General features: G+C 72.1%; 38 protein-coding genes, 1 pseudogene and 1 riboswitch. Of the genes and pseudogenes, 15 read left to right on the top strand and 24 right to left on the bottom strand.

Translation table 11 applies throughout. The annotated features are described in order from the left end of the window. Both AOK01_RS17075 and AOK01_RS45115 read right to left on the bottom strand, forming a co-directional pair. Nucleotides 1–429, bottom strand: a pseudogene (locus AOK01_RS17075) (metallophosphoesterase); the annotation flags it as partial. Between the two features lie 95 nt (nucleotides 430–524). Then, nucleotides 525–779, bottom strand: coding sequence for an SCO4848 family membrane protein (locus AOK01_RS45115; protein WP_055512489.1), 255 nt, complete (start codon nucleotides 777–779; stop codon nucleotides 525–527). Nucleotides 780–930: 151 nt separating this feature from the next. On the opposite strand from AOK01_RS45115, the gene AOK01_RS17065 reads away from it, so the two are divergent. After that, the gene (locus tag AOK01_RS17065) at nucleotides 931–2,244 is read left to right on the top strand and encodes a D-alanyl-D-alanine carboxypeptidase family protein (protein WP_055512487.1); all 1,314 of its coding nucleotides are present in this window, start codon (nucleotides 931–933) and stop codon (nucleotides 2,242–2,244) included. Here AOK01_RS17065 and AOK01_RS17060 read toward each other — a convergent pair. Genes AOK01_RS17060 through AOK01_RS17045 form a run of 4 tightly spaced genes read right to left on the bottom strand, consistent with a single transcriptional unit; the run spans nucleotide 2,198 to nucleotide 5,132 of the window. Further along, a complete protein-coding gene (locus AOK01_RS17060; protein ID WP_055512485.1) occupies nucleotides 2,198–3,187 on the bottom strand; it encodes a YihY/virulence factor BrkB family protein in 990 nt (329 codons plus the stop codon). The genes AOK01_RS17065 and AOK01_RS17060 overlap by 47 nt on opposite strands. Before the next feature lie 7 nt (nucleotides 3,188–3,194). After that, nucleotides 3,195–3,632 (bottom strand): GtrA family protein, encoded by a 438-nt coding sequence (locus AOK01_RS17055; protein ID WP_055512482.1) that lies wholly within the window; start codon nucleotides 3,630–3,632, stop codon nucleotides 3,195–3,197. 29 nt (nucleotides 3,633–3,661) lie between these two features. Further along, nucleotides 3,662–4,618, bottom strand: coding sequence for a decaprenyl-phosphate phosphoribosyltransferase (locus AOK01_RS17050; protein WP_055512479.1), 957 nt, complete (start codon nucleotides 4,616–4,618; stop codon nucleotides 3,662–3,664). Next, nucleotides 4,611–5,132, bottom strand: coding sequence for a phosphatase PAP2 family protein (locus tag AOK01_RS17045; protein ID WP_055512477.1), 522 nt, complete (start codon nucleotides 5,130–5,132; stop codon nucleotides 4,611–4,613). The genes AOK01_RS17050 and AOK01_RS17045 overlap by 8 nt, the downstream gene beginning before the upstream one ends. A gap of 154 nt (nucleotides 5,133–5,286) precedes the next feature. Here AOK01_RS17045 and dprE1 point away from each other — a divergent pair, with 154 nt between their 5' ends. Both dprE1 and dprE2 read left to right on the top strand, forming a co-directional pair. Further along, nucleotides 5,287–6,678 (top strand): decaprenylphosphoryl-beta-D-ribose oxidase, encoded by a 1,392-nt coding sequence (gene dprE1 / locus AOK01_RS17040; RefSeq protein ID WP_055512475.1) that lies wholly within the window; start codon nucleotides 5,287–5,289, stop codon nucleotides 6,676–6,678. Between the two features lie 70 nt (nucleotides 6,679–6,748). Next, entirely contained in the window at nucleotides 6,749–7,504 is a 756-nt protein-coding gene (gene dprE2 / locus AOK01_RS17035) for a decaprenylphospho-beta-D-erythro-pentofuranosid-2-ulose 2-reductase (RefSeq protein WP_055512473.1), read from the top strand. Between the two features lie 20 nt (nucleotides 7,505–7,524). Here dprE2 and AOK01_RS17030 read toward each other — a convergent pair whose 3' ends face one another. From AOK01_RS17030 to pdxR, 4 genes are all read right to left on the bottom strand, one after another. Further along, nucleotides 7,525–8,103: a 2'-5' RNA ligase family protein gene (locus tag AOK01_RS17030; protein ID WP_055512471.1), complete on the bottom strand. Its 579-nt coding sequence runs from the start codon at nucleotides 8,101–8,103 to the stop codon at nucleotides 7,525–7,527. 163 nt (nucleotides 8,104–8,266) lie between these two features. Next, nucleotides 8,267–9,280, bottom strand: coding sequence for a tryptophan--tRNA ligase (gene trpS / locus AOK01_RS17025; protein WP_055512501.1), 1,014 nt, complete (start codon nucleotides 9,278–9,280; stop codon nucleotides 8,267–8,269). A 111-nt stretch (nucleotides 9,281–9,391) separates the two neighbouring features. Next, nucleotides 9,392–10,849, bottom strand: a complete 1,458-nt coding sequence (locus AOK01_RS17020) for a glycine hydroxymethyltransferase (RefSeq protein WP_055512469.1) — start codon at nucleotides 10,847–10,849, stop codon at nucleotides 9,392–9,394. A 31-nt stretch (nucleotides 10,850–10,880) separates the two neighbouring features. Further along, nucleotides 10,881–10,967, bottom strand: a riboswitch (ZMP/ZTP riboswitch). A 127-nt stretch (nucleotides 10,968–11,094) separates the two neighbouring features. After that, the gene (gene pdxR, locus AOK01_RS17015; RefSeq protein ID WP_055512467.1) at nucleotides 11,095–12,540 is read right to left on the bottom strand and encodes a MocR-like pyridoxine biosynthesis transcription factor PdxR; all 1,446 of its coding nucleotides are present in this window, start codon (nucleotides 12,538–12,540) and stop codon (nucleotides 11,095–11,097) included. Nucleotides 12,541–12,587: 47 nt separating this feature from the next. Here pdxR and AOK01_RS17010 point away from each other — a divergent pair, with 47 nt between their 5' ends. Continuing rightward, nucleotides 12,588–13,115: a carboxymuconolactone decarboxylase family protein gene (locus tag AOK01_RS17010; RefSeq protein ID WP_055512465.1), complete on the top strand. Its 528-nt coding sequence runs from the start codon at nucleotides 12,588–12,590 to the stop codon at nucleotides 13,113–13,115. A gap of 90 nt (nucleotides 13,116–13,205) precedes the next feature. Here AOK01_RS17010 and AOK01_RS17005 read toward each other — a convergent pair whose 3' ends face one another. Beyond that, entirely contained in the window at nucleotides 13,206–14,753 is a 1,548-nt protein-coding gene (locus tag AOK01_RS17005; protein ID WP_055512463.1) for an aldehyde dehydrogenase family protein, read from the bottom strand. A 263-nt stretch (nucleotides 14,754–15,016) separates the two neighbouring features. Between AOK01_RS17005 and AOK01_RS17000 the strand changes: the two genes are divergently transcribed. Genes AOK01_RS17000 through AOK01_RS16985 form a run of 4 tightly spaced genes read left to right on the top strand, consistent with a single transcriptional unit; the run spans nucleotide 15,017 to nucleotide 21,893 of the window. Beyond that, the gene (locus tag AOK01_RS17000) at nucleotides 15,017–15,424 is read left to right on the top strand and encodes a CU044_2847 family protein (RefSeq protein WP_245702286.1); all 408 of its coding nucleotides are present in this window, start codon (nucleotides 15,017–15,019) and stop codon (nucleotides 15,422–15,424) included. Nucleotides 15,425–15,427: 3 nt separating this feature from the next. Then, nucleotides 15,428–17,584: a VMAP-C domain-containing protein gene (locus AOK01_RS16995; protein WP_079103482.1), complete on the top strand. Its 2,157-nt coding sequence runs from the start codon at nucleotides 15,428–15,430 to the stop codon at nucleotides 17,582–17,584. Further along, the gene (locus AOK01_RS16990; RefSeq protein WP_055512461.1) at nucleotides 17,581–18,531 is read left to right on the top strand and encodes an AAA family ATPase; all 951 of its coding nucleotides are present in this window, start codon (nucleotides 17,581–17,583) and stop codon (nucleotides 18,529–18,531) included. The genes AOK01_RS16995 and AOK01_RS16990 overlap by 4 nt, the downstream gene beginning before the upstream one ends. A 2-nt stretch (nucleotides 18,532–18,533) precedes the next feature. Continuing rightward, nucleotides 18,534–21,893, top strand: a complete 3,360-nt coding sequence (locus AOK01_RS16985) for an SAV_2336 N-terminal domain-related protein (RefSeq protein WP_055512459.1) — start codon at nucleotides 18,534–18,536, stop codon at nucleotides 21,891–21,893. 49 nt (nucleotides 21,894–21,942) lie between these two features. Here the strand turns inward: AOK01_RS16985 and AOK01_RS16980 are convergent, their stop codons facing one another. The 4 genes from AOK01_RS16980 to AOK01_RS16965 all read right to left on the bottom strand — a co-directional run bounded on the left by AOK01_RS16980 (nucleotide 21,943) and on the right by AOK01_RS16965 (nucleotide 26,601). After that, nucleotides 21,943–22,932, bottom strand: a complete 990-nt coding sequence (locus AOK01_RS16980) for a malate dehydrogenase (protein WP_055512457.1) — start codon at nucleotides 22,930–22,932, stop codon at nucleotides 21,943–21,945. Between the two features lie 497 nt (nucleotides 22,933–23,429). After that, nucleotides 23,430–24,746 carry a helix-turn-helix domain-containing protein gene (locus AOK01_RS16975; RefSeq protein WP_079103481.1) on the bottom strand — a complete coding sequence of 439 codons (1,317 nt, stop codon included), beginning with the start codon at nucleotides 24,744–24,746 and terminating at the stop codon, nucleotides 23,430–23,432. 339 nt (nucleotides 24,747–25,085) lie between these two features. Continuing rightward, complete coding sequence (locus AOK01_RS16970; protein WP_055512495.1) at nucleotides 25,086–25,649, bottom strand: DUF3017 domain-containing protein; 564 nt, start codon at nucleotides 25,647–25,649, stop codon at nucleotides 25,086–25,088. Between the two features lie 97 nt (nucleotides 25,650–25,746). Then, nucleotides 25,747–26,601: a bifunctional methylenetetrahydrofolate dehydrogenase/methenyltetrahydrofolate cyclohydrolase gene (locus AOK01_RS16965; protein ID WP_055512453.1), complete on the bottom strand. Its 855-nt coding sequence runs from the start codon at nucleotides 26,599–26,601 to the stop codon at nucleotides 25,747–25,749. A 278-nt stretch (nucleotides 26,602–26,879) separates the two neighbouring features. Between AOK01_RS16965 and AOK01_RS16960 the strand changes: the two genes are divergently transcribed. The 5 genes from AOK01_RS16960 to AOK01_RS16940 all read left to right on the top strand — a co-directional run bounded on the left by AOK01_RS16960 (nucleotide 26,880) and on the right by AOK01_RS16940 (nucleotide 31,613). After that, on the top strand, nucleotides 26,880–27,500 hold the full coding sequence (locus AOK01_RS16960; RefSeq protein ID WP_055512451.1) for an RDD family protein: 621 nt from the start codon (nucleotides 26,880–26,882) through the stop codon (nucleotides 27,498–27,500). A 142-nt stretch (nucleotides 27,501–27,642) separates the two neighbouring features. Then, nucleotides 27,643–28,398, top strand: a complete 756-nt coding sequence (locus tag AOK01_RS16955; protein WP_055512449.1) for an FHA domain-containing protein — start codon at nucleotides 27,643–27,645, stop codon at nucleotides 28,396–28,398. Continuing rightward, nucleotides 28,395–29,990 (top strand): serine/threonine protein kinase, encoded by a 1,596-nt coding sequence (locus AOK01_RS16950; protein ID WP_055512447.1) that lies wholly within the window; start codon nucleotides 28,395–28,397, stop codon nucleotides 29,988–29,990. Before AOK01_RS16955 ends, AOK01_RS16950 begins: the two co-directional genes overlap by 4 nt. Nucleotides 29,991–30,080: 90 nt before the next feature. Beyond that, a complete protein-coding gene (locus AOK01_RS16945; RefSeq protein WP_055512445.1) occupies nucleotides 30,081–30,494 on the top strand; it encodes a hypothetical protein in 414 nt (137 codons plus the stop codon). A gap of 123 nt (nucleotides 30,495–30,617) precedes the next feature. Beyond that, nucleotides 30,618–31,613: an NAD-dependent epimerase/dehydratase family protein gene (locus AOK01_RS16940; protein ID WP_055512443.1), complete on the top strand. Its 996-nt coding sequence runs from the start codon at nucleotides 30,618–30,620 to the stop codon at nucleotides 31,611–31,613. A 61-nt stretch (nucleotides 31,614–31,674) separates the two neighbouring features. Here the strand turns inward: AOK01_RS16940 and purH are convergent, their stop codons facing one another. Next, nucleotides 31,675–33,222: a bifunctional phosphoribosylaminoimidazolecarboxamide formyltransferase/IMP cyclohydrolase gene (gene purH / locus AOK01_RS16935; RefSeq protein WP_055512493.1), complete on the bottom strand. Its 1,548-nt coding sequence runs from the start codon at nucleotides 33,220–33,222 to the stop codon at nucleotides 31,675–31,677. 95 nt (nucleotides 33,223–33,317) lie between these two features. Further along, nucleotides 33,318–33,947 (bottom strand): phosphoribosylglycinamide formyltransferase, encoded by a 630-nt coding sequence (gene purN / locus AOK01_RS16930; RefSeq protein ID WP_055512441.1) that lies wholly within the window; start codon nucleotides 33,945–33,947, stop codon nucleotides 33,318–33,320. A gap of 403 nt (nucleotides 33,948–34,350) precedes the next feature. On the opposite strand from purN, the gene AOK01_RS41235 reads away from it, so the two are divergent. Continuing rightward, nucleotides 34,351–35,223, top strand: a complete 873-nt coding sequence (locus AOK01_RS41235; RefSeq protein WP_079103479.1) for a hypothetical protein — start codon at nucleotides 34,351–34,353, stop codon at nucleotides 35,221–35,223. 48 nt (nucleotides 35,224–35,271) lie between these two features. Here AOK01_RS41235 and AOK01_RS16920 read toward each other — a convergent pair whose 3' ends face one another. Then, nucleotides 35,272–37,017 carry a cell division protein PerM gene (locus AOK01_RS16920; protein ID WP_157871338.1) on the bottom strand — a complete coding sequence of 582 codons (1,746 nt, stop codon included), beginning with the start codon at nucleotides 37,015–37,017 and terminating at the stop codon, nucleotides 35,272–35,274. Between the two features lie 106 nt (nucleotides 37,018–37,123). On the opposite strand from AOK01_RS16920, the gene AOK01_RS16915 reads away from it, so the two are divergent. Beyond that, nucleotides 37,124–37,966 (top strand): sigma factor-like helix-turn-helix DNA-binding protein, encoded by an 843-nt coding sequence (locus AOK01_RS16915; protein WP_055512436.1) that lies wholly within the window; start codon nucleotides 37,124–37,126, stop codon nucleotides 37,964–37,966. Nucleotides 37,967–38,053: 87 nt separating this feature from the next. On the opposite strand, the gene sucD is transcribed toward AOK01_RS16915, so the two are convergent. From sucD to AOK01_RS16885, 6 genes are all read right to left on the bottom strand, one after another. Beyond that, nucleotides 38,054–38,938, bottom strand: a complete 885-nt coding sequence (gene sucD / locus AOK01_RS16910; protein ID WP_055512434.1) for a succinate--CoA ligase subunit alpha — start codon at nucleotides 38,936–38,938, stop codon at nucleotides 38,054–38,056. A gap of 21 nt (nucleotides 38,939–38,959) precedes the next feature. Continuing rightward, on the bottom strand, nucleotides 38,960–40,138 hold the full coding sequence (sucC, locus tag AOK01_RS16905; protein ID WP_055512431.1) for an ADP-forming succinate--CoA ligase subunit beta: 1,179 nt from the start codon (nucleotides 40,136–40,138) through the stop codon (nucleotides 38,960–38,962). Between the two features lie 468 nt (nucleotides 40,139–40,606). Further along, on the bottom strand, nucleotides 40,607–41,635 hold the full coding sequence (locus AOK01_RS16900; RefSeq protein WP_055512429.1) for a hypothetical protein: 1,029 nt from the start codon (nucleotides 41,633–41,635) through the stop codon (nucleotides 40,607–40,609). A 282-nt stretch (nucleotides 41,636–41,917) separates the two neighbouring features. Beyond that, entirely contained in the window at nucleotides 41,918–42,853 is a 936-nt protein-coding gene (locus tag AOK01_RS16895; RefSeq protein ID WP_157871336.1) for a hypothetical protein, read from the bottom strand. 289 nt (nucleotides 42,854–43,142) lie between these two features. Next, nucleotides 43,143–44,396 carry a vWA domain-containing protein gene (locus AOK01_RS16890; protein WP_245702285.1) on the bottom strand — a complete coding sequence of 418 codons (1,254 nt, stop codon included), beginning with the start codon at nucleotides 44,394–44,396 and terminating at the stop codon, nucleotides 43,143–43,145. After that, a partial coding sequence (locus tag AOK01_RS16885) for a DUF5682 family protein (RefSeq protein ID WP_055512424.1) occupies nucleotides 44,393–46,347 on the bottom strand: 1,955 nt, incomplete at its 5' end. The genes AOK01_RS16885 and AOK01_RS16890, both read right to left, overlap by 4 nt.

Below are 46,347 nucleotides of genomic sequence, written 5' to 3'. Positions count from 1 at the left end.
GGTGGAGGTGGAGGTGGAGGTCTCGTTGGGCTGCTCGGCGTCCCGGGCGGGCGCTCCCGCGGGTACGGACGCGGCCTCCCGTACGTCCGCCGGCTCGGCCGCGGGCGCCGGACGCCGGTCCAGGGCCCTGCGCAGCAGCGGTCGTACGGCCTCGCCGACCAGCAGCGCGAGGAGGAGGTAGATCGTCAGCGCCATCCACAGGAAGCCGGGCCAGGCCAGCACCTGCTGCAACAGGAACGGCGCGCCCGTCTGCTCGGCCGCGATCGCCGCGAACATGAGCAGCGGCGCGGCCACGAACGCGACCGTGCCGACCCGCCTGGAGACCCCGGACCGAGCCGTCGTGTCGCGCACCAGCCGACGCCACAGGTACCAGTGCAGGGCTCCGAACACTGCCAGGACCAGCACGACAACCAAGGACACGATGACCACGCGGAGACTCTCCCGTTATGACGTTATGACGTTATGACGTTATGACGTTGTGGCGTTGTGCCGCTACGGCCTTGTGGCCTTACGGCGTTGTGCTGTTACGGCGACGGCGACGGCGTCCGGCGCAAGGCCCGGACACCGCGCAACCCGATGCCTCCGACAACCGTCCCCAAGACAAAGGAGACAACGGCGAGCGTCAGGTGCACCCAGAAGTACCCGGTCGGGTCCCCCGCGTCGTCGAAGGCGAGCCCGCTGCCGTCCTTCCACAAATTCTTGATGAAAGTGATCCAGATGACCCAGCTCCACACTCCGAAGGCGAGCAGGAACCAGGAGAGGGGGCGGCTGAGCTTCATGGGTTCAGTATCGCCGCCTTCGAACGGGACCGGCGCCCGGGGTGGGAACGACGACGGCGCGCGGAACGGTGGCGGAAAAGGACCTGCCGGAAAGGGTCCTGGTGAGGAGGCGCCCGCGACTTCCCTGGCGGCGCCCTGTACGTTCTCGACCGTGCCCGCCATGAAAAAGACCGCCAAGTCCTCCTTGCTGGTCACCTCCGCCACGCTGTTGTCGTTCTCGCTCGCGCTGTCGGTGACCGCCACCGCGTCCGCCGCCGCGGCGGACGCCAAGCCGACACCGACTCCGACGTCGACCTCGACTTCTTCTTCGTCGGCCACACCGCCGGCGGGCATGTCGACCGTGGGCGGTGCCCAGCTCGGCAAGTCCGGGGCGCAGGCGAATCTCGGCGCCGGCGCGCCGGTCCTCCCGAAGGATCTGAGCGCCCGCTCCTGGATCGTCGCGGACGCCGAGTCCGGCGATGTCCTGGCCTCGCACAACGCGCACTGGCGGCTGCCCCCGGCGAGCACCCTGAAGATGCTGTTCGCGGACACCCTGCTGCCCAAGTTCCCCAAGACGCAGAAGCACAAGGTCCAGCTGTCCGACCTGGCCGGCATCGGCGTGGGCTCCAGCATGGTGGGCATCAAGGAGGAGGAGACGTACTCGGTCCACGATCTGTGGCTCGGCGTCTTCCTCAAGTCCGGCAACGACGCCGTCCACGTCCTGTCCGCGATGAACGGCGGCGTCGACCGGACCGTCAAGGACATGAACGCGCGCGCCGAGGAGCTCCAGGCGCTGGACACGAACGTGGTCAGCCCGGACGGTTACGACGAGAAGAAGCAGGTGTCGTCGGCGTACGACCTGACCCTGTTCGCCCGTTCCGGCCTGCAGAACGAGGACTTCCGGGAGTACTGCTCGACGGTCCGCGCGGACTTCCCCGGCGAGACCAAGAAGAACAAGAAGGGCAAGACGACCCGCAAGTCCTTCGAGATCCAGAACACCAACCGGCTGCTGGCCGGCGACGCCGGTCTCGACGCGTACAAGGGCATCGCGGGTGTGAAGAACGGCAACACCACGAACGCGGGGGCGACCTTCACGGGGGTCGCCGAGCGTGACGGCAAGGTGCTGCTCGTCACGGTGATGAACCCGCAGAAGACAGAGCACAACGAGGTCTACAAGGAGACCGCCAAGCTCCTCGACTGGGGCTTCCAGGCGTCGGGCAAGGTCTCCCCGGTGGGCGAGCTGGTGCCGCCGAAGAGCGCGAAGACGAGCGCTCAGCCGGGCGCCGACGCCTCGGGTGAGGCGGGCGGTTCGGGCGACGACAGGGGCTCGTCGAAGCCGGTGGCGGCCTCGGCGTCGACGGACGGTTCGAGCGGTGTCGGTATCGCGCTGGGGATCACCGGCGGCGTCCTCGTCCTGCTCGCCGCCGGTGTCTTCCTGATCAACCGCCGCTGGCCGCTGCCGGAGTTGATGCGCCGCCGCCGCTGAGGTCCGCGGGGTCGTCCGCCGTCCGCTCGGCCGGCCCCACGACGATCGCCTCGGCCGCCGGTTCATCCGCTTCCTCGGCCGGCCGATCGGCTGTCTCCTCGTGCCCCGTCGCCGTCCAGGCGGCGCAGAAGAGCAGCAGCCTGGACGTGAAGTCGATCCACAGCAGCAGTGCGACGGGCACGCCGAACGCCCCGTACATGTTCTTCGACGCGACCCCCTGCATATAGCCGCTGAGCAGCAGCTTCAGCAGCTCGAACCCGGCGGCGCCGATCAGCGCGGCGACCACGAGGCGGCGCCGCTCCGGCTGGACGCCGGGGAGCAGCGTCAGGAGGTACAGGAGCAGCAGGAAGTCGGCGAGGACGGCCACGGCGAAGGCGGCCGTCCGCAGCAGCACCCCGCCCCAGCCGCCCTCGTCGATGCCGAGGTGCCGGGTCGTCCAGCCCACCGTGGTCGACGCGAGGGTGGAGGCGGCGATGGTGACGAGCACGGCGCCGCCGAGGCCGACGAGTACGCCCGCGTCCTTGAGCTTGCTCAGGAACGGGTTCTCCTCCTCGTCCGGCAGCTCCCAGACCGCACGCAGGCATTCGCGCATCGAGCCGACCCAGCCGATGCCGGTGAACAGCAGCAGCGCGCCCGCGATGAGTCCGACCGTGCCGGCGTTGTCGACGAGGGCGCCGATGTCGAGCTGGTCGGAGATGCCCGGCACCTGCTCGGCGATCTTGTTTTCGAGCGTGTGCTGCCTGTCCTTGTCGAGGGTCGCGGCGGCGATCGTGGCGGCCACGGTGATCAGCGGGAAGAGCGCGACAAAGCTGATGAAGGTCATCGCCGCGGCGAGCCGTGCCCACTTCACCCGGTCGAGTCGCTCGTACGACCGCCAGGCGTGGGTGGCCGTCAGCCGGGTGATCGGCGGGCCCACGACGGGGAGCTTTTTCAGCCAGTCCATGATCCGACTATGCCCCCGCTTCGGAACTCTCACCTCGGATGCCTCGGACACTTCGGAAAACCAGTGTCCGGGTACCCCAGAAACGCAGGATCGTGGCGAGCACCATGCCGATGCCCGCGCCGGAGACGGTGTCCGCGCGCGGGGTGGTGAACCCGAGGCCGTAGTGGCTGACGAGGATGCACAGCAGCTGGACCAGTGCGCCGGCGACGTTCACGGCGAAGAAGATCCCGTACTGGCGCAGATTCCTTGTCGCGTGCCGGTAGGTGCCGAGCGCGTTGCCCGCGTACGCGACCGAGCAGCCCGCCACGAACGACACGGCCTTGGCGGTCAACGGGTCCGCACCGGCCGGGCCGCGCAGCCAGAGGAAGAGAGCGAGGTCCGCGGCGTACGCGAGGAGCCCGGCGATGGCGAAGCCGAGCAGCTCTCGGAGCCGCGGCCGGCTCACGCCCCCCGCGTCCACTGTCCGCGCCCGGCTCACCAGTTGGCTACCGCCAGGCCGTACATCGCGACCCAGGCCACGCCGATCAGGGCGAGCGCGCGGTCGCGCAGGACCACGTCCTCCGGTTCGCCGGCGGTGCCCCGGTCGGCGAAGACCGCGTACCGCAGGACGGCGAGGATGAAGGCGACCATCGACAGCTGCCGCCAGGGCAGCACGCTGGTGTGCGGCACCCCGCCCTCCTCCAGGGCCCACAGGCAGTAGCCGAGGACGGCGACCGAGGCGGCGAGCTGCCAGACGAAGCGCAGGTAGCCGGTGGTGTACTCGGTGAGCAACGCGCGCGTGGCGCCCGCTTTTCCGGCCATCTGGACGGCCTCGGAGTAGCGCTTGGCGGACACCATGAACAGCGCGCCGAAGCCCGTCGTGATCAGGAACCAGCGTGACAGCGGGATGCCGAGCGCGACTCCGCCGATCATGGCCCGCATCAGGAACCCGGTGGTCACCACGGCGAGGTCGGCGACCAGGACGTGCTTGAGGCTCAGGCAGTACGCGAACTGCAGGCCCAGGTAGGCGGTGAGCAGCGCCGAGGTGAACGGCGAGCACAGGAAGGCGGCCACGGTCGGGGCGACGACGGCGAGGACGACGCCGACGCAGTAGGCGACCGGTACGGGCACCTGCCCCGCGGCGACCGGCCGGTGGCGCTTGACGGGGTGGGCGCGGTCGGCGTCGGCGTCCCGGGCGTCGTTGACCAGGTAGACGCTCGCGGCGCAGGCCGTGAAAAGGACGAAGACGAGTGCGACCTGGGTGAGGGCGTGCCGTGAGAAGAGCTCGCCCGCCGCGGCCGGGGCGGCGATGACGAGGACGTTCTTGACCCACTGTTTCGGACGGGCGGTCCTGATCAGCCCTCTCAGGAGGCCACTTTCCCGCGGAGCGGCCTGCTTCCGCTGTTCTCTCTGTTCTTTCCGGGTCTTCTCCAGGAGGGCCGTGTCAGCCATGGTCGCGGTCTCCTGTCATCCAGCGGGCACCGAGCCGGGCGGTCACCGCGCCGAGGGCGGCGCCCGCCGCCACGTCCGAGGGGTAGTGGACGCCGACGACCAGCCGCGACAGGCACATCGCGGCGGCCAGCGCGGGCACCACGCGCGCGCCGAGCGCCCCGAAGGCCACGGCCGCCGCCGCGGCCGAGGTGGCGTGCGAGCTGGGGAAGGAGTGCCGGCCCGCGGTGCGGACCAGCGGCTCGATGTGGCCGGGCCGCGGACGGCGTACGAGCCGTTTGACGCCCATGCTGGTGAGGTGCGCGCCCGCGGTCAGGGCCGTGCCGCGCAGCCAGGCGCCGCGCCGTTCCCGGTCGACGGCGGCTCCCGCGAGGCCCGCCGCGAGCCACAGCGCGCCGTGCTCGCCGGCCAGGGACAGGGTCCGCGCGGCGGCGGCGACCCTCGGGGTGGCGCCGCGGGCGTGGAGGGCCGAGAGGATCCGGTGGTCCAGGTCAGGGCGCTCGTCGTGGTGGTCCATGGAAACTCACTGTTCACGCCGGCACCGCTGGAACTCCGGCAATATTGAGCGACATCCCATTAATCACCCATTTCGGGGAGGAAAGGGATGTTAGAGGACTAACAACGCCTAACGGCCGCTGTCGGTCGATACGGTCGCTGGCATGTCCACTGGCATGTCTGCTGACGCAGTTACTGACAAGGTTGCTGACACGGTTGCTGACACGGTTTCCGTCACGGGATGGGGCCGCACCGCTCCCACCGCCGCCCGCCTGGTGCGCCCCCGTACGTACGAGGAGGCCGTGGCGGCCGTCCGGGAGTGCGGGGCCCGCGGGGGTATCGCGCGGGGTCTGGGACGGGCGTACGGGGACGCGGCGCAGAACGCGGGCGGGGCCGTGTTCGACATGACGGGCCTCGACCGCGTCCACGCGATCGACGCGGACGGCGGGACCGTGCTGTGCGGCGCCGGTGTCTCGCTGCACCGCCTCATGGAAGTCCTGCTGCCGCTGGGCTGGTTCGTGCCGGTCACGCCCGGGACCCGCTATGTGACGGTCGGCGGGGCGATCGGCGCGGACATCCACGGCAAGAACCACCACGTGTCCGGCTCGTTCGCCCGGCACGTCCTGTCCTTCGAGCTGCTGACCGCGGACGGCGAGATCCGTACGGTGCGCCCCGGCACGCCCCTCTTCGACGCCACCGCGGGCGGGATGGGCCTGACCGGCGTCATCCTGACGGCCACCGTCCGACTGGAGCCCGTCGAGACGTCGTTGATGTCCGTCGACACGGAACGCGCCACGGACCTGGACGACTTGATGGCCCGCCTCACGGCCACCGACCACCGTTACCGCTACTCGGTCGCCTGGATCGACCTGCTGGCCCGCGGTACGTCCATGGGGCGCTCGGTGCTGACCCGGGGCGACCATGCCCCGCTGGAGGCGCTGGCCGAGGGCACGCGCGCGCGAAGGGCTCCGCTGGAGTTCCGGCCCGGGCGCCTTCCCGCCGCGCCCTCCTTCGTCCCCGAGGGCCTGCTCGGCCGTACGACGGTCGGGCTCTTCAACGAACTCTGGTACCGGAAGGCGCCCCGCGCGCGTACCGGTGAACTGCAGCGGATGTCCACCTTCTTCCATCCGCTCGACGGCGTGCCGCACTGGAACCGGGTCTACGGGCGCGGCGGTTTCGTGCAGTACCAGTTCGTCGTCGGACACGGCCGGGAGGAGGCCCTCGGACGGATCGTGCACCGCATCTCGCAGCGGCGCTGCCCTTCCTTCCTCGCCGTGCTGAAGCGGTTCGGCGAGGGCGACCCGGGCTGGCTGTCCTTCCCGATGCCCGGCTGGACCCTCGCCCTGGACATCCCCGCGAACCTGCCGGGGCTCGGCGGCTTCCTCGACGAGCTGGACGAGGAGGTGGCCGCGGCCGAAGGCCGTGTCTACCTCGCCAAGGACTCCCGGCTGCGGCCCGAACTGCTCGCGTCGATGTATCCGCGGCTCGGCGAGTTCCGGGCGCTGCGGGCGGAGCTGGACCCGCGGTCCGTCTTCACCTCCGACCTGTCCCGGCGCCTCGGGCTCTGACTCCCGCATCCCTCGTTTCCCCCCTGCATCCCCCGTTTCCCCCGCATCAACCCATGAGGAGTTCGGTCGCATGAAGGACGCCTTCGGCATTCCCCAGTCCCTGCTCGTCCTCGGTGGCACGTCGGAGATCGCGCTCGCCACCGCCCGCCGGCTGATCACCCGCCGTACCCGCACGGTGTGGCTCGCGGGCCGCCCCTCGCCCGCTCTGGAGTCGGCCGCCTCCGGGCTGCGCGAGCTCGGCGCGGACGTCCGTACCGTCGGCTTCGACGCGCTCGACCCCGACGGCCACGAGGCGGCTCTGGGCAAGGTCTTCGCCGAGGGCGACATCGACATGGTCCTGCTCGCGTTCGGCGTCCTCGGTGACCAGTCGCGCGACGAGAACGAGCCCGGCGCCGCGGTCCGGGTCGCGCAGACCAACTACACGGGCGCCGTCTCGTCGGGCCTGGTCTGCGCGCGGGCGCTCCAGACGCAGGGCCACGGCTCCCTGGTGGTGCTCTCCTCGGTGGCGGGCGAGCGGGCCCGCCGCGCCAACTTCATCTACGGGTCGAGCAAGGCGGGCCTCGACGCGTTCGCCCAGGGCCTGGGGGACGCGCTGTACGGCACGGGCGTCCACGTGATGGTCGTACGGCCCGGCTTCGTCCGCTCGAAGATGACGGAGGGGCTGGCCGAGGCCCCGCTCGCGACGACCCCCGAGGCGGTGGCCACGGCGATCGAGACGGGACTGCGCCGGCGCTCCGAGACGGTGTGGGTGCCGGGGACACTGCGGGTGGTGATGGCGGCGCTGCGGCATGTGCCGCGTGGGGTGTTCCGCCGCCTGCCCCTGTGACAAGCGGGCGAACCGGCCGGTCAGCAGGCCGGGAGCGGGCCCCGTGCCACATGGGCCGCCTGCGGTGGCACGACCGCGCCCCCGAAGACGTAGTCACGCAGCCTGCGCCACACGCCGTCGGGTCCCTGCTCGTAGAGCGCGAAGCCGGTGCACGGCCAGTGCGCCTCGTACTCCGCCAGCTCCTCGAAGGCGCGGTCCATCGCCTCGTCGTCGATGCCGTGCGCCACCGTCACATGCGGGTGGTACGGGAACTGCAGTTCGCACGCCACGGGCCCGGAGGCGTCCCGGACCTGCTTCTGCAGCCAGGTGCAGGCCTCGGCCCCCTCGGCCACCTGTACGAACACGACCGGGGACAGCGGACGGAACGTGCCCGTCCCGTTCAACCGCATCGGGAAGGGCCGGCCGGCCGCCGCGACCTCGACGAGGTGGGTCTCGATCGCGGGCAGTGTCGCCCGGTCGACCACGGTCGGCGGCAGCAGTGTGACGTGCGTGGGAATGCCGGACGCCGCGGGGTCACCGAAGGCCATGCGCCGCTCCTGGAGCAGGCTGCCATGTGGCTCCGGGACCGCGATCGACACACCGATCGTTACGGTCCCCACGTCGTCTCCTGTCGTTGTGCCGGTGTCTGTTCCGTCGTGCTGCTGCCGACCCGGCTATCGACTGTACGGCCGTGCGGCCCCGCAGCGGATGTCGTGGCGGTGTTGTCCTGGTCTCGTCCCGGCCGCCGTACGGGCTCTCGTAGCGGCGGCCGGCGCTCGGCGATCAGTGCTTGGCGGGCAGGAAACCCACCTTGCCGTACACCTGGGCGAGCGTCTCCGCGGCGACCGCACGAGCTTTCTCCGCCCCCTTGGCCAGGATGGAGTCGAGCGTCTCCGGGTCGTCCAGATACTGCTGGGTGCGCTCCCGGAAAGGCGTCACGAAGTCGACCATGACCTCCGCCAGGTCCGTCTTCAGCGCACCGTAGCCCTTGCCGGCGTACTTCTGCTCCAGTTCCCCGATTCCGACGCCGGTGAGCGTGGAGTAGATGCCCAGCAGGTTGCTGACGCCCGGCTTGTTCTCGACGTCGAACCTGACCACCGTGTCCGTGTCGGTGACCGCGCTCTTCACCTTCTTGGCGGTGGCCTTCGGCTCGTCGAGGAGGTTGATGAGGCCCTTCGGCGTCGACGCCGACTTGCTCATCTTGATCGTCGGGTCCTGCAGATCGAAGATCTTCGCCGTCTCCCTGAGGATGTACGGCTTCGGCACGGTGAACGTCTGCCCGAAACGGCCGTTGAACCGCTCGGCGAGGTCGCGGGTCAGCTCGATGTGCTGGCGCTGGTCCTCGCCCACCGGGACCTCGTTGGCCTGGTACAGCAGGATGTCCGCGACCTGGAGGATCGGATACGTGAAGAGGCCGACCGAGGCGCGGTCGGCGCCCTGCCTGGCGGACTTGTCCTTGAACTGGGTCATGCGGGAGGCCTCGCCGAACCCGGTGAGGCAGTTCATGACCCACGCGAGCTGGGCGTGCTCGGGGACATGACTCTGCACGAAGAGCGTGCAGCGCTCGGGGTCGAGACCTGCGGCCAGCAGTTGGGCGGCGGCGAGCCGGGTGTTGGCGCGCAGGTCCGCGGGGTCCTGCGGGAGGGTGATCGCGTGCAGGTCGACCACCATGTAGAACGCGTCGTGGGACTCCTGGAGGGCCACCCACTGGCGGACGGCGCCGAGGTAGTTGCCGAGGTGGAACGAGCCTGCGGTGGGCTGGATTCCGGAGAGCACGCGGGGACGGTCGAGAGCCATGCCCACCATTCTCTCAGGTGTCGGGGCCCGCTCCGGAACTGGTCGGAAACAGGTGCGGCCCGGTCTGTCTCCGACGGCGTAACAAAACGGTGCGGGCGCCCGACCGTGAGGTCAGCCGAGGTCGATCTCCGGGTACAGCGGGAAGCCGGTCAGGAGGTCGGTCGCGCGGTGGGCGATCTCGTCCGCGATCTTCGGGTCGAGGACGTGCTGGGCCTTGGAGGGGGCGCCCTTCTTGGTGGTGCCCGGTTCCGTGGTGGCGAGGACGCGGTCGATCAGGCCGGCGATCTCGTCCATCTCGGTGGCACCGAGGCCCCGGGTGGTCAGCGCGGGCGTGCCGATCCGGATGCCCGAGGTGTACCAGGCGCCGTTGGGGTCTGCGGGGATCGCGTTGCGGTTGGTGACGATGCCCGAGTCGAGGAGCGCGGACTCGGCCTGCCGGCCGGTGAGGCCGTAGGAGGTGCCGACGTCGATGAGGTTCAGGTGGTTGTCCGTGCCGCCGGTGACCAGCGTGGCACCGCGCCGCATCAGACCCTCGGCGAGGGCGCGGGCGTTGTCGACGACGGCCTGGGCGTAGTCGCGGAACTCGGGGCGGCGGGCCTCGGCGAGTGCGACCGCCTTGGCGGCCATGACGTGCGGAAGGGGGCCGCCGAGCACCATGGGGCAGCCGCGGTCGACCTGTTCGGCGAGCGACTCGTCGCACAGGACCATGCCGCCGCGCGGGCCGCGCAGCGACTTGTGGGTGGTCGTGGTGACGATCTGGGCGTGCGGGACCGGGTCGAAGTCTCCGGTGAGGACCTTGCCCGCGACCAGCCCTGCGAAGTGCGCCATGTCGACCATGAGCGTGGCGCCGACCTCGTCGGCGATCTCGCGCATGATCCGGAAGTTCACGAGCCGGGGGTAGGCGGAGTAGCCGGCGACGATGATCATCGGCTTGAACTCGCGGGCGGACACGCGCAGGGCCTCGTAGTCGATGAGGCCGGTGGCGGGGTCGGTGCCGTAGGAGCGCTGGTCGAACATCTTGCCGGAGATGTTCGGGCGGAAGCCGTGGGTGAGGTGGCCGCCGGCGTCCAGGGACATGCCCAGCATGCGCTGGTTGCCGAAGGCCTGGCGCAGCTCGGCCCAGTCGGCCTCGGAGAGGTCGTTGACGTTGCGGACGCCGGCCTTCTGGAGGGCGGGGGTCTCGACGCGCTGGGCGAGGACCGCCCAGAAGGCGACGAGGTTGGCGTCGATGCCGGAGTGCGGCTGGGCATAGGCGTGCTCGGCGCCGAAGAGCTCGCGGGCGTGCTCGGCGGCGAGGGCCTCGACGGTGTCCACGTTGCGGCAGCCGGCGTAGAAGCGGCGGCCGACGGTGCCTTCGGCGTACTTGTCGCTGAACCAGTTGCCCATCGCGAGGAGGGTGGCCGGGGACGCGTAGTTCTCGGAGGCGATCAGCTTGAGCATCTCGCGCTGGTCGGCGACCTCCTGCCCGATGGCGTCGGCGACCCGGGGTTCGACGGCACGGATCACTTCGAGGGCGCTGCGGAAGGCGGTGGACTCGGTGGAGAGGGGCGTGGAGAGGGACTCCGACATGACGGCCTCCGGACGTGGCGTTCGGCGTTCACGGTTCGGCCCAGGCGCACGGCACACAGTTCCCGGGCCGCTCCCCGATGGTCGATCCCATCCCAGCGCGCCAGTCACGGCCCGGGAGCGAGCCTACCGGGCACGTCCGGGGGACAGCTGCCGCCGTCCACCATGCGAGCGACTGCGACCGACGCCGCGAGGCGCCGTAGCTGTCGTCGTGCGCCCGCCGGGAGTCGGGAGTTACGGGGCAGCCCTTAGGAGAGTGCCGCGCACAGTGTTTCCAGTGCTGCCGGCCAGCCGCTGTCCGACGGGGTCCCGTAGCCGACGACCAGGGCGTCCACCGGTGGAGTCGTGGCGGCGGGGTGGCGGTAGTCGGCCAGGCCGTGCCAGGCCGCCGTCCGGACCACCGACCGCTCGGTGCCGGGCGGGAGCCGGAGCACCGCGTGGAACCCGGCCGCGATGCCGGTGGCCGTGACCGACGGGGCGCGATCCGCCAGGGCCGAGACGAGCTGGTCGCGGCGGCGCCGGTACCGGAGGCGGGAGGCGCGCACATGACGGTCGTACGCGCCCGAGGTGATGAACTCCGCCAGTGTCAGCTGGTCCAGGACCCCGCACGACCAGTCCGCGCCGCCCTTCGCCGCCACGACCTCGGCTGCCAGGTCCGGCGGCAGGACCAGCCAGCCGAGGCGCAGGCCGGGGGCGAGTGACTTGCTGGCGGTGCCGAAGTACACCACGCGGTCCGGGTCGAGGCCCTGGAGGGCGCCCACGGGCTGCCGGTCGTAGCGGAACTCCCCGTCGTAGTCGTCCTCCAGGATCAGCCCGCCCGTGCGCCGCGCCCAGTCGACGACACCGGCCCGGCGGTCCGGGTGCAGCGGCACGCCCATCGGGAACTGGTGCGCGGGTGTCAGCAGCACCGCCCCCACGGCACCGGCCTCGGCCCCGCCCGCGCCTGCGTCCTTGTCGCTGCCCGTGCCTCCGCCCTTGCCCCGCTCGGTCAGCACGTCGGTCCGCGTGCCCAGTTCGTCGAACGGCAGCGGTACCGACTCCAGTCCCGCCCGGTCGATCAGCCGCCGGTGCACATCGAGCCCGTACGACTCCACGGCGAGCGTCCGCGCGCCCCGCTGCCGCAGTACCTCCCCGAGCAGCATCAGCCCGTGGACGAACCCGGAGCAGATGAGGAGGTGTTCGGGGTCGGCGCGTACGCCACGGGCGCGGGCGAGGTAGCCCGCGAGGGCGGTGCGCAGTTCGACACGGCCGCGCGGGTCCCCGTAACCGAAGGCGTCGTTCGGTGCCGCCGTGAGGGCCCGGCGGGTCGCCTTGAGCCACTCGGCGCGCGGGAACGAGGCGAGGTCCGGGGTGCCGGGGACGAAGTCGTACGCGGGTCCCTCGGGCGCGCGGGGCCGGCGCGCGGCGGAGGCCGGGACCGGCACCGTCCGCCGCGCCACCCGGGTGCCCGAGCCCTGGCGGGCGGTGAGCCAGCCCTCGGCGACGAGGTCGGCGTACGCGTCGGCGACCGTGTTGCGGGCGACGCCGAGGTCGCCGGCGAGGGACCGGGACGACGGCAGCCGGGTACCCGGGGCGAGCCGCCCGCCGCGCACCGCCTCCCGCAACGCGTCGGTGAGGCCTCTGCGCAGGCCGGAGCCGGTACGCGCGACGTCGATGTGCAGGTCCACCCCGAAAGTGGCCCATGATCCAGCCATGGAAATGGACCATACTCCTGGGCTGCCTCGCTCGTAGGGTCGAGGACATGACCACAGCGCAGACGACACAGACGACCCCCACAACCCCCGCGACCACCCAGTACGCCGCCGAGGAAGCCCCCCGGCTCCAGTGGACCAAGTACGCCCCCGAGGTCTACAAGGCCATGGTCCGGCTCGACGCGGCGGCCCGGGACGGAGTCGACCCGGTGCTCCTTGAGCTGGTGAAGATCCGCGCCTCGCAGCTCAACCACTGCGCGTTCTGTCTCGACATGCACACGAAGGACGCGCTCGCGGCGGGAGAGAGCGTCGAGCGGATCATCCAGCTCAGCGCCTGGGAGGAGTCGCGGCACTTCTACACGGAGAAGGAGCTCGCGGCGCTCGCGCTGACCGAGGCGGTGACGGTGCTGACGGACGGCTTCGTCCCGGACGCGGTGTTCGAAACCGCCGCGCGCCACTTCGACGAGGGCGAACTGACCCGGTTGATCGCCGCGATCACGGTGATCAACGCGTGGAACCGGTTCGGGGTGGCGTGTCGGCTCACGCCCGGCCACTACACGGCCGGGCAGTACAAGTGACGGTGGTGCGTCGGCTGCCGGCCGGTGGGGGCTTGTCGCGCAGTTCCCCGCGCCCCTGAACGCGGGCCCTGGCGGGCCCCGTTCAGAGCGTCAGCCCGCGAACCACCTGACCGGCTTCGGCGCGAGGTTCTGGTACACGTGCTTCGTCTCGCGGTATTCGGCGAGTCCCGCGGGGCCGAGCTCGCGGCCGACCCCGCTCTTGCCGAAACCGCCCCACTCCGCCTGCGGAAGGTAGGGGTGGAAGTCGTTGATCCAGACGGTGCCGTGCCGCAGGCGTCCGGCCACGCGCCGGGCGCGCCCCGCGTCGGCGGTCCAGACGCCGCCCGCGAGCCCGTACTCCGTGTCGTTGGCGAGCGCGACGGCCTCGTCCTCCGTACGGAAGGTCTCCACCGTCAGGACCGGCCCGAACACCTCTTCCCGTACGACGCGCATCTCGCGGTGGCACTGGTCGAGGACGGTCGGCTCGTAGAAGTAGCCGGTGGCGGGGCGTACGTCGGAGGGGTCGGGGCGGGCGCCGCCGGTCCGCAGCACCGCGCCCTCCGCGAGGGCGGAGGCCACGTAGCCCTCGGTCTTCTCGCGCTGTTCGGCGGAGACGAGCGGGCCGCACTCGACGCCCTCCTCGGTGCCACGGCCGAGCCGGATGCGCTCGGCCCGCCGCGCCAGTTCGGTGACGAAGCGGTCGCGGACCGACTCCTCGACGATGAGCCGGGAGCCCGCCGAGCAGACCTGGCCGCTGTGGATGAACGCGGCGTTCAGCGCCTGGTCGACGGCGGTGTCGAAGCCCTCCTCGGTGGCGCAGGCGTCGGCGAAGACGACGTTGGGGTTCTTGCCGCCGAGTTCGAGGGCGACCTTCTTCACGGTGACGGCGGCGGCCTGCGCGACCTTCGTGCCGCTGGTGAGGCCGCCGGTGAAGGAGACGAGGTCGACGTCCGGGTGCTCGGCGAGGCGGGCGCCGACACTGTGCCCGGGTCCTGTGACGATGTTGGCCACTCCGGCGGGCAGCCCGGCCTCGACGAGCAGGTCGATGAGGGCGACGGTGGTCAGCGGGGTGATCTCGCTGGGCTTGACGACGAAGGTGTTCCCCGCGGCGAGGGCGGGCGCGATCTTCCAGCTGGCTTGCAGCAGTGGGTAGTTCCAGGGCGTGATCATCGCGCAGACGCCGAGGGGTTCGTGCACGACGACGCTGTGGATGTCGTCCGATCCTGCGTCGACGACCCGCCCGCCGCCCTCACCGACGACGAGATCGGCGAAGTACCGGAAGGCGTCGGCGACGCAGTCGATGTCGACCCGCCCCTCCTCCAGCGTCTTGCCCGCGTCCCGGCTCTCCAGCAGTCCGAGCCGCTCGCGGTCGCGGACGAGGAGGTCGGCGACCCGGCGCAGGAGGGCGGCCCGCTCCGTGACGGGGGTCCGCGGCCACGCTCCGTGGTCGAAGGCCTGCCGGGCGGCCTCGACAGCCGCGTCCGTGTCCGGCACGCCGCCTTCCGCGACCACCGCGAACGGCTTGGCGTCCGCCGGGTCGAGGACGTCCCGGGTGGCTCCCGAAGCGGCGGCACGCCACTGCCCGCCCACGTGAATCGTCCGCTGCGCCTCGTGGCCCGACCGCTGTCCCAACCGCTGACCCGACTGCTGTCCCGACATGTTCGGTGCTGCCTTCCGTTCCGGTTCCGTGGCTGTTCCGTGGCTGTTCCGTGGCCCTGTGCAGGCGTGTGTCACTCCCGGGGGTCGGGACCACCTGCCCCCGGGTCCGGAATGCATGCCCACTCTGTCACCGAAGTGCCCAAGGTCACCGCACAGGCTCTCCCGGGCACCGGCTCTCCGAGGGGGCGGCCGGCCCTTTCCCCCCGTAACCGAGTTGTCCACACATGCCCATGTCATGGCCTGCCCTGCGCCACAATGTCGTTGTGCCCACCTCAACCGCAGCAGACCTGGAGCTCGACGACGGTACGCCCGTCAGATTCCTGTTCACCGCCGCCCAGGACCAGGGGGCGGCCGGCCCCGACGACGATCTGCCCGAAGGGATGGGCAGGGCCGTACCCGTGAGCAGGGGCGGCCGGGCCGCCGCCGACGTGGCCATCGGGACCCTGCGCCTGGCCCTGCGCCCGCTCGGCCCCCTCCTTCAGGAGGTGCACGACGCCGTCGTGGCCGCGCCACGGCCGCCGTCCGACATCAGCGTGACGTTCGGTGTCCAGGTCGGACAGGACCTCCGGCTCGGGATCGTCGGCGGCAACGGACAGGCCCACCTCACCGTCACCGCCAGCTGGCAGCCCGCGGCGGGCGCCGACGACGGTGCGACAACCGGCGCGGAGTGATCCGTGGGCTGGTTCAGAGCCCTCGGGCCGGCGCCCGACGAGGACCAGGACCAGGGTCCGTTCGCCGCGTCCATACCGCGTGCGCGGGACGGCAGAACGGCCGGGGCCGGACTCGTACTCGACAGCGACACCGTTCTGACCTGCGCACACGTCGTCAACGACGCCTTGGGCAGGGCTCTGTTCGATAGCCGGCCACCGGGCCCCGACGAACTCGACGTCGTCCTCAGGGGACCGCGCGGCTCCGAACGCTACCCCGCGCGAGTGGCGCACTGGATCGCACCGCGCCACAAGGCGGGCGGAGCGGTCCACGAGGGGGACGACGAGTGGCACGGTGATCTCGCCGTGCTGCGGGTCGACGCACCACCCGGCAGTACGTTCCCGCCGCCCCGCCGTATCGCGATGTCGGCCGACCAGCGGGTGACCGTCCGGCACGGCAGCGGCCACAGCGCCACCTTCGCCGAACTGACGGTCAAGTCCCTCGAAGGGCCGGTCGGCTACCTCGACGGCGCGGCCACCGGCATGGCCGTCGGCCCCGGCTACAGCGGTGGCCCCCTGTGGCACCGGCAGAGCAGGGCCGTCGTGGGCCTGATGACCGCCCACTTCATGCCGCCCCACGATCCGGACACCGGAAAGCCGCTGCCCTACAGCCCCCAGCAGCTGGTCCGCCGCAGCTGGGCCATCCCCTGGCAGCACGTGGAGGCGGAGCTGCGGCCCCTGGGTGTCCTCGACGCCGAGGAACCCGGGCCCGTCGACCCGGAGGACCCCGCCTTCACCCTGCTCACCGAGGCGATCGAGCGCGCGCTGCCGTCGGCGGTCGGGCGCGGCGACTGCGCCCGCAGACTCGCCCGTGCCTGCGGTGTCGGGCACGGCGGCGAGGTCCTGCCGCCGACGGTGGAGGAGTTCGCCGCCTTCCTCCTCACCCACCCGCGCGCCCTGGCGGCCCTCGTCGAACTCCTGCGCCGCAACAACCCGGAGGAGGCGGACCACGCACTGACCGCGGGACGGCTCCACCGGGTGCCCCGGCTGCTCTCCCCGAGGGAGTACGCGCGCCTCCACCAGCTCCTGCGCGGCATCGACAAGGCCGTGCTCGGCCGGTTCGCCGAGGCGGTCCGCGCGGCCCTGCCGCTGGCCGCGGCGTTCCCCGGCGGCGAGACGCTCGACGCATTGATCGACCATCTGGAGACACTGACGGGCGACGGCCGCTCCGACGACGGCGAACCCAGGGTCCCCGCGCTCCTGCGCGTCATGGAGTACGTGAGCGTGCTGTGCCCCGGACCGCAGCGCGCGGGCCTGCGGATCTGGTCCGACGGGGTCGCCGTACGACTCGCCATTCCGCGCTCGGCACTGGCCGAGCGGCGTTCGGACGCCCAGGAGTGGGCGCGGGTGATGCGCACCCGGTCCGCCCGCGTCAGGGTCCTGGTACAGGTCACCCGGGCGGACCCGGGACGGCACCGGCTGCGGATCTGGTGCGACGAGGGGGCCGGCCTCCGGCAGGTGTCCACCGACACGTCGGCCGCGTACTCGGGTTCGCAGGCGGCCCGCGAACTCCTTCGGGTCCTGGAGACCCTCGACCCCGCCGCCGTCGACGAGCAACGGCCGCTCGTGGAGGTCCTCGTGGACCGCACCAGCCTCAACCTGCCCGTCGACGAGTGGGAGGGCAGTGGCCCCGACGAGATCGTCCCCGGTGTGCTGGGGGTGGAGTTCCCGCTGGTCGTGCACTGCCCGGAACTCCTGCGCCGGCACGAGCGTTTCCTGCCCGACTGGCGCCGCCGCTGGAGCCGTCTCGACTCCGGAGCAACGCTGGTGTTCTCCGACGCGTCTCTCAGCACGAACGAGATCTACGCCGAACTGATGCGGAAGCTCGACGCGGTGCGTGTCTCCGTCGACGTGCCCGCGGGACTCCGGGACGCCGTCGTGCAGGTGTGTCTGGCCGTGGGCGTGCCGGTCGTGGTGTGGGACCGCGGACGGGACACGGACTCGCACGTCGTGAAGCAGATGGCCGAGGTCGCCACCCGTGAACTGCCGGACGGGGTGCGCTCCTACCGCGCCAACACCATGCTGCACCCGCTGGACTACCCCGGCCGTCCCGTCCTGGCCTGGGCCGACGCCGACCGCACGGTGCCCCGACTGCACCTGACCGAACCACAGGAGAGCGCATGACTTCCGCTCCCGAGGCCGACTGGCGCCTCTTCCGCGGTGACGGCACACCACGGGCCGTCACCCTCCCGTCGGCTCCGCCGTGGCGCCGCTTCACCCCCGACCGGGCCGTGCGCCCCGAACTCCCCTACCTGATCGAGCCGCTCCACGCCGACGTGGTCAACGCCGCTCTCCACCTGCGCCGCCCGCTGCTCGTCACCGGACCGGCCGGCACCGGCAAGTCGTCCCTCGCCAAGGCCGTCGCACACGAGCTGAACCTGGGCGAGCTGCTGCGCTGGCCCGTCAACAGCCGCTCCGCCGTGCGCGAGGCCCTGTACCAGTACGACGCGATCGGCAGGCTCCGCGAGACGACCCTCAGCCGGGACCGCGGCGAACGCGAGCCGTCCATCGGTACGTTCGTCCGGCTCGGCCCGCTCGGTACGGCCCTGGTGCCGTCCGTCGTGCCGCGCGCCCTGCTCATCGACGAGATGGACAAGGGCGACGTCGACCTCCCCAACGACCTGCTCACCGTGTTCGAGGAGGGCGTCTTCGAAATACCGGAACTCAGTCGGCTGCCCGAGGAGTTCGCCGACGTCGAGGTGCAGACCGCCGACCACCGCGGCGCCGTCCGGGTGCACCACGGACTGGTCCAGTGCGCGGAGTTCCCGGTCGTCGTCATCACCAGCAACGGCGAACGCGACTTCCCGCCCGCCTTCCTGCGCCGCTGCGTCCGTCTCGGCCTGAACGTGCCCGACGAGGAGCGGCTGCGCGCCATCGTCGCCGCCCACCTCGGTGAGGACGCGCTGCGGGAGGCCGACGACCTGCTCGAAGCGTTCCTGCGCCGCCGCGCCCCGGGCGAACTCGCCACCGACCAGCTGCTCAACGCGGTCTTCCTGCGCACCAGCGGGGTCGACCTCGACGCGGAAGGCCTCCTGGACGCCGTACTGCACCAGCTCACCGGCGCGATGTGACCATGGCGCGCGGCGCTGAACGGCTCACCGAGGCGTTACGGGTCCTGGGGGTGTACGGCCAGGACCTGGACGCCGACCAGGTGCTCGACGTGCTCTGGCTCGCCCGCAGGCTGCCCGCCTCCGCGACCGCGCCGCTGAACCGGGGCCTGCGCGCCGCCGCTGCGTCACCGGCCCCGCCGCTCGTCCCCGGCCCCGACGAGGCACCGGGGTCCGGCCGGCCGCCCGTACCGGAACCGGACGACCAGGACCTGCCCGATCTCACCGCGCCGTCCCTCTACGCGGCGGCCCGCCAGGCACCGGCCCCCGGCCTGCGACCGCTGCGGCCCGCCCAGGAGCCGCGGCCCGCGCTGCCCGTGCGGGTGCCCGAGGACAAGGCGCTCGGCGACGAACTCGAACTCGGCCGCGCGCTGCGCCCGTTGCGCCGCCGCCGGGCCAGCCGGCACCGCCTGGAGGTCGACGAGGAGCGCACGGCCGCCCAGCTCGCCGAGAGCCGGCTGCCGGACGTGGTGCAACGGCCCGTCCAGGAACGCTGGCTGCATCTCGTGCTGCTCGTCGACGACGGCCTGTCGATGCTGCTCTGGCACCGGCTCGGCGCCGAACTGCGTACTCTCCTGGAACGCCTCGGCGCCTTCGCGACCACCCGCGTGCACGGCCTCGACACCCGCGTCGCCCACGCGCCACACCTGCGCGCCCGGCCGTTCCAGCAGGACAGCGCCCCGCTGCCCACCAGCACGGTGAACGACCCCTCGGGCCGCACCCTCGTCCTGGTCGTCAGCGACGGCATGGGCGCCGCGTGGCGGCACGGCGCGCTGCACGAGCTGCTGTCCGCGTGGGCCGCCCGCGGTCCCGTGGCGCTGCTGCACACTTTGCCGCCGCAGATGTGGGAGTCGTCCGGCATCCACGCGGAGCGCTGGCAGGCCACCACCCGGCGTATCGGCGGAGCCAACACCTCCTGGGAGATCACCGACCGGGTGCTGCCCGCGGACCTCGCCTCGTTCGACGGCATACCGGTGCCGGTCCTGGAGCCCACCCCCGCCGCCCTGCGGGACTGGTCCCATCTGCTCGCCTCCCCGGGCACCACCGTGGAACTGCCGCTCCTGGCCCTGCCCAGCCGGTACGCGGCCGTCACCTCCTCCCGTGACCTGCACAGCGCCCAGCACTTCCGGGACGCGGCGACCCCGGAGGCGTACCGCCTCGCGGCGCATCTGGCGGCCGTGTCGCCCCTGTCGGTACCGGTGATGCGGCTCGTGCAGTCGGCGGTGCCGTGGACGGCGCACACCTCCCACCTCGCCGAGGTGTTCCTCGGGGGCCTCGTCCGGCCGTACCCTGCGCCGGTGCCGGGGCCACTGCCCGCCAAACACCTGGTGTTCGACTTTCCCGACGCGACCAAGTCGGTGCTGCTCGACGCGGTCCCCCAGTCCGAACTGCTCAGGACGGGCCGCAACATCGGGCGGCGCATCGAACAACTCGCGGGCAACTCCCCCGACTTCCCCGCCTGGCTCGCCCACCCGGACGGACTGGCCCAACTGCCGGGCACCCACCGCCCGTTCACGAGTGTCGAGCGGCGCCTGCTGACACGTTTCGGGGTCTCCGTCGAGACGACAGGCGGCACGGAGCGCGTCGAGCGGACACCGCCGCCCTCCGCGGGGACGGACGACTGGGCGCCGCTGACGGACGACGACCCCCGGCGCCTGGGCCCCTACGAGCTGCTGGGCCGGCGCAAAGGCCGGCGGACCGTCCTGTACCGGGCCGTCGACGTGCGCCCCGACCAGGGAGGCCCGGCGGTGCTGCGGGTGCCGCGGCCCGACCTCCCCACGGCCAACGCCCGGCTGATCGACGTGGAGGCCGAGGTCCTCACCCGGCTCGCCGGACGGTACGCGCCCGTCCTGCGCGGCACCGGGCTCACCGAAAGGCCGCCCTGGCTCGCGACGGCCCCGATCACCGACGCCGACCCCCTCGAAGCACAGCCGCCACGCCTCTCGGACATCGCCGGCCTGGCCTACCAGAGGGGTGCCGCCCCCTTCGACAAGCTCGCCGGCCTGCTCGTCGGCTGGCATCTGGCGAGCGCGCTCAACATCTGCCACCTCAGCGGGCTGGTGCTCGGGAATTTCAACGCCGACAGCGTGTTCGTGCTGCGCCGCACGGTGGTGCTGGCCGACCTGTCGGACTGCGTGGTCGACGGGCAGTACCTCGGCTCGGGGCCTGTCCCGACCGTCGAGGACAACGTGCGCTCCCTGGGCGAACTCCTCCATCTGATCAGCACCGACACCGGTCCGGTGGCGCCGGGGCTGCCGGAGGACATGCACCAGTGGCAGGGCGACATCTGGGACCGGCTGCGGCTGCTCGTCCTGCGCTGCCTCGACCCGGACCCGGCCGGGCGGCCGTCGGCGGGGACGGTCGCGGACGTCCTCGCGCAGTACATCGCCCTGACCCGGGCGCCGCAGGACGGCGCCGAACCCCCGCCCTCGGCCGGGAACACGGCCTCCGAGCAGGTACCGCTCGACCTGCCGCCCGCCGGGGAACGGCTCGGCCCTGTCGACCGCCCGCTGCGGCTGTCCCGCTTCGGCGCCGCCCGCCGGGAGGACGAGGCCCGCCTGGCACGGCTGCGCGTGCCGCTGCGCCGGAGCCGGCGCCTCACCCTCCTCGGCGCGTACCACTACAGCGGGCGTGCCACGACGACGGCGGTCCTCGGCTCACTGCTCGCCACCGTCCGCGGGGAACCCGTCCTCGCACTCGACGGGGCGGCGGTCAACGGAACGCTCGACGCCTTCCTGACGGACCGCAACCCCGCGACCGTGCAAACCGTCGCGGCCCTGCCGCCGGGCGCTTCGTACGCGGACATTCGCGCCCTGACGACTCACCTGCCCTCGGGGCTTGAGGTGGCCGCGCACCGCACGGGCCACCGCAGCCCCAACACCGCTCACGCCCAGGAGTACGCACGCGTACTGGCCCGGACCGCGCCGTACTACTCCTTCGTACTCACCGACTGGTCACCGTTGCGGCTGGGGAGGCCGGCCGAGGCCGTTCTCCGGCTCACGGACCGGCTGATCCTGTGCTGCGGCACCGCCGACTGGTTCCTGGACGCGGCGGTGCGCACGCTCGACGGAGTACGGGCCGCCGGCCACCGGCGGCTCGCGGACGAGGCGATCGTGGTGGTCACCGAGATCGAGGGCTCCGTGGGCCGGGCGCCGTCGGCCGGCTTCGTCCGGCGGCTGGGCATCGACGCCGGCCAGGTGGTCCTGGTGCCGTTCGACCGGTCACTGCGCAGCCCGGGGTTCCGGGATCTCGGCAGACTGCGGGCGGCGACCACGCGCGCGTTCCTCGACCTGGCCGCACTCGCCGTCGGGGACGGAACGCGCTGATCCCCGGACAGCCGCCCGGGGATCAGGGTCAGGATGGGGAGAACGGGGCTCAGATGAGGCCGAGGGCGCGGACCGCCTCGCGCTCCTCCGCCAGCTCCCGCACCGACGCGTCGATGCGGGCGCGGGAGAACTCGTTGATGTCGAGGCCCTGGACGATCTCGTACGAGCCGTTCTTCGTGGTGACGGGGAAGGAGGAGATGATGCCCTCCGCGACGCCGTACGAGCCGTCGGACGGGATGCCCATCGAGGTCCAGTCGCCGTCCGCCGTGCCGTTGACCCAGGTGTGGACGTGGTCGATGGCGGCGTTCGCGGCCGAGGCCGCGGAGGAGGCGCCGCGGGCCTCGATGATGGCCGCGCCACGCTTGGCGACGGTCGGGATGAACTCCTCGGCCAGCCACTTCTCGTCGTTCACGGTCTCGGCGGCGTTCTTGCCTGCGACCGTGGCGTGGAAGATGTCCGGGTACTGGGTGGCGGAGTGGTTGCCCCAGATGGTGAGGCGCTTGATGTCCGCGACCGTGGAGCCCGTCTTCTTCGCGAGCTGCGTCAGCGCGCGGTTGTGGTCCAGGCGGGTCATCGCCGTGAACCGCTCGGCCGGTACGTCCGGGGCGGCGGCCTGGGCGATGAGGGCGTTGGTGTTGGCCGGGTTGCCGACGACGAGGATCTTGACGTCGTCCGCGGCGTGGTCGTTGATGGCCCTGCCCTGGGGCTTGAAGATGCCGCCGTTGGCCTCCAGGAGGTCACCGCGCTCCATGCCCTTGGTGCGGGGGCGGGCGCCGACGAGCAGACCGACGTTCGTGCCGTCGAAGGCGACGTTCGGGTCGTCGGTGATGTCGATGCCCTGAAGGAGCGGGAAGGCCGAGTCGTCGAGCTCCATGGCGGTGCCCTCGGCGGCCTTCAGTGCCGGCGTGATCTCCAGAAGACGCAGCTTGACCGGCACGTCCGCGCCGAGCAGCTGGCCGGAGGCGATGCGGAAGAGCAGGGCGTAACCGATCTGGCCGGCCGCGCCGGTGACGGTGACGTTCACGGGAGTGCGGGTCATGGCGTTCTCCGTATGACAGCTGACGGTGGGGCGTCCCTGCCCCGGGGTACGGAATCCCGGCCCTGTCGCCGCGATGATCGATCATCGGTTCCGATGATCGATCTCTTGGCGTCAAGAGAGATCCAGCGGTCAGGCTATCGCGCATCCGGAATCCCGGACGGGCGGGGCCGCTGTGGCCCACCCCACAAGGCCGCGCCCGGGCCTGGACGGAAAGGCAGGCGGCCGTCGGCCAGGAGAGAGGCCGACGGCCGCCAGGTGGGGGTGCCGGTCGGTGGGGAGAGCGGTGCGTCCTCCCCGAACCGACGCCGGATTCCCGTGGGGGTACGGTTCGCCTGCCCCGAAGTACGCCGGGCATTCCTGCCGCACGGCGGCCATTTACCGCCCCGCGGCGGCGGCCCCGCGCCTCGACGCGAACGGGCGCGCCGACTCGGTCGAGTCGGCGCGCCCGTTCGGCCGGAGTCCTGCGCGGGACCCCGGTCCGTGTCGTGCGGGGCTGGTTACTTCGTGCAGCCCTCCTGGCCCGACTGGAGTGTCGCGCAGGCCTTCGCCGCGGTGGCGTTCTTCACCGCGACCATCGGGGTGTAGGCGTCGGTGTCCGTGTCGACCTCGGCGCTCTGCGCGGCGGCCGAGCCCGCCGATATCCGCACCGCGTCCCCGGCTCCGGCCGCCGTGATACGAGCCCACGCGGCGCCGCACGTCTCGCTGTAGCGCACCTCGACCTGGGCGGTGCCGACGACGGCCTGCTCCACGGTCTGCGCCAGCGTCCCGCCGCAGCCCATGTTCTCCGGGTCCTTGCCCGCGCAGTCCGCGCCACTGCACTCGACGCCGGCGGGCAGTTCCTTGCTCACGGTCGGACTCGGCGTCGGCTTCGCCTCGACCTTGTCCTTGCCGTCACCACCGGAGGAGGCGAGGAACACGGCCGCGGCTATCACCACCATTACGCCCACGATCCCGGCGACCAGCAGGGTGAGCCGCCGCTTCCGCCGCGGCCCGTCGGGCGCAGCGCCGGGCGGGCCGCCGGGTCCCGGCCGCGCGTCCTGAGGCGGCCCCCCGGCCGGCCCGTAGGCGCCCGAAGGACCGAGGCCGGACACGCCGGACACGCCGGACGCGCCGGGGCCCATGGCCCCGGGGGGCCTGGTGGACCTGGGCGCTCCGGACACCCCGGACACCCCGGACTCCCCCGACGCTCCGGGAGGCCTGGCGACGACTCCCCAGCCGCCACCACGCACACCCGCACCCGCACCCGCGCCTGCTCCGGCACCGGCGCCCTCGGCACCGGCTCCGTACGGCGACCTGCGCTCGTCCCCCTGTACCGGCTGTACCGGCTGTGCCGGCTGTGCCGTGCTCGCGCTCTGCGGAGGCACCGTGGGGGCCACCCCCGCGGGCCCCGCGATACCCGGCGTGGGCGCGGCCGTCCTGCTCCCCCCGGCGCGCGCCTGCTTCTCGTTCCGTCCCCCCTTGGCCGGAGTCGGCCCGAACTCTCCGAGCGCGGCGCGCGCCTGGGAGATCCGGATCGCTTCCATGGTCATGTCGTGGCGCATCTCCGAACGGCTCCAGGCCCGCTCGGCAAGCTCCCACATCGTCGTCAGATGGACGGGATTGGTCCCGGTCACCTCGGCCAACGCCACGATCGCGCCCTTGGGCGCGAGCAGGCGGCCGTTCAGATACCGCTCCCAGGACGTCTTGCTGTATCCGGTGCGGTCGGCCACGGCGGCGATACTGAGTCCGCCTCGGTCGACCAGCCGGCGCAGCTGGCTGGCGAACTCCCTGACCTGCGGATCGAGTTCATCCGGCAAGTCCCTCCAACGAGGCATTGCTACCCCCCTCTTTCCCCCCGTACGTGCTGGCTTCTCCCGCGCGATGAGCCCTCTGCCGCTCCCCGTTCTGGCTACCCACAGGGATGCGCCAGGGCAGGATCTCAGTTCCCGGGGTGGGGGCGCACGGGAGCACTCGGGCCTGTGGGCATGCACCGTTGCATGTCCGCTGGTCGGCGGTCCAGTCTCCCACCGACTTCGCACTCGGCTGACGAGACGGCCCGACCGGTACGCGGAGGCGCCCCGCAGGGGGGCGGGGAACTGCGCGCCCAGCCACAGCGGACCCGCAGATCACCACGACGCCGAGCGACGCAAACCCCACAGCACCGAGCGGAGTGCCTACGTCCTGATCGTGAAGTGCAGCGTGTCGTCCAGGAACGGGAGCACAAGCCAGGGGTTGGGCTGCGCCATCATCGCGAGCAGCGCGATGGTCGCACCCAGGACGCCGTACGTGACCAGGTCCGTGAACCGGGACCGTACGGCGAGCATGCCCACGTCGGGCAGCATCCAGCGCATGGCCGCGCCCACGAGCAGCGCGACGCCGATCAGCAGGGTGCCGGCCTTGAACAGGCTGAGCGCGGTCAGCAGCAGCCCGAGCCCGACCATGCCGGTGACCGCGAGGATCGGCCACTGCCGGGCAGGCGCGGGCGCTTCGCGGGAAGCCGCCCTGCCGCCGCCCTCGGGCCGCGCGGTGTCGCGCGTGAAGAGCGGAAAGCGCCGCGTGACACGTCGGGGTTCCCCGTCGGGGCCGGGCGCGCTGACGGCGTCGCTCACGGTGAGCTCATCGCCTTCCTGGGCGGAAGGGCCGGCGGGGTCTTCGGCACCGGCCTCCGAGCCCGAGTCCGGCTCAGGCTCAGACTCAGGTCCCGAGCCGGAGCCCGACTCCGGCGCCTTGCCGCGCACCGGGGCCTCGGTCTCAGCCGGGGCCTCCGTTCCGGTCGGGGCCTCCGTCCCGGTCGAGGTCACAGCGTGTCGTTCGGCCGGGGCTCCCGGCTCCTGCTCAGCCGGCACTGCGTTCCGCCGCCTCGACCACGTTGACGAGAAGCTGGGCGCGGGTCATCGGGCCCACCCCGCCCGGGTTCGGCGAGATCCACGCGGCGACCTCGGCCACACCGGGGTGGACGTCGCCCACGATCTTGCCGTCGGCGTTGCGGGAGACCCCGACGTCGAGGACGGCCGCCCCCGGCTTCACGTCCTCGGGGCGGATCAGGTGCGCGGAGCCGGCCGCGGCGACGATGATGTCGGCGCGGCGCAGATGCGAGGCCAGATCGCGGGTGCCGGTGTGGCACTGCGTCACCGTCGCGTTCTCCGAGCGCCGCGTGAGCAGCAGCGGCATCGACCGGCCGATCGTCACACCACGGCCGACGACCACGACCTCGGCGCCCTTGATCTCCACTCCGTACTGCCTGAGCAGGGTGAGCACGCCGTTCGGGGTGCAGGGCAGCGGAGCCGGCTCGTTCAGGACGAGACGGCCGAGGTTCATGGGGTGGAGCCCGTCCGCGTCCTTGTCCGGGTCCATCAGTTCGAGGACGCGGTTCTCGTCGATGCCCTTGGGAAGCGGCAGTTGGACGATGTACCCGGTGCAGGACGGGTCCTCGTTGAGCTCGCGGACGACCGCCTCGATCTCCTCCTGCGTGGCGGTCGCGGGCAGTTCGCGCTGGATGGAGGCGATGCCGACCTGGGCGCAGTCGCGGTGCTTGCCTGCGACGTATTTCTGGCTGCCGGGGTCGTCACCCACCAGGACGGTGCCGAGTCCGGGCGTGATGCCCTTCTCCCTCAGGGCCGCCACTCGGACGGTCAGATCGGACTTGATCGCGGCTGCGGTGGCCTTGCCATCGAGAATCTGGGCGGTCATGCGGCCATTCTCGCGGATGACGGGGCCCCGGTTCCAATCGGGCCGGGCAACCCGGGCGGCCCGGGCAGTCGGGGCGGTCCGAGGTCCCGCCCGGGCAAAGATCACGCAGGTTGCAGCTGCACAACACCTGATTCGCCAGGCTGGACAGGAACTCTCCCTCGGTAGAACGATGAAAAGTGCAGTACTGCGGCCGGCACCGGGGGGCGCACCGCTCATATCACCATGTTCCTCCGAGCGTGTCCGCACCGTCCCCACATGCGCAACGGAGGAAACCAGCCATGAGCTTCGGCCCGCCCCCACCCCACGACCCCTACGGTCAGCCGCAGAACCCTCAGCAGGGCCACGGCGGATACCCGCAGCAGGACCAGCCCCCCAGCTACGGCTACCCGCAGGCACCGCAGGGCGTGCCGCCCCAGCAGGGCTACGCCTACCCCCAGCAGCCCGGCCAGCAGTACCCCGGATACCCCGACCCCCACCAGCAGATGTACGCCGGTATGCCCCCGTTCGCCCACTGGGGTCTGCGGTTCCTCGCGACGCTGGTGGACGGGCTCGTCCTCACGGTCGCCTACCTCCCCGTCGTGATCGGCGCGGCCATCGGCGCCGACCCGGTGTCGACGTTCCTCGTTCTCGTCGGCCTCGTCACCGTGTTCGGCGCCATGATCTGGATGCTGGTCCAGGAGGGCAAGACCGGTCAGACCATCGGCAAGAAGGCTCTCGGCATCCGGCTGCTGCGGGAGATCGACGGCAGGCCGCTCGGCGTCGGCATGGCGTTCGTACGCCGCCTCGCGCACTTCCTCGACAGCTTCGCCTGCTATCTCGGCTGGCTGTGGCCGCTGTGGGACGAGAAGAAGCAGACGTTCGCCGACAAGGTGTGCAGCTCGGTGGTCATCAAGGGCTGAAGGGGCGGGTGCCCACTCCGGAACGTCACGTTCACGCCATTCACGCCAAGGGCCGTGTTCCACTCCGCCAAGGAGGGCCACGGCCCTGGTGCGTCCGCCTACCCTGGCTCCCACAGCTGCACACGGGACGGGGAGAACGACCTTGTACAGCATCATCGTGGTACCTCCGCCGACCACGGAGCGCGACCGCTTCCGGCCCGACGCCGCCCGGTTCCGGCTGGCCCCCGGCGAACGGCTGGCCTTCGGCCGCTCCGAAAGCGGCAACGAACTCGCGATCGCGCACGAAGGCGTGTCCCGCAAGGCCGGTGAGATCACCGCCCAGGGCACCTTCTGGACGCTGAGCAACCTCTCGTCCCACCAGACGTACGTGGTGGAGAACCCGGAGGGCGCGGGCGAGCACATCAAGGTCGCGCCCGGCCGGCTGGACGCGCCGATCCCCTTCGAGTTCTCCAGGATCGTCCTCCCGGCGGCGGGCGACCTGCTGCCCGTCGAGGTGTGGGCGCCCCGCCACGACTATCTGCGGTCCCCGGAGGGCCTGGACGGCACGACGACCGCGCCCGCCTTCTCCGTCGACCGCACGAAACGCTACTTCGCGGTCCTCGCCGCTCTCTGCGAGCCCCGGCTGCGCGGTGAACCGCACGCACCACTGCCCACGGTCGACCAGGTCGTCGAGCGATTACGCCCCAACTGGCAGGCGGCGTCCCGCACTTCGGTGCAGTGGAACATCGACTACCTGGCCGTGAAGCTCCGTCTCAAACCCGGCCCCGAGACGGCGGACACCGGACCGCGCCTCAACGGCAAGAAGGAGTCCCTGGTGTCCCTGGCACTCCGCTTCGACCTGGTACGGGAGGACGACCTGATCGTCCTGCTGGCGCCGACGAGACGGGAGGCGCGGTGACGGAGGCGTACGCGGTCGCGGTGCCGAAGGGGTACCGGGTCGGGCCCTGGGAGGTACGGGCGCCCATCGCCACAGGCGCGTTCGGGAGCGTGTACGAGGCCCGTCGGCACGAAGCCGGTCGGCACGAGACCCGCCGTACCGGACCGCACGAGGGCCTGCCGCGGTCGGCGGCGCTGAAGTTCCTGCCCACCGGCACGGGTACGCCCCGGCAGCTGGCCCACCTGCGGGAACTGACCGAGCGGGAGCTGGAGTTGCACCGCCGGCTCAAGCGCCCCCGGCTGATCCGCATGTACGAGGCCCTCACGGTCGACGACCCGGACCACCCCGAACTCGACGGCGCCACCGTCCTCGTACTGGAACGCGCGGAGGACTCCCTGGCGGGGCTCCTGGCCCGATCCCCGCATCCGCCGCACGGGCCCGCCCTGCTGGCGCAGATCTGCGAGGGGCTGGCCCAGCTGCACGACGCCGGCTGGGTGCACGGCGACCTCAAACCCGCCAACGTCCTGCTGATGGAGGACGGTTCGGCCCGGCTCGCGGACTTCAACATGGCGGCCGAGCTGGAGGGAACCCACGCCTACACGCCCGCGTTCTCCACGCCCGACTACACGCCGCCCGAGATGCTCTGGTCCGAGATCGGCGAGCGGGGGCGGCAGACGAGGCCCTCGGCCGACGTATGGGCCTTCGGGGTCCTCGCGCACCTGGTCCTGACGGACACGTTCCCCCTGCCGGGCGGCACGCCCTCGGCCCGCCGGGACGCGGCGGTGCGCTACGCACGCGGCACGGACGAGCTGCGCCTGTCCCCCGGACTCCCGGACGGCTGGCGCGAGATCGTGCGTACGTGCCTGGCGCGTACGCACACGGAACGGATCTCCGGGGAGGAGTTGCTGCGGCAGGTGGAGGCCGTGGCCGGCACCGGCCGGTCCCCCCGCCTGCCGAGGGTGCGGGTCCGGCGTGGACGCCGGACGGCGGTGGTCATGGGCGCCGCGGTCGCCGCCGTCGCCGTCTCGGTGCTCGGATACGGCATCAGCACCTGGGCGGACGGTGCCTCGGACGACGGTGGCGGGAGCGCCGGGAACGCCGGTACGAGAAGCGTCACCGCCGCCCCGTACGGCGCCGCCGACCTGCGTACCGACCGGGGCATCCCCTCCGCGTACCGTCTGCTGATCGTCGAGACGGCGCACGACTGCGACCAGGGTGACGTCACCCCGTCCCTGATCGCCGCCATGCTGAAGGTCGAGAGCAACTTCGACCCGGACCTCTCCGATCCCGACAAGGACGAGTACGGCATCGCCCGTTGGACGCCGAGCGTGCTGCGCTGGTGGATGCACGAGGACGGCACGCCCGGGGAGTCGGTGCCCAAGCCGCCGTTCCCTCCCGCCGAGTCCATTCCGGCGATGGGCCGGTACCTGTGCTGGATCGCGCCGCGCCTGGACGCCGAACTGCCGGGCGACCGGCGGGTGCTGATCGCCGCGGCCTACCGGACGTCCTATGCGAAGGTGAACGACGCGGGCGGAGTTCCCCCGAAGTACCGCTCTTACACCGACCGCGTCGTTCACCACCTCAAGGAATACACGCCCCCGGGGAAGAAGTGACCCTGAGAGTTCCGAGGTACCCCTCCCCGCCCCTTCGCGCAAAGGTGGAGCCGTCCACCTACGGGGGTGGCAGCACCAGGAGGGCACACCATGAAGCGCATTCTGGCCTCGCTCGGAGCAGCGGCGGTGCTGGCGGCCGGGGCGATCGTGACGGCTCCGGCGAGCGCGTCGGCGGCACCGAACGGCTGCTGGGGCGACGCCGGCACGAAGACGGACCCCGAAGGCCGCACCGACACCGCCCGCTACTGTCACAACTACCAGAGCGGCGACATCATCTGGTACGCCACCGACATCGGCGACCTGTACGCGGGCGACAACTGGTTCATCTGCCAGCAGCAGGACGCCGGCTACCCCAACCCGCCCGTCGGCGACGCCCGCAACGACTGGTGGCTCTTCACCCAGGGTGACACCGGCAGCACCCACGGCGGCTGGGGCTGGTTCCCGGCGACGAAGATCTCGGGCGGCAGCAACTGGGAGCCGGTCCCCGGCCTGCCCATCTGCTGACGCCCTCGCCCGGCGGCGGCCTCCGGCTCCTTCGGGGGAGGGCCGGAGGCCGCCGTCCCCCCACCGTTCTCCGGCCGGCCGCAGACGGCCCGCACGTCCGAACACCGTGACTACCATTGCGACATGAAACTGCTGATCTTGGGCGGGACCTCGTTCGTGGGCCGGGCCGTAGTGGAGGCCGCCAGGCGGGACGGGCACGACGTCACGATCTTCAACCGGGGGCTCTCGGGCCCCGAACTGTTCCCGGAGGTACCGCGTCTGGTCGGTGACCGGGACAGCGGAGCCTACAAGGCGCTGGCCGGGCTTTCGTGGGACGCGGTCGTGGACGTCAGCGCGTACGTACCCCGGCACGTCCAGGAAGTCGCCGACGTTCTGGGCGACAACACCGGCCGCTACTTGCTGATCTCCACGGGCTCTGTCTACGGCTGGGCGGCCGGCAGGCCGGGGATGGAGCGGCTGCCTCCGGAGTACGCCACCGAAGAGATCACCGCTGCCACCTACGGACCGTTGAAGGTCGCCTGCGAGGACGTCGCTTCGGCCCGGTACGGCGAACGGGCCACCATCGTGCGCCCCGGGGTCGTCGCCGGCCCGCACGATCCCACGGACCGCTTCACCTACTGGGTGCGCAGGGCCGCCCGCGGGGGCCGGGTGGCGCTGGCCGGGGCGCCGGACGCACCGGTCCAGGTGGTGGACTCAAGAGACCTGGCAAGGTTGGTGGTCACCCTCATCTCCGACGACCGGCCCGGCAGCTTCGACGCGGTCGGCCCGGCGGAGCCGGTGACCATGGCCGAGATGATCCACATCTGCGCCCGGGCGGCCGGCCGTGAGGTTGAGGTGGTCACCGTTCCGCTGGAAGGCACCGAGCCGGGTCTGCCGTACGTCCCGGCCTTCCCGCTCGCCCTGGCCCATCCGGACTTCCACTGGTTGTTCCGCCTGAATTCCGCCGCGGCCAGAGCGGCCGGAATGCCCTCGACGCCGTTGTCCACCACCGCGGCCGACGTCCTGGCATGGGATCAGGACCGTGGTGAGCCGCCGTTGCACGCCGGGCCGACCCCTGAGCACGAGTCGGAACTGCTCGAAGCCGCAGACCGGGCGACAGCGCAGCAGCCCGGCACCTGAGCTCCTGGACGACAACGGTCCGCCGACGCGTACCCGCCGGCGGACCGACCGCGTGTGCGGCTCAGTGGAAGAAGTGGCGCGTCCCCGTGAAGTACATGGTGACGCCGGCCTTCTTCGCCGCCTCCACCACCAGTTCGTCACGGACCGAACCGCCGGGCTGGACCACTGCCTTGACGCCGGCCGCGGTCAGGATCTCCAGGCCGTCGGGGAACGGGAAGAACGCGTCCGAGGCGGCGAAGGAGCCCCTGGCCCGCTCGGCGCCCGCGCGCTCGACCGCGAGCTTGGCGGAGTCGACGCGGTTGACCTGGCCCATGCCGACGCCGACGGAGGCGCCGTCCTTGGCGAGGAGGATCGCGTTGGACTTGACGGCCCGGCAGGCCCGCCAGGCGAAGGCCAGCTCGTCCAGCTCGCCCTGCGAGAGGGGGTCGCCGGTCGCCAGCGTCCAGGAGGACGGGTTGTCGCCGTCGGCCTGGAGGCGGTCGGCCACCTGGAGGAGCCGGCCGCCGTCGATCTGCTTGATCTCGACCTGCGCGGACGGACCCCGGTGGGCGCGCAGCACGCGGATGTTCTTCTTCTTGGCGAGGGCCTCCAGCGCGCCGTCCTCGTACTCGGGCGCGACGATGACCTCGGTGAAGATCTCGGCGACCTGCTCCGCCATCTCCTTGGAGACGGGCCGGTTGACGGCGATGACGCCGCCGAACGCGGAGAGCGGGTCGCAGGCGTGCGCCTTGCGGTGCGCCTCGGCGACGTTCGCGCCGATCGCGATACCGCACGGGTTGGCGTGCTTGATGATCGCGACGCACGGGTCGTCGTGGTCGTACGCGGCACGGCGCGCGGCGTCCGTGTCCGTGTAGTTGTTGTACGACATCTCCTTGCCGTGCAACTGCTCGGCGTCGGCCAGACCACCCGTCCCGTCGACGTACAGCGCGGCGCCCTGGTGCGGGTTCTCGCCGTAGCGCAGGGTGTTGCGCTTCTCGAACGTCGCGCCGATGAACTCGGGGAACGCGGCGTCGTCGGCGGACTCCGACGCGGGCGCGTACGAGCTCGCGAACCAGGAGGCGACCGCCACGTCGTACGCCGCGGTGTGCTGGAACGCCTCGGCCGCCAGACGCTTGCGGGCGTACAGGTCGAAGCCGCCGTCGCGGACGGCGGACAGCACGTCGGCGTACCGCTCGGGGCTGGTGACCACCGACACGGACGGGTGGTTCTTGGCGGCGGCGCGGACCATCGACGGGCCGCCGATGTCGATCTGTTCCACGCACTCGTCGGCCGTCGCGCCCGAGGCGACGGTCTCCTTGAACGGGTAGAGGTTCACGACGACCAGCTGGAACGGCTCCACGTCCAGTTCGGCCAGCTGCCGTACGTGGTCGTCGAGCCGCAGGTCGGCAAGGATGCCCGCGTGCACGCGCGGGTGCAGCGTCTTGACCCGGCCGTCCAGGCACTCGGGGAAGCCGGTGAGCTCCTCGACCTTGGTGACCGGGACCCCGGCGGCGGCGATCCGCGCGGCGGTGGAGCCGGTGGAGACGAGCTCGACACCTGCCGCGTGCAGGCCGCGGGCGAGCTCTTCGAGTCCGGTCTTGTCGTAGACGCTGACGAGCGCGCGCCGGATGACCCGCTTGGTGCTCTTGGCCGTGCCTGCGCTCCCGGCCGTGCCTGCGCTCCCGGCCGTGCCTGCGCTCTCGGCGGTGCCTGTGCTCTCGGCGGTCACTGGATAACTACCTTTCGTCCCTCAATGCGATAGCCGTTGCGGGCGAGCCGCCCCACGACATCGACGAGCAGCCTTCGTTCGACTTCCTTGATGCGCTCATGGAGAGCGGACCCATCGTCTTCGTAGTCCTCGTTGCGGACCTCGACCACGCCCTGGGCGATGATCGGGCCGGTGTCGACGCCGTCGTCGACGAAGTGGACGGTGCACCCGGTGACCTTCGCGCCGTAGGCGAGGGCGTCCCGGACGCCGTGCGCCCCCGGGAAACTGGGCAGCAGGGCGGGGTGGGTGTTCACGAACCGGCCGCCGAAGCGGGCCAGGAACTCCTTGCCCACTATCTTCATGAACCCGGCGGAGACGACGAGATCCGGTGCGTACGCGGCGGTGGCCTCGGCCAGTGCCGCGTCCCACTCGTCACGGGTCCCGTAGTCCTTCACCCGTCGGACGAAGGTCGGCAACCCGGCGCGCTCGGCGCGCTCCAGGCCTGCGATGTTCTCGCGGTCCGCGCCGACCGCGACGATCTCGGCTCCGTAGGCGGCCGTCCCCCGCGACGCGACCGCGTCGAGGAGAGCCTGCAGATTCGTACCTGATCCGGAGACCAGCACGACGAGGCGCTTGGCCTTGGCCACGGCGGGGCCCTTTCTCGGGGAGTGCCTTTGTATGGTCGTACGAATGCTTTGCGCTCCCGGATACGGGGAAGTCTACGAAGCGGCCGACCGTCAGCAACGATACCGGCACACCGGACGGCCCCCGCGGGACGGGGGCGTGGCCGGAAGGTAGCGTCTGGGGAGGATCCGCCCAGGGAAGACAGCCCGGGAAGACGGTTCGCGCAGGGGAACGCCTTGTGCGCACGGGACGTTGACCAGGGACGGGTACGAACGCCCGGGGCGCGAGCCGGCCCCGGACACGTGGCCGGTTCTGTCCAGCTGTCCAGCTCTGTCCACCTCCGTCCAGCTCGTGGACACGTTGCCCGCTGATTGCCACGCCGCATACCACCAAGCTGCATACCGCCAAGGGGAAGACGCACACCTGATGCCGGACCGAAGTCTCCGACGCCCTCCGCTCCTGCTGCGCGAGCGGCGCCCCTCTCCCACCTCGCCGCGGGAGAGCGACGACGTGCCCGAGAGCGGGCAGGCCTCCACGGGCGGCCAGGCCCCTACGGGTGGCCAGGGCTCCGGTGCGCCGGCTTCCGGGGAGCGGCCCGAACCGCCCCGGACGCCGGAAACTCCCTCGGACGACAATCCCTTCGCCCCGCCCCCCGAGGGCACCCCCGACCGGCCGTGGCGGCCTCGGCGGCCCTCGGGCGGCGGCCGTGGTCAGGACGGTCCGAGCGGTCAGGACGGCGGCGGTACTCCTCCGTGGGGCAGCCAGTGGAGCGACCGGCAGCCGGGGCCCGCGCAGGGCGGCCGTTTCGGTGACAAGCCCGGTGCGGGCAACTCGGGCGGCTCAGGCGGCGGGCAGGGCGGTCCGGAAGGATCCGGCGGCCCGGGTGCCGGTATGCGCTGGGACCCGACCGACCCCGCGCAGCGACGCGCTCGGTTCGCGCTGCTGTCCGGCATGTGGGCGTTCTTCTTCGCCCTCTTCAACTGGCCGTACGTGGCACTGCTGCTCGGCGCGCTGGCCCTCCACTGGGCGATCAGCGCCCTGCGCGCCAAGCAGCGCACGCCGGACCCGGACAGCCCGGCGCCACCGCCCCAGGGCTCGAAGCCCCAGACCACCGCGGCGATCAGCGGCCTCGTCACCGCGTCCCTGGCGCTCGCCCTGGTCGCGATGACGTTCACGGCGCAGCTCGTGTACCGCGACTACTACACCTGCGTGAACGACTCCCTCACCCACACGGCGGAGAAGTCCTGCGACGACCTGCTGCCGGATCAGCTCCAGGGCCTGCTGGGCACCCGCGACTGACCCTCAGTCCGTTGAGTCCGTCGAGTCCGTCGAGTCCGTCGAGTCCGTTCAGTCGGTCGGGGCCGGGGGGTCGGCTCGGTGGGGCTCGCGTGGGAGGTCGTCGTCCCAGACCGAACCGAAGGGATCGGACGAGGACAGGAACTCGTAGATCGAGTGCTCGCCGGTCGGCCGCGCCGGGGTCGCCTCCTCCTTGGGTGCCTGCCCGTCGGCGGACTCGGACCGCTTACCAGCACGCTCATGCCGAGCCCGGAGTGCCCGTACCGACAGCCCCCGTAGCCGGAGTGCCCGTACGCGAAGGCCTCGTACGCGGAGCCCTCGTACCCGGGTCCGGGGCTCGCGCAGGCGCCAGGAGCGCAGGGCCAGGCCCGTCGGCAAGCACACCACCGCGATCCAGCCCGCCGCGGCCGGCCCCGTCTGCCACCAGATGGGGCCGAAGTCGGCGAGGGCGGCCACCCCCAGGGGCCCGCCCGCCAGTGCGGCGAGCACCGCGAGGGCCAGGCCGCACAGGACCGCCGCGAGCGCCAGTGTCTCGGCGGTTCGCCGGCACGACCAGGCCGCGGCCCGCCGGGCGGTGGCCGACGCCGCCTCCTCTTCCCCGGCCCCGGCCTTGCGCCGCCCCGGTACCCCCGCCCCGACCGTGAACCGGGCCACCACGACCCCGGCCACCAGCGGCACGGCTCCCGCCATCCAGTTCAACGGTGTCCCCGGGCCGGCGTCCGGAACGGCGGCCAGCAGCGGGAAAGGGGGCAGCCGCGAGGCGGGGTCCGACAGCAACGGCCCCGCCGCGTGCCCGGCTCCGAGTGCGAACCCGGGGCCGAGTGCGTACGCGGCCCCCCACACCGCCGCGTTCGGGACGAGGGCCAGGGCCAGGGCCAGCACCGCGCACCGGCCCGACCAGCTCCCCGTGAGCTCAAGGAACGACTCCCGCGCCGCGCCCCCGTGCCACACCAGCGAGACACCGACGAGCACGGCCCCGCCGCCCACGAGCGCCGCGGCCCCGGCGGCAGCGGCACGCACGGCGACCGTGAGCCGAGACCCGGAAGCGAGGGAAGCGGCAGAGGAGAGGGGAGTGGCGGAAACGAAAGAAGCACAGAAAGCGAAGGAAGCGAAGGGGAGGGCGTCGAGGGTCTGGCGCAGGGCCGGCGGCAGCGGCCCGAGCGGCCGCCCGTACGCCGTCCAGACGCCCGCCCCCGCCGCGGTCATCGCGAGCAGCGGCGGCCACAGGACGACGGACGTCCACGAGGGGCGCGGTTCGGCGGCCGAGGCGTACACCGCGGCGGCGGCCACGACCGTCACATAGCCCGCGACGACTCCCGCCCACGCGGTGCGGGCGGGGGGTGGCGGTGACGTGGCGTCACCATCCGCGGCGTCGCGCGCCGCGCGGTGCAGCAGCCACCCGGGCAGCGCGACCAGGAGCAGCGGGGTCACCCCGATGGGTGCGGGTACGCCGGACAACGTGTCCGTGCGGACCAGTTCGGTGCCGTGCGCCAGCAGCCACAGCGAGGCGGCGACGTTCAGCGCCCCGTCGGGTCCGCTGTCCGGATAGGGCGAGCTGATCCACAGAACCGTCACGAGTACGGCGACCGCTCCGAGCCCGAGGCCCGCGGCGAGCACGCCGCCGACCAGGCCGGCGGCCAGCCCTGACGACCGTCTCCGCAGCCTGACGAGCGGCGACGGCGGTGACGACGGCGGCGACGGGCTGCGGCCCGGGCCACGGTCGGGGCGTTGTTCCGGATTACGGCCCGGATTACGGCCCGGATTACGGTCCGGGCTTCGGTCGGTCAGCTGGGTCACGCCCGCCATGCTGCCAACGACACGCGCTTTCCCGTCGTAACAGGCGAACCTCGGATGTGTCGCTCAATATACGTTTTATGTACTTTTACGTACGGAGGGGCGCCCGGTGACGCAGACCGCGCAGACCGCTGCCCCCCTGACGCCCGCGCAGGCCTTCGACGCCCTCTACGCGTTCGCCGCCCCCGCTCTCGTACGGCAGGCGTATCTGCTCACCGGGCGGCGCGCCCTGGCGCGGGAGTCCGTGGAACGGGCCTTCCAACTGGCCTGGCAGCGCTGGCCCGAGGTGGCGGTCGACCGGGATCCGGCAGGCTGGGTGCGTGCGGCGGCGTACGAGTACGCGATGTCTCCCTGGCACCGGCTGCGGCTACGCCACCGTGTCCCGGAACCGCCGCCCGCCGCCCTGGACGACCGCCGGCTGCTGTCCGTACTGCAGAGCCTGCCGCCCCCGTACCGGCGGACCCTGCTCCTCTACGACGGTCTCGGGCTCGGGCTGCCGGAGACCGCGGCCGAGACGGAGGCGAGCACTCCGGCGGCGGCGAACCGGCTGCTGAACGCGCGCGCGACCGTCACCGCGCGCATCCCGGAACTGGCGGAGGAGGAGGAACTGCGGCGGCGGCTCACGGAGCTGGCCGGCACGGAGCTGGCCGGCAGGGAACGGCTGCGGACCGTGCCGAAGCCCGTCGTCGTGCGCACGGGCGGCGAGCGCCGGGCCCGCCTCTGGACCCGCGCGGCCATCGCCTTCACGGTCCTGATCATCGGTTCCACCGTGTTCACGCTCCACACGGCCCCCGACCACTACGAGGCCCCGCAGGCGCCGGCCGCCACGGTGCCCGGGATTCCGCCGCGCTCCGGTCCCGGCCCGCTGTCGCTGGAGGACCTGGAGCTGCGCACCAAACTCCGCAACATGTCAGGAAAGGGCCCGGAAAGGCTCCTGCCGCAACTGCGCTGAGTGGCTCGATACCGGGCGGGCCGGGCAACGCGGACGGGCCCGCACCCCGGGGGGGTGCGGGCCCGTCGACGTACGACAGACGTTGGTTCAGCCGGCGAGGATGGCGCGGGCCAGCTTCGCCGTCTCGGTCGGCGTCTTGCCGACCTTGACGCCGGCGGCCTCAAGGGCCTCCTTCTTCGCGGCGGCCGTGCCGGAGGAACCGGAGACGATGGCGCCCGCGTGGCCCATGGTCTTGCCCTCGGGCGCGGTGAAGCCCGCGACGTAGCCGACGACCGGCTTGGTCACGTTCTTCGCGATGTAGTCCGCCGCACGCTCCTCGGCGTCGCCGCCGATCTCACCGATCATGACGATCAGGTCGGTGTCGGGGTCGGCCTCGAACGCGGCGAGCGCGTCGATGTGCGTCGTACCGATGACCGGGTCGCCACCGATGCCGACGGCCGACGAGAAGCCGATGTCACGGAGCTCGTACATCATCTGGTACGTCAGCGTGCCGGACTTCGAGACCAGGCCGATGCGGCCCGGCTTCGTGATGTCGCCCGGGATGATGCCGGCGTTGGACTGGCCCGGGGTGATGAGACCGGGGCAGTTCGGGCCGATGATGCGGGTCTTGTTGCCCTTCGACTTCGCGTACGCCCAGAAGGCGGCGGAGTCGTGGACGGCGATGCCCTCGGTGATGACGACCGCGAGGGGGATCTCGGCGTCGATGGCCTCGACGACGGCTGCCTTGGAGAAGGCCGGCGGTACGAAGAGGACGGATACGTTCGCGCCCGTCTTCTCGATGGCCTCGGCGACCGTGCCGAAGACGGGGATCTCGGCGCCGTCGAAGTCGACCGACGTGCCGGCCTTGCGCGGGTTCACGCCGCCGACGATGTTCGTGCCGTCGGCGAGCATGAGCTTGGTGTGCTTCATGCCCGTGGCACCGGTCATGCCCTGGACGATGACCTTGCTGTCCTTGTTGAGGAAGATAGCCATGGCTGTTCTGTCCCTCGTCCCTTACTTCGCGGCCGCGAGCTCGGCGGCCTTGTCGGCCGCGCCGTCCATGGTGTCCACGCGCTGCACCAGCGGGTGGTTGGCGTCGGAGAGGATCTTGCGACCCAGCTCGGCGTTGTTGCCGTCGAGACGCACGACCAGCGGCTTGCTGACTTCCTCGCCCTTGTCGGCGAGCAGCTGCAGCGCCTGGACGATGCCGTTGGCGACCTCGTCACACGCGGTGATGCCACCGAAGACGTTGACGAAGACGGACTTGACGTCCGGGTCGCCGAGGATGATCTCCAGGCCGTTCGCCATGACCGCGGCGGAGGCGCCGCCGCCGATGTCGAGGAAGTTGGCCGGCTTCACGCCACCGTGCGCCTCACCGGCGTACGCGACGACGTCGAGGGTGCTCATGACGAGACCCGCGCCGTTGCCGATGATGCCGACCTCACCGTCGAGCTTGACGTAGTTGAGGTTCTTCTCCTTGGCGGCGGCCTCCAGCGGGTTGGCCGACTCCTTGTCCTCCAGAGCCGCGTGGTCCGCCTGGCGGAACTCCGCGTTCTCGTCCAGGGAGACCTTGCCGTCCAGCGCCAGGACGTCGCCGGAGGCGACCTTGGCGAGGGGGTTGACCTCCAGGAGGAGCGCGTCCTCGGCGACGAAGGTGTCCCACAGGGTCACGAGGATCTCGGCAACCTGTTCCGCCACCTCGGCCGGGAACTTCGCCTGGGCCACGATCTCGCGGGCCTTCTCGATCGAAACGCCCTCGACGGCGTCGACCGGGACCTTCGCGAGGGCCTCGGGGGTCTTCTCCGCGACCTCCTCGATGTCCATGCCGCCCTGTACGGACGCCATGGCGAGGAAGGTGCGGTTCGTGCGGTCGAGGAGGTACGAGACGTAGTACTCCTCAAGAATCTCCGGGGCCGTCTCGGCGATCATCACCTTGTGGACCGTGTGGCCCTTGATGTCCATGCCGAGAATGTCCGTCGCGCGAGCGACGGCCTCGTCCGGGGTGCCGGCCAGCTTCACGCCGCCGGCCTTGCCGCGGCCACCGACCTTGACCTGCGCCTTGACGACGGACTTGCCGCCAAGTCGCTCGGTCGCCGCGCGCGCCCCTTCAGGCGTGTCGATGACTTCACCGGCCAGCACCGGTACACCGTGCTTGGCGAAGAGGTCCCTCGCCTGGTACTCGAACAGGTCCACGCGCGTCCGTCCCTATCAGGTAATTCGCGGTTCGTTGTCTGCGTGGGCGTGCCGCGAGGGCAACGTGACTGCGCGGTCACAAGGAGGGCGTGAGCACGGTGGCCGACACGCGGCATGTCCGTCTCGCAGGTTATCTCCGCCAGCGGTGGGGTCGTAAATCGCAGCTCACACCTGGGCGGTGATTACGGTCACAGATTGCTACTCCAGACGGGCCCCAAGGGCCTCACCAGGCTGGGGTTTGCCTGGTGAGGCCCGTCCGGCAGCCCCTCAGAACCGACGTGAGGGGCGTGAGGCGGCCGGTCCTCACCCCAATGAGGACCGGCCGACCCCGACCGCAGAGTCCCGGCCGCACGAGCCGAACGGATTTCGGCCGTACGGGCCTGTGCCCTGCGGGGTCGGACGGGTTGCCGTACGGCCGGCCACCGGGCTCGGCCGTACGACGGGCGTCGTCGGACGCCCCCGGCGTCGTCAGACGCCTCGGACGGCGCCGCCCCGGACGGGCGGCAGGTAGCTCGGCGTGACGGACTCGGCCACGTCCCCGACGCCGCGGACCGCGTTTCCGGCCAGCGGTCCGGCGGCGGACCCGACGGTTCCGGTCAAGTCCCGCGCGAAGGGCCACGCCTGTCCGGCCACACCGGTCGCGAACGGGGCGACCTCGCCGGCCACGCCGACGACTCCGTACGCGAACGGCTGGATGTCGTCGCCCGTCATGCCGTACGCGAACGCCGCGGCGCTGCCACCGACTCCGTCCACGGCCGGCTGGACGTACTGGACGGTGTCCACGACCGGCTGGACGTATTGGACGACGGTGTCCACGACCGGCTCGACGTACTGCTCGACGTACTGGGCGACGGCGTCCACGACAGGCCGCACCGCACCGCCGACGCCCTCGGCGAACGGGGGCACCTGGCCCGTCACGCCCTGCGCCAACGGGCCGACCCTGCCCGTCACGCCGTACGCGAGCGGCGGCACCTCGCCCACGACGCCGCCCGCGAAGGGGCCCACGTCGCCGCGGACGACGCCGACGACGCCGTGGGCGAGGCCGGTCGCGTCGCCGACCGCATGCCCGGCGACGGGGAGCGCGCCGTCCACCGCCGTGCCGGCGATGGGCGGCAGCACGGCGTCGGCCGTCTCGTCGACGACCGGGCCGACCTGCCCGGCGGTGCTCTGCGCGGCGGCGAGGGTCTGCTCCAGCTCCGGGGCGAACGCCGACAGGGGGCCGAAGAGGTAGTCGACCTCGTCCTGAGGGCGAGAGCCGGTGGTGGGTGCGGCGTGGGTCGCGTCCTTCACCTGCGCCGCCTGTGCGACGTGGTGTGTGGGCAACTGGGCCTTCACAGGCGTAGTGGTGGCGGTCGCAGCGGTATCGGGTATGGACGCGTCGGGTACGGACGCGGACGTGGCGGGCAGTTCGTCCGCGCTGGCGACGGCGGAGCCGAGGGCCCACGCGCCGGTGACACCTGCGGCTATGACGATGGAACGGCGAATGTTCTTGTGCATGCGTGCGTCAGATCCTTCGGATTCGGATACCGAGAGTTCGGGACGTCTGCTGGGGAGGGTCGGGCGCCCGGAAGGGCTGATGCGCCACGTCGGTGGGGAGATCTGTGGGGAGATCTGTGGGGAGATCTGTGGGGAAATCGAGCACCGACGGCTGTGGCAACGGTCCACGTCCGGGTCACGTCCGGCCGATCACGTCCGGAGATCGAGGCGATGTCCGGGCAGACGGGCAGACCTGTTCCGCCCCCGCGCGGCAGGGCTCAGCGGGGGAAGACCGGACAGGACCTAGCCGGGGAACGCCGGAATGTCCCGGTGCCGGTCCCGGGCCCGAGCCGCGGGAACGTCCGCGGTGGTGCCGGGTACCAGCGTCGGCCGGGCCCTCTCGTTCGACGTGACGGCCTGCGCGTCGCCGTGCCTCGGCGACCCGTTGTCGCCCGCGGAGTGCCGACCCGACGTATCGGTGGGACCGCCGTCGGGGATCTGGTGCACGGGCGCCCGCACGGCCCCCGTGACGTGGGTGTGCGTGGGGTGGCGTGCGTCGTCACCGGCCATCGGCCCGGGGCCACCGGCGAACCGCGGCCCGTACACCGACGCGCTCTCTCCGTGCGACGGCTTCCCGGCCGCCTGGTGCCTGTCCGCCGCCCCGCCCGGCTGCTGTTGCTGCGCCGCCGTACCGGCCGGCAGGGTCTGACCGGGAACCGCGGGCAACGGCAGTCCCGGCAACTCCGGGAGCCCCGGAAGACCGGGCAGGCCCGGCAGCGTGGGCACTTGAGGCAGCGACGGCCACCACTGCGGCGGGGCAGGCTGCTCGCCGATCCCACCGGCGGCCCCATCGCCGACCCCGTCAGTGATTCCGGCTGTGATCTGATCCACCAGATCACCGATGGGCGGTCCGCCGTACTCGGCGGCCGGCGGTGTCACCAGCTCAGTGACCGAGCGTGCGACCTCCTCGGTGACCGGCCGCACGACACGCGGGACTTTATCGGTCACGAGCGTGCTCGCCCCCGGCAACTCGGGCTGCTCGGAGCCGGAGCCAGAGCTGGAGTCGGAGGGGGATGCGGATGACGGCGAGGGGGCCTGCGACCGCGAGATGGTCGGCGCGGCCGGCACGACACCGTCCACCGCGTGCGCCTGCTCTCCGCAGAGCAGCCCCAGCACGAACAACCCGCCCACCAGCAGCACCACTTCCAGCGCACGCCGCCCCACCGCTGCGCGCGTCACACGCAGAGCGATACCGGGCGATACGGCTGACAGTGCCAAGGCGGGGAGAGCCTCCCGTGCGGAGGGACAAGGCGAAGCGAGGTGTGGTGCAAGGCGGTGCGGCGTAGCGGAGCGGAGTGGGGGCGCGGCCACGAGGCTGCACGCCCCCGAAGACGCGCCGATCCTCGCACGGCACTCCTGCGGTCGCGCAAGTCCCCTGTCACCGATGGCTACTCATGTCCGCTTTATCCGCCGTCTCCTGCCTCCCCCACCTCGCTGCTCCCACCCTTCTCCGCTGACCCGGCCGTCTCTACCGCCCCGGGCTCCCGGTGTCGGGTATCGGCAGTGGGCGCTTCTCGATCGCCGCCGCCATCACCTCCGGAAAGAGGTCGGGCGTACAGGCGAACGCCGGTGCGCCCAGCCCCGCGAGTGCCGCCGCGTGTTCACGGTCGTAGGCGGGAGCCCCCTCGTCGGACAACGCGAGCAGCGTCACGAACTGCACCCCCGACGCCTTCATCGCGGCGACCCGCTTCAGCATCTCGTTGCGGATGCCCCCTTCGTAGAGGTCGCTGATGAGCACGACCACGGTGTCGGCGGGGCGCGTGATCTGCGACTGGCAGTACGCGAGAGCTCTGTTGATGTCCGTACCGCCGCCGAGCTGCGTGCCGAAGAGGACGTCAACCGGGTCGTCGAGCTGGTCGGTGAGGTCGACGACAGCCGTGTCGAAGACGACGAGCCGGGTGTCGATGGACCGCATCGACGCCAGGACCGCGCCGAACACCGACGCGTACACGACCGACGCCGCCATCGAGCCCGACTGGTCGATGCAGAGGACCACCTCCTTCTTCACGGACTGCGAGGCGCGTCCGTAACCGATGAGGCGCTCGGGCACGATGGTGCGGAACTCGGGCAGATAGTGCTTGAGGTTGGCCGCGATCGTGCGGTTCCAGTCGATGTCGTGGTGGCGCGGCCTGTTGATACGAGCGCTGCGGTCCAGCGCCCCCGTGAGGGTCGCCCGGGTACGTGTCGCGAGCCGCTTCTCCAGGTCCTCGACCACCTTGCGCACGACAGCGCGTGCTGTTTCCTTGGTCGTTTCGGGCATGGCCTTGATCAACGACAGCAGGGTGCCGACCAGGTGGACGTCCGCCTCCACGGCTTCCAGCATCTCCGGCTCCAGGAGCAGGGTGGACAGACCCAGCCGGTCGATGGCGTCCCGCTGCATGACCTGGACGACGGAGGACGGGAAGTACGTACGGATGTCCCCCAGCCACCGGGCGACGGCCGGCGCGGACGCGCCAAGACCGGCCGAACGCTCCTGTCCTGCCCGCGCATTGCCGCCCCTCCCGTTCCGGCCCCGGTTCCCGTACAGCGAGCCGAGCGCCCCGTCCATCGCGGCGTCCTGCCCGGCGAGCGTGCAGCCGGTACCGTCCGCGTCCTCCCCGCCGAGCACGAGCCGCCAGCGCCGCAGCCGCTCGTCGACGGCACCGGCCTGATCGGTCGTGCCGGAGCCGCCGGCCTCGTCTGTCTCGTCTGCCGTTTCCACGTCCACGGCTCCCGTACTCATCGCCCCACCCCCACAAGGTCGTTGTCGTCGGCGTTGTCGGCGTCGTCCAGTCCCAGCAGCAGGCGCAGCACCGGCAGTACGGCGTCGGCTCGGCCCGCGTCGAGGTCCGGTGCGAAGCCAGGTGTGCCGGAGACAGTGGCCGCGACGCTCCCCCTCGGTCCCGGGCCACGCCGGACCAGTTCGCCGAGGGTGCGGCGTACCCCGGGCTCGTACGCCGAGAACGTGCGCCGCAGCAGCGGCAGTACGTCGGTGAACGCGTCCCCCGGCACTCCGGTCAGCCAGGAGTCGACCAGCCCGAGCAACCGCTCGTCGTGCACGAGCAGCATGCCGCCCCCGGAGCCTCCGCCGACGAACCCCTCGATCCAGGCCGCCGCGTCGCCGGGTGCGGTACCCGGTGACAGGACGAGCCCCATGAGCCGGGCCGCCTCCTCCTGCCCCAGTTCCCCGTCGTCCAGCAGCAACCGGACGGCCCGTCCCCGGACGATGCCCGGAACGGTGTCCCGAGCCGACAACGTGCTCAGCACGGAATGCCACCGGCCACGTATGCCGGCCCGGGGTTCGTCGGCCCGGGAATCGTCGGCCTGGGTGTCATCCCCTCTTCCCTCGCCTCCCTCTCTTCCCTCGGCTCCCCCTCTTCCCTCGGCCAGCAGCCCCACCGCGCCGTGCACCGCGTCGACATGCCCCCGCATCTCGTCGGCGGCGTCCGCGTCCAGCGCGGCGCAGGCCGGGGGCAGCCCGACGAACACTCGCTCCGCGAGACCCGCGGCGACCTCGGCCAGGGCCTGTGTGTCCGTACCCCGTACGTCGCCGTAGCGCAGGGAGCGGACGAGGGCGGGCAGCGCCTGGGCGAGGTGTCCCACGTCGGCGTCCAGAGCCGCGCGGTCGGCCAGGATGCGCATCACCACCGGGAGGGCGTCCGGGAGTTCGGCGAGGAGGCAGCGCTCGGCGAGGCCTGTGATCTCGGCCAGGGAGCGTGCGCCGACGGCCTCCGTCTCGGCCTTCGCGGTCGCGGCGGCGAGCACGGTCGTGCCCCACACCCCGGCCTCGGCGACGCGCACCGCCAGCTCCGGCTCCCAGCGGAGCCGCCAGGTCTCCCGGAACGTACCCGTGCTGCCGCGGGACGCGACCGGCTCTCCCCACTCGACGCCGAGGAGGCGCAGCCTGTGCAGCAGCCGGCTGCGTCCGCCGTCGGTCTCCTTACGGAGGTCGAGCTCCAGTTCCCGCTCCTGCGCCTCCGGCTTGAGCCGCAGCCGTCGCTGGAGCCGGGCGAGGTCGCGCTGGAGGGGGACCGCCGGCGCCGCCGCGGGTACCTCCCCCAGGACGTCGCCGACGACGAGCCGGTCGTGCACGAGCGCGAGCGGTACGTCCGAGCCCTCGCACATCACGGCCCGTACGGCGTCGGTGGTCTCGGTGAGGCCCGGCAGGGGCCGGCCCCGCATGGCCGCGAGCGTGTCGGCGAGCCGCACCGCCTCGATGACGTGGGCGGAGGAGACGAGCCGGTCCTCGTCCCGCAGCAGCCTGGCCACCTTCGTCATCCAGCGCTCCACGGGACGGTCGGCCGCGGTGAACAGGTGCCCGTACCAGCCGGGCGAGTCGATGCCCGCCCCGTAACCACTCATGCGCGAGAGCCGCCGGTGGGTCCAGGGCACCCAGGTCATGTCGGCCTTCACCTTGGGCAGGCCCTTGAGCAGGGCCCGGTCGGCGGCGACGGTCGTCCGCTGCCGCAGTGCGGGGACATGCCAGGCGCCGCACACCACGGCCACGTCGTCCGCGAACTCCCTCTGAGCCGCGCGCACCTGAAGGCGCATGTAGGCCTCGCGCACGAGATCCCGGTCGTGTCCCCCGGTGCCGTAGACCTCCCGCAGTGCCTCCATGGCCTCGCCGAGCACGTCGAACGGTGCGAACGCGTCCCCTTCCCGCGCCCCCGCTCCCGCCCCCCGGTGCTCGATCA

Source organism: Streptomyces aurantiacus (assembly GCF_001418335.1).
GTDB classification, from domain to species: domain Bacteria; phylum Actinomycetota; class Actinomycetes; order Streptomycetales; family Streptomycetaceae; genus Streptomyces; species Streptomyces aurantiacus.
Note: the sequence above shows the minus strand (reverse complement) of the source record. Positions and strands in the feature narration are given on the sequence as shown.

Bases quoted from the DNA above. Each gene is read 5' to 3' on its own strand.
- AOK01_RS16960 (WP_055512451.1), top strand. From the start codon at position 26,880: ATGAGCTTCGGCCCGCCCCCACCCCACGACCCCTACGGTCAGCCGCAG.
- AOK01_RS16940 (WP_055512443.1), top strand. From the start codon at position 30,618: ATGAAACTGCTGATCTTGGGCGGGACCTCGTTCGTGGGCCGGGCCGTA.
- AOK01_RS45115 (WP_055512489.1), bottom strand. From the start codon at position 779: ATGAAGCTCAGCCGCCCCCTCTCCTGGTTCCTGCTCGCCTTCGGAGTG.
- AOK01_RS41235 (WP_079103479.1), top strand. From the start codon at position 34,351: ATGCCGGACCGAAGTCTCCGACGCCCTCCGCTCCTGCTGCGCGAGCGG.
- AOK01_RS16990 (WP_055512461.1), top strand. From the start codon at position 17,581: ATGACTTCCGCTCCCGAGGCCGACTGGCGCCTCTTCCGCGGTGACGGC.
- AOK01_RS17045 (WP_055512477.1), bottom strand. From the start codon at position 5,132: ATGGACCACCACGACGAGCGCCCTGACCTGGACCACCGGATCCTCTCG.
- AOK01_RS16945 (WP_055512445.1), top strand. From the start codon at position 30,081: ATGAAGCGCATTCTGGCCTCGCTCGGAGCAGCGGCGGTGCTGGCGGCC.
- AOK01_RS17050 (WP_055512479.1), bottom strand. From the start codon at position 4,618: ATGGCTGACACGGCCCTCCTGGAGAAGACCCGGAAAGAACAGAGAGAA.
- AOK01_RS17060 (WP_055512485.1), bottom strand. From the start codon at position 3,187: ATGGACTGGCTGAAAAAGCTCCCCGTCGTGGGCCCGCCGATCACCCGG.
- sucD (WP_055512434.1), bottom strand. From the start codon at position 38,938: ATGGCTATCTTCCTCAACAAGGACAGCAAGGTCATCGTCCAGGGCATG.
- pdxR (WP_055512467.1), bottom strand. From the start codon at position 12,540: ATGGCTGGATCATGGGCCACTTTCGGGGTGGACCTGCACATCGACGTC.
- AOK01_RS16980 (WP_055512457.1), bottom strand. From the start codon at position 22,932: ATGACCCGCACTCCCGTGAACGTCACCGTCACCGGCGCGGCCGGCCAG.
- AOK01_RS17010 (WP_055512465.1), top strand. From the start codon at position 12,588: ATGACCACAGCGCAGACGACACAGACGACCCCCACAACCCCCGCGACC.
- AOK01_RS17005 (WP_055512463.1), bottom strand. From the start codon at position 14,753: ATGTCGGGACAGCAGTCGGGTCAGCGGTTGGGACAGCGGTCGGGCCAC.
- AOK01_RS16975 (WP_079103481.1), bottom strand. From the start codon at position 24,746: ATGCCTCGTTGGAGGGACTTGCCGGATGAACTCGATCCGCAGGTCAGG.
- trpS (WP_055512501.1), bottom strand. From the start codon at position 9,280: ATGGCTCTCGACCGTCCCCGCGTGCTCTCCGGAATCCAGCCCACCGCA.
- AOK01_RS16985 (WP_055512459.1), top strand. From the start codon at position 18,534: ATGGCGCGCGGCGCTGAACGGCTCACCGAGGCGTTACGGGTCCTGGGG.
- dprE1 (WP_055512475.1), top strand. From the start codon at position 5,287: ATGTCTGCTGACGCAGTTACTGACAAGGTTGCTGACACGGTTGCTGAC.
- AOK01_RS16890 (WP_245702285.1), bottom strand. From the start codon at position 44,396: ATGAGTACGGGAGCCGTGGACGTGGAAACGGCAGACGAGACAGACGAG.
- dprE2 (WP_055512473.1), top strand. From the start codon at position 6,749: ATGAAGGACGCCTTCGGCATTCCCCAGTCCCTGCTCGTCCTCGGTGGC.
- AOK01_RS17020 (WP_055512469.1), bottom strand. From the start codon at position 10,849: ATGTCGGAGTCCCTCTCCACGCCCCTCTCCACCGAGTCCACCGCCTTC.
- AOK01_RS16900 (WP_055512429.1), bottom strand. From the start codon at position 41,635: ATGCACAAGAACATTCGCCGTTCCATCGTCATAGCCGCAGGTGTCACC.
- AOK01_RS16965 (WP_055512453.1), bottom strand. From the start codon at position 26,601: ATGACCGCCCAGATTCTCGATGGCAAGGCCACCGCAGCCGCGATCAAG.